This window comes from Flavobacterium sp. XN-5 (assembly GCF_008033395.2).
Lineage (GTDB): Bacteria > Bacteroidota > Bacteroidia > Flavobacteriales > Flavobacteriaceae > Flavobacterium > Flavobacterium hiemivividum.
The window spans coordinates 1-57,671 of sequence record NZ_VOGZ02000004.1 but is presented as its reverse complement, the minus strand read 5'-3'; the positions used below and the strand labels follow the sequence as shown (position 1 = coordinate 57,671).

Below are 57,671 nucleotides of genomic sequence, written 5' to 3'. Positions count from 1 at the left end.
CAACAGCATTAGATGCCAGACAATGGGTAAAAGCCTCTAAGGATGCGGGGATAAAACAAGTTATTATAACCGCAAAACACCATGATGGATTTTGCTTATGGCCAACAAAGACAACGGAGTACTCCTTGAAAAACAGCCCTTGGAAAGATGGAAAAGGTGATGTTGTAAAAGAAGTTGCTGATGCTTGTAAGGAACTTGGGGTTGGATTTGGTGTTTATGTTTCACCTTGGGATAGAAACCATCCAACTTATGGTACTGAAGCTTATAATGATGTTATGGTCGCTCAACTTACAGAATTGTTGACGCAATACGGTCAAGTAGATGAGGTTTGGTTTGATGGTGCCAATGGCGAAGGTCCTAACGGAAAAAAGCAAGTGTATGATTTTGAAAGATGGTATGCTTTAATTCGAAAATTACAACCTCAAGCCGTAATTGCTGTTTCTGGTCCTGATGTACGTTGGGTTGGTACAGAAACTGGTCATGGTCGTGAGGAAGAATGGAGTGTAGTTCCTGTTGGAAAAAAGAATAAAACAGATAATGGTTCTCAGACTAAGGTTGATACACCGCCTGCAGGAGATATGAGAGGAAGTGTTCTCGGAAGTCGCAGTCAATTGAAAGATGGTGATGCCTTAAAATGGTATCCTGCCGAAACGGATGTTTCCATTCGACCAGGATGGTTTTACCATGAAGCAGAAGACAAAAAAGTGAAAACTCCAGCGTATTTGAAAGAGATTTATTTCCACTCTGTGGGAAGAAACGGTGTGCTTTTATTGAATATTCCACCAGACAAAAGAGGTTTGTTTACGGATTATGATGTAAATGCTTTAAAAGAATGGCGAGGAAAACTGGATGAAATTTTCAAAGAGAATCTTTTGAAAGATGCCAAGGCTGTTGGAAAAGTAAAGAAAATTAAATCGCTATTAGACGGGAACGATGCGACTCATCATTTATTTTCGATGAAAGGGAATGATAATGAAGTTGAAATGGATTTAAAAGGAGAAAAAACATTCAATGTATTGTTGCTTCAAGAAAACATTAGCAAAGGACAAAGAGTAGAAAAATTTATTTTAGAGTATTGGGAAAACGGACAATGGAAGAAAGCAGCTGAGGGAACTACAATTGGTTTCAAACGCTTACTTGAGTTTCCTACGATAACTACCTCTAAAGTAAGATTACGCATTTTGTCAGCTAGATTACAACCAGCATTGGCAGAAATAGGACTGTATTTAGACACCACGGATAAAAAATAAAATAAGGCTAACGATAATCCGACACAAGCGCGGTTAAAAAAAAATATTAATTATATTTAATAATCAAGAAAAAAAAACATACAAATGAAACTTATACGATTTGGAGCAGAAGGACAAGAAAAACCAGGAGTTATAATCAACGATAAAAGATACGATGTGTCAGGAATTGTTTCCGATTATAATGAATCTTTCTTTGAGAATAATGGATTAGAAACATTAAAAGCAGCTTTGGATACCAATCCAGTTTTACCAGAGGTGGATGAAAATATTAGATTAGGTTCACCAGTAGCCAGACCTTCAAAAATAATCTGTATCGGATTAAATTATGTGGATCACTGTAGAGAAACAGGTGCACCAATACCAACGGAACCAATTATCTTTTTCAAATCGACTACTTCTTTATGCGGTCCAGATGATGATTTAATTATTCCAAAAAACAGTACGAAAACGGATTGGGAAATTGAATTGGCGTTTGTTGTGGGGAAAAAAGCGAGCTATGTTGAAGAAGCGGATGCTTTAGATTATGTGGCTGGTTACGCTTTATTGAATGACTATAGCGAAAGAGCCTTTCAAATTGAAATGGGAGGGCAATGGGCAAAAGGAAAAGGTTGCGATACGTTTGCGCCACTTGGACCCTTTTTGGCTACTCAAGACGAAATCGCTGACGTAAATAATATTCCAATGTGGTTGACTGTAAACGGAAAGAAATTCCAAAACAGTAATACCTCTAACTTGGTTTTCAAAATTCCATTTTTAGTTCATTATTTAAGTCAGTTTATGACTTTACTTCCGGGTGATATTATCAGTACAGGAACTCCTCCAGGTGTAGGATTAGGGATTAAACCAGATCCAATTTATATTAAACCAGGTGATGTTATTGAGTTAGGAATGGACGGACTAGGTTCTAGTAAACAAGTAGCGAAAGCATATTCTAAATAAATTATGGCAGCGCAAAAATATTGTTTGGCATTAGATTTAGTTGATGATGCTCAGCTGATGGCAGAATATAAATCCTATCATCAAAATATTTGGCCGGAGATTGCAAAAAGTATCAAAGATTCAGGAATTGAAGTCTTGGATATTTACAATGTTGGCAATAGGATGTTTATGATTATTGAAGCCAATGAAACATTTTCATTTGATGAAAAGTCAAAAAATGATGCCAATAATCCTAAAGTTCAAGAGTGGGAAGCACTGATGTGGAAATTTCAACAAGCCTTGCCATGGGCAAAGCCTGGAGAGAAATGGATGCTTATGGAAAAAATATTTGAATTGAAATGAGAATAGACAGCCATCAACATTTTTGGAACTATCATCCAGTAAAAGACGCTTGGATTAGTGACGCTATGAAAGTAATTCAGCAGGATTTTTTACCAGATGATCTACTTCCATTATTGGAGAAAAATAATATTGATGGCTGTGTTGTCATTCAAGCAGACCAGAGCGAAGAGGAAACTCATTTTCTGCTCGAACTTGCAGAGGAGAATGATTTCGTAAAAGGAGTAGTAGGTTGGGTCGATTTTAGGTCGGAAGACATAGCGGAACGATTGAAGTATTTTTCACAATTTGAAAAATTAAAAGGGTTTAGACATATAGTTCAAGCAGAATCTGAGGACGATTTTTTACTAAGAGATGATTTTTGTAATGGTATAGCACAGTTGGAAAAGTATAATTTCACTTATGATTTGTTGATTTTACCCAAGCATTTGTCTGTTGCTGCTGAGTTTGTGAAACGTTTTCCAAAACAAAATTTCGTGATTGATCATTTGGCTAAACCCAATTTCAAGGAGGGACATTTTACAGAATGGGAAAAAGGAATAAAAGAACTAGCAACACATAAAAATGTAGTTTGCAAGCTTTCTGGAATGGTTACTGAGGCGGATTGGATTAATTGGAAACAAGAAGATTTTAGCTATTGTCTGGATGTGCTGGTAGCCAATTTTGGAATCGATCGTTTGTTGTTTGGAAGTGATTGGCCTGTAAGTTTGTTGGCAGCATCTTATGATGAATCATGCAGTATCATTGGCAAATATTTTTCGAATTTTTCGCAGGAAGAACAGCGTAAAATTTGGGGTGGAAATGCAGTGAAATTTTATAATTTATAAAATAGAAGAGAAATGAATTTACATTTAGAGAATAAAATAGTCATTGTAACTGGTGGTGCCAAGGGAATTGGTTTGGGGATTTGTAAGGTTTTAGTTGCTGAAGGTGCAATTCCGGTTATTATAGGAAGAAAAGATAGTGACAATCAAATTGCAGTAAAGGAACTTGAAGCACTTGGAGGAAAAGTAGGATCAGTTGTAGGCGAATTGACAAAACCGGAGGACTGTGAAGATGCCGTAAAACAGGTTATTGCTAAGTATGGTCGTATCGATGGATTGATCAACAATGCAGGTGCAAACGACGGTGTTGGATTAGAAAATGGAAATTACGAGTCGTTCATGGAGTCATTGCATAAAAACTTAGTACATTATTATTTGATGGCACAATATGCCTTGCCCGAATTAAAAAAATCAAAAGGAAGTATTGTTAATATTGGTTCGAAAACTGCCGATACAGGACAAGGAGATACTTCGGGTTATGCTGCTGCTAATGGTGGGCGTAATGCTTTAACCAGAGAATGGGCGGTTGAACTATTGAAATACGGTATTCGTGTAAATGCAGTGATCGTTGCCGAATGTTACACGCCATTGTATGAAACGTGGATACGAACTTTTGATAATTCAGAGGAAAAACTAACACAGATTACCGATAAGATTCCGTTAGAAAACAGAATGACAACCGCCGAAGAAATAGCTAGTATGGTAGTCTTTCTGTTATCTGAAAAGTCGAGTCATACTACTGGTCAATTGATTTATGTTGATGGAGGTTATACTCATTTAGACAGAAGTATATAGTTTGTTTATCGTAGTTTTTATTCGAAAAGGAAACTAAAAAATATTCAAATCAATAGTGTAATTATTGGTTTGGATATTTTTTTTTTAAGTTTTTTTATTCTCAAATATACCCTTGTGCTGAGTAGTTTTTACAACTGAATTACACTAACAGAAAACATTAAAACCTAATACTTTGAAAAAGGAATAAGTATTGGACAAAAGGAGATAGAAGTGAGTAAAGCTTTGGCTTTGCCAAAAATGGAAATTGGTTGTCATTATCAGGGAATATTAGGGCAAACCTATAGTGGTATTCATATCGGAATTTTATTACTCTTATGGAAAAGTAAAAACACTGTAAAACTTCAAAAAGCGAAGTTGGTTTATACTGACAATGCGATATCAGATCATGCAAACGAACATTATTATGAGATGAAACAGTTGTACGGCCAGTATAAAAGTTTGAAAGGTATTTTAGAAGAGTATCAAAAAATAAATGGTTCTATGTTTTCGATACAACTTTTAGACAAAGCATTGGCGGCAGGGCAGATTTCTGTTTTGGAATATTTTGTGGAACTTAACTATTATAACAATTCGTATAATTCATTCTTGGAAATTGAGAAAGAATATTATGTTGTAGTAGCTTTATTATTGAATTACCAATTCTAATTTTCTCTAAGAACTATAGGGTTTAAAGCGTGTGTATTCAGATTAGAACAGCCAAATTTGTTGTCCCAGTGATTGCGGTGTGCTTAAAATACTAAACCAAATCTTTAGAAAGATAATAAAAATAAAAAATCGTCCGTAAAAATCGACTCCGTTTAAATGAAGTCGGTTTTTAGGACGATTTTTTTATTGAAATAGAAATTAACTATGTTCAGTCTTTTGTTAGAATTCCCATCTTACAAAGGCTTCCATAGCTGCATAACATGACATTCCTAATTGATCGTATAGTATTGCTGTTTCTTGATTTCGGTCTTCGGCTCTTTGCCAAAATTCCCTAGCATCAGATCCTTGGAATACCACACCGTCTTTTTGAGATTGGTGTTTAAAGATTCCATGTCTTTTAGCTAAAACTTGGTCTGGACTCATAGGAACAGCCATTTCGATTTCGTCGATTCCCCATTCTTGCCATGCACCTCTGTACAACCAAACCCAGCAATCATCCATATAATCTTTTGATTTTAGATTTTTTACGGCTTCAAAAATAGCATCAAGGCAAACTTTATGCGTTCCGTGTGGATCAGCTAAATCTCCAGCAGCATAGATTTGGTGCGGTTTGATTTTATCGATAAGATCCATAGTTAATTGGATATCTTCAGCTCCTAACGGCTTTTTCTCGATAGCTCCTGTTTCATAGAAAGGAAGTTCCATAAAGTGGATTTGATCGTCTGTCAAGCCTACAAAATTACTCGTAGCACGTGCTTCTCCTTTTCTTATTAATCCTTTCAAATGTCTAACTTCAGGAATATCTATTTCGCTATTCTTTTTGTTTTTAAGGAATTCGATTGATTTTTTATAAATATTTTCAGCTTCAACGCTTTTGATTGCAAATTTATCATTGTAGTCAATTACAAAACGTGCAAATCGAAGGGCTTCGTCATCAGCAACTGCAATGTTTCCAGAAGTTTGGTAAGCTACATGAACCTCATGACCTTGCTCTTGCAAACGCATAAAAGTTCCTCCCATACTAATGATGTCATCATCTGGATGCGGACTAAAAATCAATACTCTTTTTCTTGCTGGCTCCGCTCTTTCTGGGCGATTTGAGTCATCAGCATTTGGTTTTCCACCTGGCCATCCAGTAATCGTATTTTGTAATTTATTGAAAATTTTGATGTTGATGTCATAAGCAGGACCAGAGTCAGCTAATAAATCACTCATTCCATTTTCGATATAATCAGCGTCAGTAAGTTTTAAAATTGGTTTTTTAAGGTCTAAAGCTAATCCTAATACCGCTTTTCTAGTCAATTTATCAGTCCACTCAATTTTTTCTACTAACCAAGGTCTATTGATTCGCGTTAACTTAGAAGAAGATTCCTTGTCCAAAACATAAACAGCGTTATCATGTTCTTGCAAGAAGGAAGCAGGGATTTGATTCGTTACAGGCCCTTCGGCAGAAGCTTTAACAATATTTGCTTTTCCTTCTCCCCAAGCCATTAAAATTACTTGTTTGGCTTCCATTATTTTTTTAACTCCTAATGTAATCGCAGTTCTTGGCGTATTGTTCAGTCCAGAGAAGTCTTTACTAGCGGCAACTCTTGTAATGTGATCTAATGCAACTAATCTAGTTTTAGAGTTTTGCAGTGAACCAGATTCATTAAATCCAATGTGTCCATTTCCTCCAATTCCTAATATCTGCAGATCGATTCCACCTAAAGCTTCAATCTTGTCTTCATAGGTAGCACAGTAACCTGCAATTTGTTCTTTAGTTAAAGTTCCATCAGGGATGTTGTAATTTTCAGGCAAGATATCAACATGATCCAATAATAATTCTTTCATAAATCGCACATAGCTATTTATGGAATCAGGCTCCATTGGATAATATTCATCAAGATTGAATGTAATTACATTTTTAAAACTTAGTCCGTCCTCCTTATGTAAACGAACTAATTCGGCGTACAATCCTTTTGGCGTAGACCCAGTAGCTAATCCTAAAATACAAGACTCATTGTTGGCTTGTTTTAGCTTAATAAGTTCAGCTATTTGCTGTGCCACAGATTTAGATGCCGCTGTTGAGTTTTCAAAAACTACAGTATCTATACTTTCGAATCTTTTTTCAAAGCCGGTTGCCTTATCGATATTACTTTTTAACATTGTCAGTTTTATTTTTAAGTTGTGTTTATTCTGTTTAATTTTTATTTTTTTGACCAGCTTCTGTATTTATGACCTTTTACAGCAAAAAATAGAATCATCATATAGGCTGGTAAAAGCATTAAGTAAGCAATTTGGTTTCCACTTTTTGCCGTTGCTGTTATTCCGTCGGCTTCATTGGCTAAATTAATAGTTTGTGCTATATATCCATAAAGTAATGGAAAAATTGCACCGCCTATAATACCCATGATCAGAATTGCACCACCGATTTTTGTGTATCCTCCTAAATCTTGTAGCGCTAATGGCCAAATTGCTGGCCAACAAAGAGCGTTAGAAAGTCCCATAAGCGCCACTAATATAATCACTAATGGTAATTCTGGTATTAGGGGCAATTGAACCATAATGTCAGGAGAGATGGATACAATTAATAGCACCAATACGATTCCTAGAATTCCAGAAGCCGTTAAAGCAGCTACTTGAGAAACATATTTTGGTATCATTGTAATTCCAAAAATATATCCTATCACCATTGCAGTCATAGTAAACGACGTAAGTTTCAGGTAAAAATCACCATGATCACCATAAACACCAAGTTGTTTTCCAAATGTTCCAATCGTGTCTCCTGCGATTACTTCGGCAGCAACATATAATATCAAAGAAATTACACCCAATACTAATTGAGGGTATTTAAAAGCATTCTTCATTTGTTTGAAAATGCTTAATTCAGACACGCTTCCATCCTCATCCAAATCGATTTCAGGTAATGGAGATAGACGAATTAACACCGCCAAAACCAAAATTACAATTCCCATATAAATGTAAGGAGTTTGTAATTGTAATGCAAGTAAATCCAAAGCTTGTTCTCTTGCAACGCTATCCAGTGCTGCAATTTTCTCAGCTGTGTAGTCTTTCATATTTGATAACACCAAAGTAGTAAGTGCTAAGGGTGCTATAAAACCAGCTAATTTATTAGCTACTCCTAAAACACTGATTCTCGCTGCAGCACTTTCTCGAGGGCCAATAACCACTACATAAGGGTTTGCAGCTGTTTGCAAAATTGCTAATCCAGTTCCCATGACAAATAAAGCCACTAGAAAAAAGACAAACGTTCTTGTTTCGGCTGCAGGATAAAACATAAACGCACCTACTGCAATTACAATCAATCCAAGAGAAACCCCGTTTTTATACCCTACTTTTTCGATTACCCAGGATGACGGAATTGCCATAATAAAATAAGCAATATAGAAGGCGAAAGCTACAAAATAAGCTTGGGATTCAGTTAGTTCACAAGCCAATTCAAAAAATGGGATAAGCGGACCATTCAGCCAGGTTACAAATCCTAAGATGAAAAATAATAAGGTTAAAATAATCATCGGAATCAATACGCTACCTTGGTTTTTATTTGTAGCACTGTTAATTTGGGACATAATTTATATTTTTTAGCAATAATTAAAGGTGTTCTTTCGAACTAATAATAAATTCTTAACAAAAATAGAAGATTATTCTATTAGTTTTCCCAATTTAATGAAGGATAATGTTGTTTTAGGTATTCCTTTACCTCTGCGATATCTTCTTTAGCAGTTAAATCAGGTACATGTTCTGAAAATGGGATCCCTAAAGCCGTATTTGGATGATCTTTTAAAGAGTTTAAAAGCACTGTTGGCAATTCTTTTTCATCCCTTTCCGGATGTACAGGGCAATTTTTTAGGTAAGGATATAAAAGTTCGCCTTTGAATTTAAAAGCATTCATACTTACTCTTAATTTACCTTCGCTATCCTTATATTCGTCTAGAACATCAGCAGATGGTTTTTCTAGTATATCAAGCAAGAAGCCGTCCTCATTAAGTTTGGCAATCGCAAAACGAGAAATTCGTTCCAATGGAAAGTCCATCGCATCTCTATCATAGCTGATGAATGCACTAGGGCTTTCTGTTTCTCTAAGTGCCAGTAGGGCAGCAGTAGAATACAAATTATCACTATTACAAACAGAATAATATTGTGTATTTAATTCTGGATATTGTTCTACCGCCTGAAATAATGCATCAGCAGTTCCAAATGGTTTTACTCTTCCTTCAGGAATATATTGTGTAGCAAAAGAGATGTTTAAGCCATGAAAATTATTATTTTTAATTTCAGTACCATAAAATTCTTTAAACAAATCTCCTTGTTCTCCTATGATGATGTAGATGTTTTTATATCCAGCTCTTTTCGCATTTAATAAAAGGTAATCCAATAAAGGTCTACCATTTGGACCAACACCGATTAGTCCTTTACTTCTTTCGTTAGCTTGTGCAATTTCTTCAGCGCTTAAGCTGTCTACTGCAACAACTTGTTTTTTCATTCTGGAAGATGCGCCTCCAGCTAATATTACTAAATTGTCATGCATAATTATATTTTTTAAAGATTTATTATATTTATTGAATTCTGCATCCTGGGTCAACAGTTACAGGGTAAGCTGCAACTGCGCCTGCAGCAAGTAAAGCTTCAACTACGGGAGCTTCTTTTCCTGGCTCAGCCATAACGACAATGCTTCCTCCGCCTCCAGAACCAACAATTTTGGCACCATAAGCACCCGCATATAAGGCTGCTTTAATCATGGCATCAATTCGGGGTACAGTTATTTTTAATTGATCTCTTAATACGGCATGATGTTGATTCATCAATCCTCCAATTTTCTTTAGATCCAATGTTGGTTTTTGAAATTCGATCAAAGCCATTTTGGTATAATGATGATTTTTAATGGCAGCTTCGAAGAATGGAATCAAACGATCTGGTAAATAATTACAATATTGATCTAAATCTTCAATTTCAGCTGTGTTTAAGTCTAAATCAGGAAAATGTTCTTTTACTTTACTAATTGCTAATAAAGCATTGCCTTTCAAATCACCAATTAGTCCAATAGTTTCTTTTGGCACACCTGAAACACCAGTGATTAACCCACCTAATTCAGTCCCGATAATCGTAAAAGAAAAAGGGTCGCGAGTGTCTATATGAACAATATTCCCCACTCCGATGCTGTAATGATCCATCATTCCACCTGGTTCTCCATGTTCTACAACTTCAGATAAGTAGCCCATTTTAGAAAGGAACTCCGGAGTTACTTCTTCGTTTACGCCAAATGCATTTACTAAGAAATTTATCCAAGCCATTAATAGGGCCGAAGAACTTGAGGTACCAGAATTAATTGGAATATTTCCAGTTACCGTAATGTCATATCCAACAGTTGGAATGCAGCCGTGTCTTCTAAGTACCCGCAAAGAAGAGGCAAAATAGTCGCGCGGTGCTAGCTCTGTAAATGTTTGATTGATATCTATGTTTCTGACTTGCTCAATATCTATCATATTCAATTTGAACAGGCCAGTATCGTTTTGTACTGCTGTAAGTTTGATATTTCTGCTGATGGCACAGGCAATGACAGGTAGTCCAAGATAATCTTGATGATCTCCAAAAAGACAGGTTCTGCCCGGTGCTAATGATATAATTTCCTTCACTTTAAATATGTTAAAAATATTATTAAATTCTTATGTAATTTGTGTTTTTTCTATTAGTAAGATATGTTGTTTTTTAAGAAATATTGGTGATTTAGTAGTTTACTGATACGAAACTAGAATTATTATTTTAATAAACCAAGAGAATTCATTAAAAATGTGTTCGAACACATTTTCTAGATAAAGAATCGTTCTGTATTTAAATTTTTAATAAGAAAATAATTTAAAAAATCCTTTGCGTTTAGATTTTAATAGATGATTCTTTAGAAATCAATTGAAAATCAGTAGGCTTTTTTTTGTATTAAAAACTGAAATTACTCTTAATTTAATTAACTCATTAAGTTTAATAACAGACAGCAAAAATAATGTACTTTTTAAAGATCGATAAATATACCTACCAGTTTTTTATGAAATCTAGTTCAGTATTCGTATTTCACTTAAAAGTACGAGAAGTAGCTTGATGATTATAATATTTTTAGAATTGCGAGTGTTTTTTGGCGAGATAAATATTGTACTTTATTAAAATCAAAATATTTTATACTAAAGTTTTTATATATTTGCCCGCTATGGATAAAAAACTTACTATTAAAGATATCGCTCTGTTAGCCGGAGTTTCAAAAGGGACAGTTGATAGAGTATTGCATAAAAGAGGCAAGGTCTCTAAGAAGGCTTATGATAGTGTTAACGCGGTTCTTAATGAGATTGACTACGAACCTAATCTTATTGCAAGGAACTTGAAAAATAATAAAAACCACTCCATTAGTGTTATTCTTCCTGATCCTACTTATGACGCGTATTGGCTTCCTTGTGTAAAGGGAATCGAAGAGGCAATTAAGGAATTTAGAGCGTTTAATTTGTCTATAAAAACGCATTATTTTGATCCTACAAGTACAAAATCTTTTACAAAGGTCAACGAGAGCGTTTTAGGTTTATCACCAGATGCGGTCTTGCTTGCTCCCCTGTTTTATAAAGAAGCCTTGCAAGTAGTGGAGAAATACAATGAAAAGGGAATAATCGTAAATACCTTTAATAATCAAGTACAAGCGGAAGAAATTAAGAGCTTTGTTGGGCAGGATTTATATCGCAGCGGTAGGGTAGCGGCTAAATTGTTGGCTTTATTTTCCAATAAAGGACAGTTTGCGATCATTCATATTGACGAAAGTTATAAGAATGCGGTGCACATGCAGGAAAAAGAAAGAGGGTTTAGGACTTATTTTACTGAAAAAGGAGTCGAAGATTCACATATCAGTACTTTAAAATTAAAGAATTCTACTATTCAGACTAAATTTGTAAATTTTCTTGACGAGAATCCTAACTTGGAAGGTGTTTTTATTACAACTTCTAAAGGGTATCAGATAGCTAAAATAATTGCCGAAACAAAACCCAATAAAATTGCCATTATCGGTTATGATTTGATAGCTGAAAATGTGGATTATTTAAATCAAGGAACAATCGATTTCTTGATACACCAGAATCCCAAAAGACAGGTTTACCTGGGTATAACCTGCCTGGTTGATCATTTCATATTCGGTAAAAAAATACCGGATACTATACTTTTGCCTATTGATATTGTTAACTCTGAAAACGCCAGTTTTTATATGGAATAATATTAATGCTTTAAATCTAAAACCCCAAATGAAGATGCAATATGGAAGTTAGGGGTTTCTGTGTTAGGATTGACCCATGTTATCCAAGTGGGCTCAAAATTAATATTGTCCGTTGAATTATATTTTGCTCTAAAAATTCCAGTTTCGATCTTATTATCCTTAATCAAGTTAAACTTTTTTAGAGAGTCAATACTAATTGCACCTTCTACGGTAAAACTAGTTTCATTTTTAGAGGATCTCACATCTATATCTCCTTCGGGCCACTTCCACCCGTAATTGAATTCTTTATTAGGGTAGGCAATAAAGTCCATTATCCTTGCGTCAGTATCCATTTCAAGACAATAATAAGGGTTTAGACTGCTATCTGGTCTAAAGAAAAGCTCTACTCGGTCTGAATTACCAATACTGACAACAGTATCGTCTTTTTTGTCGATATGAATTTCTGTGTCAAAAACAGTAAAGCAAAAAAACAGCTGATTTTCATCCCAAAGCCCCTTAAATTCAATTTTTGAAGGCGTCATGCTATCCCAAGGCGATATAAAGTTTGAAAGAACTACGGCTTCTTTCCATAAGGCACTTTCACCTTTACCGGTAATTTGTAATTGGTCTGATGTGATTAAATGTACTTCGTAGGTACTTGCGTTTTGTTCCATATTTGTTATAGTGTTTTTTTGCGAACGAATGAGAATTAATAAACTAATCAAGAGTTTAGAAATCCATACTGTGTTTTACAAAAGAAGTTAAATTTAATCAAAAAGCATATACAGTAGTTCAATTTTTTTTTTTGATAATACAATTTTTGTATTGGTATAAACGTATAAAAACTGACTATCAAAGTCTTTTATCGTTCTTAATTTTATTTGAGATAATTGAAGATAATTAATTGGTAGGGTTTTTATAAGAATGTGGGACTTTGAGTTTGTATTTTAATTTAACATTTTATTAAGTAAATTTTGTGATTTTGTTAAATACATGATAGTACTGGTATTTACTTTTAACAGAGTAATAAAGAAAACTTATTACTTGTCTGTTTTGTCACCTTTGGTTTAATTTTTAATGAAAAGGCTAAATTTTAAATGATTGATTTTAAATTTATCGATACTATAGTTTAGTTATATATATTAAATGTTATTCACATGTATAATTGTTAAAACATTTAATTTACATCTATTTTTTACGAATAATAATACATTTCACTTATTTTTATGTGCTCGAAAACACAAATTTATTGTGTTCGTGCACATTTTTAACATTTTTTATTGAAGGATTAAAAAATAGTTTCTATATTCGTTAAAAGTTTAATAATTAAATACCAAAATAATGTTAAATCACTTTTTATTTTTTGCTGTTAAAAATGATTAAAAAAGTTATAAAAGCGTTTTTTGAATGTTGAGTAAATAAGTGTAAAATATAACTTTGTTCTTGTCTGTTTGTTTTGTAGAGATAAACAAAGGTGTTTAAAGAGTCTTTATTTTTCCATTTATTATATATATATAAAAGCCGTCAATTGACTAGATGTTCTAGTCACACTATAAAATCGATCTAAAAGAAACTCTAAATCAGAGCTATAATTATATATCAATTATTAACTATTAACCAAACCAATTTTATGAAACAAAAATTACACTCGCTAGAGTCTAAAATGTTTAAGGAAAAAAAGAGATTAGTTCCTTGGATATTAAAGAGGTCGACCATGCTGTGTGTTGTATTATTCAACATGTCGGCTTCCGCAAATAATGAAGATTTCTCTGCTAACAGCGAAAAAGAGGCTATCAGTACGAATCTTGAAAAAATAGCTGTTGAACAAAGTAGTATTACAGGAAAAGTAACTGGCGAATTAGGAGAAAGTCTACCTGGAGCTACAGTTAGAATCAAAGGTACAACCAAATCTGTTTCTACAGATGTTGATGGAAATTTTTCTATTGAAGCTAAGGATACTGATATCTTGGAAGTCTCTTTTATAGGTTTTGATACTAAAGAAGTTACTGTGGGGAGCAAAAAAGACCTCAAAATCAAACTTAAACCAGCGCAAAATGAATTAAGTGACATTGTGGTTATTGGATACCAAAAGGCGCATAAGAAAAATGTGAATGCTGCGGTTGCTACTATTAGCAGCAAACAATTAGAATCGATACCAGTTTTGAGTGTATCGTCTTTAATTGCAAGCTTATCTACTGGGGTTTCAACCCCAACTCAAAGTGGGGCTCCTGGAGGACGTAGTTCTGTTGTTATTCGTGGTAATTCGAATATGTCAGGGAGTGTAGATGGTACTGGATATAGTAATCCATTGTATGTAATCGATGGTGTACAAACTTCATTAGAGGATCTCGCGGGATACAATACATCTAATACTGATTTTTTAGCTTCTTTGAACCCAAATGACATTGAAAGTATCGATATGTTGAAAGATGCTTCAGCTGCTGCAATCTATGGTTCCCGAGGTGCAAATGGAGTAATAATTATTACAACTAAAAAAGGAACTGCTTTAGATAAACCAGAGTTTAACTTTTCTATGAATACTGGTTTTTCTCCAATTCCAGAACTTGTTCCGATGTTAGTGGGTTCTGCAGAAAGAAATGCCAAAATGGGCATGATAGACAAATGGTGGAAGTCACAATATGCTCAAGGTAGAGAGGTTCCAATGGTTTTGTCTGACAGTTTGAATCCAGCATTCAATAATAATGTGGATTATCAAGGGCTGTTTTATAGAACAGGTGTTACTCAAAAATACAATTTAAGTGTTAGAGGCGGATCTGAAACTTCTAATTACAGAGTCTCATTAGGTTATGATAATGCTGAAGGTGTAGTGCAAAATTCTGGTTTCAAACGTTATACTTTTGCTAGTAATCTTAATACTAAAGTTGGGAAAAGTTTTGAAAACCAACTTCGTGTAAACCTAACTTATACCGATAATAAGACCGGTCAAGGAAATCCTTATGGAGGTAATTTTAATTTTAATTCTACCTTACCCTCTGATCCTGCAAATTTAAATTCATCTTTATTTTATATTTCGGATTCTAAAAAGCAAGCAATTAAAGGGCAATTGAGTGAGAAACTGAATACGGATGAGAGCATTCAAACTACTATTTCAAACTTCTCTAGATTCAATATTATTGACGCTCTTACTTTTAATACTCAATTTAACTTTGTTTATAGTACTGAGAAGAAAAATTTCTATGAGCCTTCGATACTTCGCGAGGAAGGGGACGGTTTTGCTAGTTATGCATTATATACACGTAAGAATTTATCTTCGGATGTTTATTTAAGTTATTATAAGACTATAAGTGATCATACTTTTACTGGTATTTTAGGTACTAAAACAGATTATAATAAATATGAGGACATAGGAATTTCGGCTCAAGGTTTTGGAAGCGATGCAATCCAAGTAATTAACGACCGCTATACCCAGGAACAAATAAATGGGTACACAAGCATAGAGTCTAATGCGTTATTGTCTTATTTTGGACGTATTGGGTATAGATACAAGGAACGTTATATGATTGATGGAAGTTATAGTATAGATGGCTCTTCGCGTTTTGGTAAAGATGTTCGTTGGGCTAAATTCCCATCAGTATCTATCGGTTGGATATTTTCAGACGAACCTTTTATTAAAGAAAATATCTCAAATATTTTATCCTATGGTAAGTTTAGAGCCAGCTACGGTGTAAATGGAAAACAATTTGATGCTAACTTTTTGAGATATGGTTCCTATAACTTGGGTTACGGAGGAAATCCATTATGGTCAAATACAATGAATGTTTCTTCTTATGGAGGGGTAACAGGCGTTGTTCCTAATTACAATGCAATTGGAAATTCTAAGCTTTCTTGGGAGAATTCTACGCAATGGAATTTAGGTGTTGATTTAGATTTGTTTAATAATAGAGTGAATGTAACTTTCGATGCTTATAATAAGAAAACAGATAAATTATTTTTTGATATTCTTTTCCCTGCTTATTCGGGCTACAATAGTGCCAAAGCCAATGTTGCAGGAGTGATGAATTACGGTTGGGAAACTATGGTAAAATGGAATGTTTTTCCAAGAACAAATGATTGGAATCTTGAGTTAACTGCTGGTTTTAGCCAAAACAAAAATTATGTGACTAAACTTCCTAACGGTAATAAAGATTACTATGGAGTTGATGGTAACTATCGAGGCTTCGGATACGTTGTGGGTATGCCACTTAATCTTCCCGTCTTATTCAGGAATGAGTATATATTAGACAATTTGAATCAATTGCCAACTAATCCTTACACAGGTCAACCACTGAAAGGAAAAGATGCATGGGCTACTATAGCTCCGGGTTTCCCTATCTGGAAGGACTATAATGGGGATTACTTGCTATCTGATGATGGCGGACTTAGTGACAATATATTAGATACTAAATTTAAACCAACTCCAGATCTTATTGGTTCTTTTAATGTGAACTTGAAATACAAAGGATGGTACTTACAAGCTTATAGTCAATTCTCATTTGGATCTGATATTTTAAATTCGGTGTTACAAAAGTATATGGATAGTTATGATAGAGGAGGAACATCATGGGCAGAGCGTGGATTAGCTGATTTAAGTGACTTAAGCTTCTGGCAACAACCTGGTGATGGTGCGGCGGGAGTGCGATTCCCAGCATTATACCCATCTACTACAGGTTTACCTTCATTTTATAGATTTAGAGACGGTCAGTCTTTATGGATAGAAAGTGGTGATTTCTGGAAAATTTCTAATGCTTCGATCGGATATACCTTTGATAGAAATCCTATTTTAGAAAAGTTACACTTATCTCGCGTTCGTATTTACGGTTCTGTCTTAAATCCATACCAATGGCAGCGTTCTAAGACGGTAACTGATGCTTCTCTTGTAGACGAACATGGATATACTTACGGTAATGGATATCCACAAGCAAAAACCTTTTCTTTTGGATTGGATGTTAAATTTTAAATGAATTAAAAAATGAAAAATAATATAAAAATTAAAATTGGCGCTATGGTTTTTGGTTTGTTCAGCATGATGAGCTGTACTGACATTTTGGACCAAGAACCTGTAAGTATTACAACTCCGGATAATTTTTGGGTATCTCAACCAAATGCGGAATCAGCTGTTGCTGGTTGTTATGGATTATTAAAAAATACATTGACAGATAATAGTGCTTTCTTATATTGGGGTGAGTTTACTGGTATGACTTTTATGAATAGCCGCAGCTGGATTTCAGATTATATTGAAGGAAGTGGAAATTATGTGTTAGCATATAGAGATAATACTCGTGACTGGAAAGGTTTTTATAGAGCCGCTAACTGGGCTCTTGCTATTGAAAAACATGTTGGTGACATGCCTGATACAAAATTTAAATCATTAGCGGAAAAAAACAGGATTATTGGTGAGGCTGCATTTATTAGATCTTTATCCTATTTCTATATGGCTCGTATTTGGGGTGACGTGCCTATTGTTACTGATGTAATTGAGTCCTCAGATCAACTAGTTAAAGAGGGGTATATTGTAACGCTACCGAGAGAAGATGAGAAAAAAGTGTTAGAATATGCTTTAGAAGCAGTTAATAAATCGATAGGCTTACTACAATATTCATCTCCGGCTGACCCTAGATGGGCAATTCAAGCGAATAAAGGAAGTGCCGAAGCATTAAAAGCGCATATTGCCTTATGGTACGCTAGTAGAGATAATGATAATCCAAAAATGATTGCAGAAGCGATTGCTGCGGCAACTGCTGTAATTAATAATAGTAATGCATCTCTTATTGATTATACTACTAATATTGTTTACGATCCTATTACTGGAGCAGCTTCAAATGTTGATTTTGATAAAATGTGCATTGGACAATCAAAAACTGGTCTTTTCGAAATTAATATTAGTTCAGATGTAAATGAATCTTTTCGAGTATCACCTAATGACAATACCCATACTGGGTTAACACTAAACTATCCTGTTTTTAAAACAGTTAGTGGATCGGCTCCTTATATCGACCCTGATTTTTATGGATCTGAAATGATGGATTCGAATAGTGACAGAGATAATGATGTACGTAAAGATTTATTCTTTTCAGAATATAATAGAACAGACGAGTCCTATATGAAGAAATACTCTCAACGTACAAAGGATGCAACTGCAACTGATGCTTATGCAAATTTTTCGGAATCTAATATTTTGATTTTTAGATTGGCAGACATCTACCTTCTTAGAGCAGAGGCAAGTATGAAATTAGATAAGTCTTTAGATGCAGTGGCCGACATCAATATCATTAGAAGTAAAGCAAATGTGCCTAATTATAGTGGCGCTACGGATAGAGTTTCATTAACCAAAGCAATTTTTGATGAGCGTGCAATTGAGTTAGTAGGGGAAGCTCAATCAGGTTTTGATAGAATAAGAATGAATTATTTTTCTGGAGTGAACTGGTCTAATCCAGCTAGAAATGCTAAAGAAGGTTATTTTTGGCCTGTTGCCCCTAATATTATATCTATCAACCCAGCAATTACCCAAACTGATTACTGGAAAGGCAAATTATAGTTTAGTTTAAAATAAATAATAAGGATAAAAATATGAAAAATACAATATTATTACTACTTACATTATTCGGTTTATATTCATGCTCAAACGATGATTATCTTGTTGATGGAGGTATAGCCGATCCCAATGTAAAAATGAGTACCTATGATTTTTTAAAATCAAATAAGCAACTAGATACTTTGGCGCTATTGATTGATAAAGCAAAAATGATTGACGTAGTTAATAGTAAATCAACTACGTTTTTTGCCCCGAATAATCTATCAATAAAAAATTATGTGAATGCAATTCTAAGCCAAAAGCGAAAAATAGACCCGACAGCGTCATTTACAATAAATGATATTACAGAGGCAGAATTAAAAGTAATGTTGGGAGGCTATATTTTCAATCAGGTTTTGGATCGTAGTAAATTAGTTAAGCAAGGAAAGATTTATGTTGCAATTAACGGAGAAGAAAGATTGTTGTCACTGGAGCCTGTAGAAGAGTATACGGGACAACTGGATAATTTTCCAGAATATGTTTACTACACTTTCAAAGTTGGTGCGGACTGGGATGCTACTGATGATATAGTTGATGACAAGAAAACGGTAGTCAGGACTTCTAATTTAGTATCTACTAACGGTATTATTCACGTTCTGCAAGGAAATCATATATTCTCAAATTATATACCTATTCCTTAAAAAGAAAATTAATCTAATAATCAGAAGGAATATGAAATAGACCAGATTGAAACTATTTATTATTGGTTTGTTTCGTATAATCTTAAAATAATTAATACCTATGAAAAAGATAATCTATTTTTTAATGATTACTGTATTTGTATCATCATGTGAACAACCCGAAGTGGGTTACATTAGTGATAATATACATTCACTACAAGACAATATCGAAGTTCCACGTGGGGTTTTTTTAACATCTCCTCCTCCGGCCGTCGAAGGCTCGACTTACCCCATGGAATGGAAGATTAGCAGTATTACAGATAAAGACGGAAAAGTGACTACTGAGTTGCAGGATGAACATGAGATTTTAACATGGTTGAAACCATTTGATCCAAATACGGACACTACCTTGGAACTAGCGATGAAAAAATTGGAATTGACAAAGCAGCCTTCAATTCTAATGAACCCAGTTAGTGGGCAATTTGCATTTACACAAGCTACAAGAATGGTTGTTAATGATGACTTTGATGTTAATGTCAATGTGAAAAACGTTCGTGGAGAACGTCAACTGGACAAATTTTCCCACATAAAATTGAAACCTTTCAAACAAGTTGAATTTCCAACTGAGATGAGGTCAAGATTACAATTAGGTAAAGGAAATGGGGTTTGGGATATTGGTTCGACGTATACGGTTTTGAATGATTTTGACCCCGAAGTGCCAAAAGTATTGGATGGTACAAGTCGCTACATAACTATAAAAAAAATAAGTACTGAACCCAAACAGGCAATCAAAGTAAAAATGATCATAGCTGATAGTTATGGGGTTGCATTAGATCCTTCTAAAGTTCTTTTTTATCCTGATGGAGCTAGTTATTTACAAAATTATCATGATAACAGTATCGGAGTTGTTAATGATGCCGAAGGTAGTACGTTTGGACTTCCAGCTCCTCCTTTCCCGCAATACGGAAGAACATATAGTTCTGGAACCAATTCTTATTTAATGTACTATTTGACCACTGATGATGCGTTTACTGTGGATAAAGTAGCTTATGAGGCTGATAACGGCTCTAAGAACTGGTCTGCTTATATAGATCCTAGTACAGGAGAGATTCGCAATAGAGCTTATATCCGATGGGGTGTAAAAATTAATGATACAGGAACATGGGAAATTAAAATGAAAATACCATACACTAAAAAGAAATAGTTTTATTTTTTTTTAAAAGAGAAGATTGTTTTTAATCTTCTCTTTTTTTTATAAAAATTCCAATAATAAAAATATTTTTTATAAGTAAAATGCTTTTAAAATAAAAGATTAACCAGAAAGAATAAATAACTTTTTAATCACAATTAAATATTTAATCTAATAAAAATGAAAAAAATACTGTTGCTAATTCAGTTTCTGCTTTTTGCATCGTTAAGTGCTCAAAATACGGATCATAAAATATATCCTTCAAATGTTGAAGTGGTAAATCCAATACGTAAAAAAACGTTTAATAACGAAGGTCAGTGTAAGGAAAGAATACAAGGTGGTAACCCACAAATGATAAATGGATACCAAATTTTTAATGGATCAATGGACGGTGACAGACAAGTAGATCCTCAAATTGCCATTGGTGGTGGTTATGTTTTGCATGGTACAAATAATGGACTTATTATATATGACAAGAAAGGAAAATACATTCAGGGCGTTTCTCAAAATTGTTTTAATAACGGAATAGATCCCAAATTGTTTTTTGACATTCATAACAAAGTTTTCGTTTTTGACTTGTGGTGGTATTACGACAAAGCGAAAACCAAACCAGTAAATGTTTCGGTTTCAGAAAGCGATGATCCTACTGCAGCATGGAATACTTATCCGATATCAAGAACCGAAGAAGTTGATGGTGGCGGAATTGGATATAGCAAAAAATGGATTGGATATTCGTACCCTGGAGGAGAAGAAAATACCTTTGTTTTGCGTATGAATGAAGCTAAAGCGGGAAAACCCGCGACTATTTATCATTTTAAAGGAAGCTTAGGACACCCAGTTTTTATGCAGGATGCAATTGATGATCTTTATTTTTTCAGCATCGAAAAAGGTGATTTTGTGATTCAAAAAGTAACAGAAGATATTGAAGGGAAACCCTATGCAGTGGTTGTTTCACGAAAACCACATCAGTTAAACCACATGGGGTATCCACCTCAGTCACCTCAAAAAGGAACTGATCAAAAAGTTTCAAGTGGTGACCGAAATCCTAAAAATGTAGTTTTCCAGAGTGGCCATATTTGGTTCTCCCAAGCGGTTAATGTTGATAATCGTTCTGCTGTGCAATGGCATCAAATAAATGCAAAAACAGGTGATATTGTTCAAACAGGAATAATAGGTAATGTTGATACTAATTATATTCAAACAACGATAGCCGTTAATAAAAAGCAAGACGTGTTAATAGGTTTTCAAGAAGCGAATGAGAACTCTTTTATCAGTCCTAGATTCGCTTTTAGGAAAAAAAAGGATAAGCCAGGAGCAATTCGCGAAATTGTAAGTGTAGGAGAAGGAAAAGGAGCAGCTGATGGCGTGGCTTGGGGCGACTATAGTGGTAGTATTATAGACGGAGATAATTTAACTGATCTGTGGACAATTCAAAGTATCGCCAATGAGGTAGGTAAAGGGGAAACCGTAATTGTAAAGGTTCCTTTTAAGAAGTAAATACTGAAGTTCTCTATTATACAAGAATAGCTTTAACTCAATATAAGGACAAAGTTATTTTAGTCAGGTTTAAAATTACTCTATTCTCTCTAGAGGGTTAAAATAATTAATAATAAAAATAATTATGACATACAAACAGCATGCTTTAGCAATTTTGTTTTCGTTTATAGCCATTCATGGATCAGCTCAAACAAAAATGAGTAAACTAGATTCGATTTTCTTAAGGGAAAAAATGATTATGGAGACAACTATCGCTAATGGGGTTTCAAAGTATAAAATGCCCATTGCTCCAGAAGGTTTCAGCTTACAGTTAATAGGTTCAGATAATCTTTCTGTGATTACAAAAAACGGAGCTGTATTTACGCCGTTAAATAAGCTTCAGGTTAATCTTTTGCTTAAAGCAACTAAAATAAAAGACAAGTCTAGTATAGAAATTCCTATCGCTCTCACTGTGGAAGGGACTTATAAAAATAAGGGAGTTAATGCAAAACCTTTTGTAATTCCTTCTTTGAGGGAATGGGTTGGTGCCGAAGGAGATTTCGTATTGACAGCCATATCGAGAATAGTGGTAGACCCTAAAAATGAGACTACATTAATGAAGGCTGCTACTGTTTTTCAAAATGATTTGGTCGAACTTGGTACAGCAAAACCTGCGGTTGTTGTGGGTGTTCCAAGAAGTGGGGATATTTTTATCTCTTTAAATGGGAATAAAGAAGAATTTGGAGAAGAAGGCTATTCACTTTCTATAACGGATTATGTTTCTATAAATGCCGCTCAATATAAGGGTGTTTTTTGGGGAACTCGTACCATTTTACAGCTGCTGGAGCAAGATTCTAAGCTTTCTTCTTTGCCAAAGGGAATTTCAAGAGATTATCCAAAGTATGAAGTACGTGGGTTTATGCTCGATGTAGGTCGCAAATATTTCACAATCGATTTTCTCCGTGACTATGTAAAGTTGATGGCCTATTATAAAATGGGAGATTTCCAGTTGCATCTTAATGACAATGCTTTTGTAAAGCACTACAATAATGATTGGGACAGCACTTATAGTGGATTCAGATTAGAAAACGAACGTTATCCAGAGCTTCCTACTAAAGGGGAGTTTTATACCAAGAAAGAATTTATTGATTTGCAGATATTAGCCGAAAGCTATGGTGTAAATATTATTCCTGAAATTGATGTTCCTGCTCATTCTTTGGCTTTTAGCAAAGCTTTTCCGCAGATTGCTAGTAAGGAATATGGCAAAGATCATTTGGATATTAATAATCCAGAAACGTATACAATTGTTGAAAACGTATTTAAAGAATATTTAGAAGGTGATTCACCTGTTTTTCGTTTCAAAGAAGTACATATTGGAACGGATGAATATGACAAAAAGGAATCAGAATCTTTTAGAAAGTTTACCGATCATTTTATAAAATATGTTCAAAGTTTTGGTAAGGAAGTTCGAGTTTGGGGTGCTTTGACTCATGCGCAGGGAATTACACCTGTGACTTCCAAAGGGGTGACTATGAATGCTTGGTACAATGGCTATGCAGATCCTTTAAAAATGAAGGAATTGGGTTACCCATTAATTAGCACACCAGACGGTTTGTTGTATATTGTTCCTGCAGCGGGGTATTATTATGATTATTTGAATGTAAAGCATTTGTATAATAATTGGGAGCCTGTTACTATTGGGAACACCGTTTTTCACATGGGGGACCCTTTTATACGTGGAGGCATGTTTGCCGTATGGAATGATGTAGCTAAAAACGGAATCACGGCTCAGGATGTTACAGACAGGGTATTTCCAGCAATTCAGGTTTTGAGCGAAAAAATGTGGAGCGGAACCAATAAAGTAGTAGAGTTTAATGAATTTTCGAAAAAAGCAAAAAATATAAACGAAGGTCCAGGCCTGAATTTGAGAGGGCTAATTAAGTCTAAGGACTCTTTGGTGTTAAACTTTCCTTTAAACGGTAAAGACAAGATAAAGAAAGGCAGGAACACCAAGTACGTTTCTGACGGGAAAATAAAAGTATTGAATCTAAAGAAACACAGCAGCCATATGAAACTTCCGTATAATGAAATAGGGTATAATTATACAGTAGCGTTTAAAATTAATCCTTCGAAGAACAACAAGGAAAACGCTGTCATTTTTCAATCTAATCATGCCAAGGTAAAGTTAAAGCAAGGTAAAACAGGAAATCTTGGGTTTTCACATGAAGGGAATGACTATGATTTTGGCATTTCTATTGCAGAAGATAAGTGGAGCAGCATTGCCGTTACGGGAGATAATAACTCAACAACATTGTATCTTGACGGGAAATTAGCAAAAAAACTAACCAGAGAAAAAGTTTCTACGGGAAGCGAAAAAGACTCAATTTGGGTTATGAAAACCTTGTTTTTTCCTTTAAATACAATAGGAAATGAAACGAATTCTTTTGTAGGGAAAATTAAAGATTTAAAAGTATTCAATACCATTTTATCGAAAACGCAAATTCAGGCAATCAAAGAAGAAGAGTAATTTTTATTGCTGTAGATTCGCAGGGTATAATATTTTAAAAGGAAGCATAGTCAAGATACATAGGGCTGTGCTTCTTATTATAAAAGCATTAATAATTAATTATAACATGAAAATAGCGATCTTTTTTATGGCACTCGTATGTTCTTTGGCAGGTTTCTCGCAAACTAAAAAAGACACCACAAGCTCAATAAAGTTAGATGCAGTTGTTGTAAGTTCACAACGTTTTGCAAAATCTAAGAGAAAAATCACCCAACAAGTTGAAAGTATTTCAAAGAAAGAAATAGAATCAGGTAATTTTCAAACTAGTGCCGATGTTCTGGCTAACTCTGGAACTTTAGCTGTTCAAAAATCGCAACAAGGCGGCGGTAGTCCTAATATTCGTGGGTTTGAAGCGAGTAGGGTATTATTAGTGATTGATGGCATTAGAATGAATAATTTAATCTACCGAGCAGGACATTTACAAAATAGTGTTTCTGTAGATAAAAATATGCTTCAGAGTATCGATGTGCTTTTTGGTCCGTCTTCAACCATTTACGGAAGTGATGCGCTGGGTGGAGCTATTTTTTTTCAAACCAGAGACCCAAAACTACTTTATGAAACTGAAGACAAGAAATTTACTGGAAACTTTATAACGAATTATAGTACTTCTAATCAGGGAGTTTTAGGACATGTAGATTTGAACTTTGCGTCTGATAAATGGGCTTCTTTGACTTCGTTTTCTTATAATGATTATGGAGATTTAAAAATGGGAAAACGTAAAAATGGTTCCAATGATTTTTTTGGAGAAAGACCATTTTATGTACAAACTACAAATGGAGTTGACGAAGTTGTTGCAAGTGAAGATCGCTATTTGCAAAAATATTCAGGGTACAAACAATATGATGTTTTACAAAAAATCATCTACGAACAGAATTACAATACCACACACAGTTTAAATTTACAGTATTCGACCAGTACAGATGTTCCAAGGTATGACAGACTAACAGATTTAAACTCCAACGGAAAACTAAAGTATGCAACGTGGTATTACGGACCACAAAAAAGGTTGCTTTCGGCCTATAAATTATCTCGAAAGCAATTGTTCTTAAATAGCGATTTGAACTTGACTGCAAGTTATCAAAACATTGAAGAAAGTAGAATTAATCGAAATTTTGGCAACCCAAATCAAAGCGCTAGAACCGAAAATGTATCGGTGTTTGCAATCAATTCTGATTTTAAAACAAAAATAGGAAAAGCTGATTTTATTTATGGCGCCGATGTCTATTATGATGATTTGAACTCGGTAGGAGTGAAGAAAAATATAATCACAAATGAGGAATCCATCACTGATTCTCGTTATCCAGATGGAAAGAACAATACCTTTAGAGCAGAAGGTTTTGTTTCTTTTAGTAATGATTTTAGTAGAACAGCTTCATTTAATGCAAGTGCCAGAGCGGGTTACACTTCTTTGAATAGTGAGATTGTGACAAACTTTATGAATTTGCCTTATACCACTGTGTCGCAGGAGAATTTCATCTATAGCGGAGCTGTTGGTATTGTTCATAACGCAAGTAAAAACAGTAAAATAGCATTCAATCTAGCTTCGGGTTTTCGTGTGCCAAATATTGATGATTTGTCTAAAATTTTTGATTCTTCGGCAGGAACTTTAATTGTACCTAACAAAGATTTAAAACCGGAGAAGTCGGTTACAGCCGATTTGAGTATTACGCTTTGGCAAGGAAAGCATTTCCAGTTGGAGAACGTATTTTATTACACCCGACTTTACGATGCGATTGTCACGGGACCTTTTTCATTAAATGGTCAGAATTCGATGAATTATGAAGGACAGAATAGCGTGCTTTATGCCAATCAAAATCAAGGAAAAGGAGAGATTACGGGTATTTCTTCGACCTTTAAAAGTTATTTAACAAAATCATTACTCTTGTACGGTACTTTTAATTTTACGCATGGTCGAATTCAGCATGACGGCCTTACGGAACCTTTAGATCACATTGCCCCATATTATGGAAAAACGGGTTTTAAATATGAAAGTGGGCTTATGAATTTGGATTTATATATGTTATACAGTGGAAAGAAAAAATTGAGTGAGTATTCTCCAAGTGGAGAGGATAATTTAAAATATGCACCCGAAAACGGGACGCCTTCATGGGAAACATACCATCTGAAAGGAACTTTATTTTTATCTGAGCAATTCACTTTTTTCAGTGGTATCGAAAATATTTTAGATACCCAATACCGTACTTTTTCTTCGGGAATTAATGCCTCTGGTAGGAATTTATTCTTCGGAGTTAAGTATGAGTTTTAATCTTTATTGGTTTCAAATAGAGTTTAAAACTATGCACTTTTAGTGGGTCTCGCTTTATCTTCTAAAAATTTTATTAGCGCAAATTCGCGGATTTTAAAATATTTATAATTGGAATAATTTGCGAATCTACGGCGTAAATTTGGAATTCAAATTTGCAGACTTTCAATCCATGGTTTAGTTTTTATAACCCCTTCAATTATACCAAGCAGTAATTGCGATGACAAAGTACATTCTATCGTAAATACAGATACTTTTTATGAGGGACTTCAAGTCCCTCATTTTTTGTAGTACAAGAGATTAGTTTATGGTTAGTCACTTTTGATTTTTTGTCAAATTATTGAACTATTATTCGTTTTTTTTGATTTTAATTAGTCGCGATTATTCAATAAATAAGTGACTCTACGAATATAAAAAAGTGAAAAGTTTTTTTATTTTAATCTAATATTTATGGACTTTCGATTCATGGAAATTTTTGTCACTTACTTAATTTCTAAATTGAATAAGACCATTATTTTTCTGTATTAATTATCAATAACACTAAATTTTACGATTAAAAATATTTTAACAGGAAATTTTGTGTTCGAAAACATAAATATTATGTGTTCGAACACAATTTAATTGAATTTTCTTTGTTTATTAAAATTTAATATTTAGTTTCGTCATTCTTAAGAATATGCTAACAAGAAAAAGACTCGGAATTTTTCTTAATTATTGCTGGTTTTAAGAGCTAATTTAATTCTAGATACTTTGTAATTATCGGAATGTAAATGTGTTGTAGTTTATTGTTTAGAGTAGATTTACTGAGCCTGGTTTATTCGAAAGAATGTGTTTTTTAAATTTTACCAATATAAAGAATAATTAAATGAAGAATAGTAATCCAATATTAACCAAAACTAATTCACAAGTATGAATTTATTAAAAAAACGCAAACAGGCCAATTTATGGGTAGCTGCGATTACGCAAAAAACCATAAAACTAACGAGTCTATCTTTGCTAACATTAGCGCTTCCTATTTCGGTTTCAGCTGCCGAAAACAAGATTTCTAAAATAGCTTTAAAGGAGAATAAGAGTATTTTCATTGTTAAAGTGGCAGAAGAACTAGATGCTAATGCTAGTTTTCAACAAGTACAAAAAAGAGTAACCGGTACTGTATACGATAGTAATGGGGATACTTTACCTGGTGCTAATATTGTAGCAAAAGGTAGTACGGCCTCTACACAAACTGATATTGATGGAGCTTTTACCTTAAATATTCCAGATAATGTTACAAAGTTAGTAGTTTCTTTTGTTGGTATGGAAGACCAAGAAGTTACGGTTACTAATGGTCCGCTTCGTATTGTTTTACTTGAAGGCGGTCAAAAACTACAAGAAGTGGTTGTTATGGGGTATAGCAGTGTAAAGAAAGAAAGTCTTACTGGTTCTTTACAAACTCTTGATAATAAAAAATTAGTAGATGCCACAACATCATCTGTCGAAAACTTATTGGCAGGTAAAGCAACTGGGGTTTCTGTAAATACAGGTTCTGGTCAGCCGGGTGGAACTGCTAAAATAATTATTCGTGGAAAAAGTACTGTGAACGGAAGTACAGATCCGCTATGGGTTGTTGATGGTGTGATTGTAGGATCAGGCTCAAGTAATGTCAATCCTTCGGACATTGAAACGATGACTGTTCTTAAAGACGCTGCTTCGACAGCTGTCTATGGTTCACAAGGTGCTAATGGAGTTATAGTCGTAACTACTAAATCGGGTAAATCGGGTAAATCAGTTATAAGTATCTCTTCTAAGATGGCTGCGACTACGCTAAATACTGGAAATTTCAAAATCATGAATAGTGCCGAATTATATGATTTATATGATGCATTTTCGAATAAAAGCCAATTTTCAGGTAATAGTTGGTGGACTCCTGCTTTAAGAGATCAAAATTTTGATTGGTGGGATAATGCTACAAGAACTGGCTTAGTAAGAGATCATAACGTATCGATAAGTGGTGGTAGCGAAAACATTAAAACATATGTGTCCGTAGGAGCTTATGATGAAACTGGAGCGGTAAAAGGATACGATTTTAATCGTTACAACTTACTTTTGAAGTTAGGTTATAAAGTAAATGATTGGTTAACAGTACGACCTCAGGTTAATGCAACTAGAAAGGATGTCTTTGATAAACAACACTCTGTTGGAGCTATGTATGGTAATATGCCGTGGGATAGTCCTTACTTAGCAGATGGTTCTTTGGTAGGAAACCAACCAAACCCAACTTGGGTAAACACAACTGGATCTAACTATTTGTATGACTTACAGTGGAATTACGGAGAATCGCAAACGTATGACGTAAGAAGTAATTTTGATTTTGATGTGAAACTGACAGATTGGTTAACATTTACCTCTACTAATAATTATATTTTTTCGAATGGAGAATCAATGTATTATTCAGATCCTCGTTCTTCAAGTGGTTTAGCTGTACAAGGTAGAATTCAACAAGATGCATCCTCTTATAATAGAGCTTATACGAATCAACTTTTTAAATTTAACAAATCTTTTGGAAAACATGCTGTTAACTCCATTGCAGGTTATGAGTGGAACGAGTATAATTCTAAATGGACAAGCGGAATTGCTACTGGATTAGCTCCTGGATTTGTTGTGGGAGATGTAACTTCTATTCCTGAAAAAGTAAGTGGTAATAGAGCTCAGTGGGCAGTTCAGTCTTTATTGACAAATACGAATTATTCTTATGACAACCGTTATTTAGGTCAATTCTCTATTAGACGTGATGGCGCTTCAAATTTTGGACCTAACGCACAGTATGGAAATTTCTATTCTATAAGTGGGGGATGGAACATTCATAATGAGTCTTTCTTTAAGGCTGACTATATTTCAAACCTGAAGCTACGAGCTAGTTACGGTTCAGTAGGAAACCGTCCTAATAGTTTATATCCGCACCAAGCTCTATATTCACTAACTACAGGATACAATGAAAATCCAGGTGCTATTATTTCTCAAATTTCAAACCCTGATTTAAGTTGGGAGAAAACGTTTACTACAGGAGTAGGGCTAGATGTTTCGTTTTTAAGACGTTTTAATTTGACTTTAGATTACTACGATAAAAACACTTCCGATTTATTATACCAAGTTCCTTTACCAGGTGTAATTGGGGTAACAAGTATTTGGAAAAATATTGGAGCAGTAAGAAATAAAGGTTTTGAAGCAGCTCTTAATATTGATATTATTGACAACGATGATTGGTATTGGACAGTAGATGCTAATATTGGATTCAATAAAAACAAAGTGACAAGCTTGTATGGTACAAGAACTGAAATAATTGTTGGAGACGGTAGTGGCATTGCAGGATCGGCTAATAAATTATTGAAACCAGGATTGGATGTAGATAGTTGGTATTTGCCAGAATGGGCAGGAGTTGACCCTGAGACAGGAAAGCCACAATGGTTTGAAACGAATACGGCCGGAGAACGCGTAAAAACTTTTAGCTACAGTGAAGCGGCCAAAGATCAAATTGTAAAAGGAGCTTATACCCCTGATTTCTTTGGAGGTTTTTCAACTAGTGTAACTTATAGAAATTTTGACTTAGGAGCTGTTTTTAGTTACTCTGTTGGTGGTGAAATTTATAATTATGCAAGAGCAGAATTCGATTCTGATGGAGCTTATACAGATCGTAACCAAATGAATTTACATAAAGGATGGAGCCGTTGGGAAAAACCAGGAGATATTGCTACGCATCCTCAGGCTACTTACAACAATTCAAGTAATTCTAATAAAGCATCTTCCCGTTTCTTAGAAGATGGTTCTTACTTAAAGATGAGAAACCTTACTGTAGGATATAATGTGCCAACTATTAAAGCATTAAGCTCTACTAATATCAGAGTGTTTGTGTCTGGTGAAAACTTATTTACAATTACAGATTTCTCTGGAGTTGACCCTGAAATTCCACCAGCAAATGGTCAAGTTACAGGAGTTGCTACTTCAGTATACCCACAAACCCGTAGAATTGTGTTCGGTCTTAATGTTACACTTTAAACTAAAATCATGAAAAAAATATTTATATTAATTTTATCCGTTTCATTTCTATCTTCTTGTGAATTAGATAGAGAACCCTTTAGTTCTTATACTGAAGATAAGATCCTAGCCGATAAAGAAGCTTCAATTGATGTACTTTTAAATGGTTGTTATGCACAACTTAAAGGTTGGTCTGATGTTATGCACCGCATTGGAGAGTATCCTGGAGATAATATGATGATTAGAGGTACATCTACTGACTCATTTTATTCTTTTATCTCTTACCAACACATTCCTAATAATGGGAGGTTATCTGTTTTTTGGAATAATAGTTATAAAATTATTTCACAATCAAGTGATTTAATTAAAATTATCCCCGAAGGAGAAAGCAGTCAAATTGATCAAAAGTTAGGAGAAGCCTATTATTTAAGAGGGATGATTTACTTTTATTTAAGTCGTGCTTATGGTAGACCTTATTCTCAATCTCCTGAAACTAATTTAGGAGTGCCAATTGTAAATGGTATGCCAGGTAGTATTGATAACTTGCAACTTCCGGATCGTGCAACTGTGAAAGAGACTTATGAGCAGGCAATCAGTGATTTGAAAAAAGGAGAGGCCTTAATGAATGAAAATAGAAATGCTGCTTATGCTACTAAAGAAGCTGCACAAGCTATGCTTTCTAGAGTATATTTATACATGAGTGGTACTTATGAAAATCCAAATACAGAGTATGCTGATCTAGCTATTACTTATTCGAATAAAGTAATCAACAGTGGAAGATACAATTTGTTGAACCGATCAGAGTTTATGAAGTACAATACGTATGCTCCTGATGATGCCGCACAAACCGAAACTATCTTTGCCGTAAAACGTGTCGCTTCAGAATTTTCTGGATATGATCATTTCTATGGAATTGGTGGTATGTATGCCAACATACAAGGACAAGGTTGGGGTGAAATGTACGCAAGTGCTGAATATTTAGACTTATTGCGTAAAGCAGGTAAAAAGAATGACGCACGTTGGGCATTTATTGATCCACAGTATGTAGTAGATGCAGCAAATAAAAAGACGGAAGCATTCCGTTTTATCTATGATTTAAAAGACAATAGTGGTGTACAAACGGGCTATAATTACTTACAGCAACCACTAGAGACTAATACTGATGGTTCCTTTTTTATAACGATTGCTAATGTTAAATATAATTTAACTGTAGTTGACGCAAGTGAAAATCAATATTCAATCAACTATGAAGGCAAAACATATGTAGGGGAAAAAGACTTTATGATGTTATTGAATCGTGTATATCCGATGTTTTATGTAACTAAGGCTTCTTTGCAAAACAATGACTCTCATTTACACTCTCCTATCATTTCAAGATTAGGTGAAATGTATTTGAACATGGCAGAAGCTTATGCTAAAAAAGGAGATTACAACAATGCACGTATTAATGTTAACGTAATTAGAGAAAGAGCAATTGTAGGAGGAGGGTACACTTCACTTACAGCGACAAATGCTTCTCAATTAATAGATGAAGAACGTCAATTAGAGTTGGCTTTTGAAGCACATAGAGGTTACGATGTTTATAGAAATGGACAAACGATGACTCGTCCTTATCCTGGACCTCATATGCCATTAGTTGAATTTCCAGCAACAAGTTTGAGAGTGGTGCAATACATCCCCCAATCTGAAATTAATGCTTATCCTGGAACTTTGACACAAAACCCATAATTAGTTAGTTTTTAGTTAGTTTTTTTAACCCTTCTAGTTTTAGAATTAGAAGGGTTATTCTAAAATCAAAACGCTTTTTAAAATGCCATTAATTATTTAATCTTATAGAATGAAAAAAGTATTTTATTTATTTTTTGCTCTTTTATTACTATCCGTTTCTTGCGCTAGTAAAAGTGATGGCCTTCCGAAAACAGAGTCTATTAAAGCATCTGATTTTCATATTTCTATACCTTTAGCGGGGAATGCGTATAGTTCAAAACATATTGAAGGAAATCGAACTATCACTAACAATGGAATTGTTAACTGGACGAATCCTGATGAGTATTTCACTACTTATTTTAGAGTTTCGAAGCCTGGTACTTTTCAAATTGCAATCGAAGAGTTGCCTATGATTTCTGGTAAATCTGAATTAGAATTTTCAATCGATAATGTTTCTAAAAAAGTAATGCTTGATCCTTCTTCTACGAGTAAATTGATTGTAGTTGGTACTTGGAAAATAGCTAAAGAAGGTTATGTTGCTCTTGTAATTAAAGGGATTAAGAAATCAGGTGCTAGTTTTCCATCTATTAGCCGTTTGACCGTAAGCAGTACTGATTTTGACGGTAAAATTGCATATGTTCCTAATAACGAAGGTAGTTTCTATCATTGGGGAAGACGAGGACCATCAGTACATTTAAATTATCAGGCTCCTGAAAATGTAAATGCAGAGTGGTACTATAACGAACTAACAGTTCCAGTGGGTGAGGATATAATTGGTTCTTATTTTATGGCAAATGGTTTTGGCGAAGGTTATTTTGGTATTCAAGTAAATTCTGCCAATGAAAGAAGAGTTTTATTTTCGGTATGGAGTCCATTTACTACTGATGATCCAAACAGTATTCCTGAATCACATAAGATAAAGTTATTGAGAAAAGGAAAAAACGTAACAACGGGAGAATTTGGTAACGAGGGTTCCGGAGGACAAAGTTATTTAAAATACAATTGGGTTGCTGGAAATACCTATAAGTTTTTACTTAGAGGTGCGCCTGAAGGAAATAACTCGACCAATTACACCGCCTATTTTTTCGCTCCAGAAACAGGACAATGGCAATTAATTGCGAGTTTCAATCGTCCACAAACAAGTACTTATTTGAAGAATTTCCATTCGTTTTTAGAAAATTTCATTCCAGAACAAGGAGATTTCTCTCGAATGGTTTCATTCAATAACCAATGGTATTGTGATGACAAAGGCAATTGGAACGAACTTAGTACTGCACGATTTTCGGCAGATAATACAGCCAAACAAGGATATAGAATGGATTATTCAGGAGGTTTAAATGCCGATGGATTTTATCTTAAAAATGGCGGTTTTTATAATGATTTTACAGTTCCCGGAGCTATATTTACGAGGCCTTTTACAAATAAGAAACCAAATATAGATTTTAACAGCTTACCTTAAAAACTATTTATATTTTTGAAAAGAATAGAGATAGTTCGATATAGAAAAAGATGCTTATTGAAAGCATCACCATAATTTTAACTAAATTAATTTAACATGAGAAGTAGTATTTTTAAATTTTTCCTGATAGCTTGTCTATTTGTAGGATGGGCTGATATGTCTGCCCAAATGATTAAAACCCCAACACCGAAGCGTGCAAAGGGGCAAACAGATGTGTTGCGTTTAGCACTTGACCCTATTCCTACCGTTCGTGTAGCATTTATAGGTTTGGGAATGCGTGGACCAGGTGCAGTAGAACGTATGACACATATTCCAGGTGTCGAAATTGTTGCACTTTGTGATTTATTAGAAGACAGAGCAAAGTCAGCTAATAAAATATTAGAAAAAGCAGGTCTTCCAAAAGCACAAGAATTTTTTGGAGAAGAGGGTTGGCGTCAAGTAACTAAGCTTCCTAATGTTGATCTTGTTTACATTGCAACAGACTGGAAACACCATGCAGAAATGGGAGTTCAAGCGATGAAAGACGGTAAAAACGTAGCGATAGAAGTTCCTGGAGCTATGACAATGAAGGAAATTTGGGATCTTATTAATACTTCCGAAAAAACGCGTAAGCACTGTATGATGTTAGAAAACTGTGTGTACGATTTCTTCGAATTGACTACTTTAAATATGGCACAAAAAGGTTTGTTTGGAGAAATCCTACATGCTGAAGGTGCTTATATTCACGGTTTGCAGCCTTTCTGGGGAGCGTATCAAGGCAACTGGAGAATGGATTACAACAGGAAACATCGTGGAGACGTTTATGCTACGCACGGGATGGGACCAGCTGCTCAAGCATTAAATATTCACCGTGGAGATAAAATGAATTATTTAGTTTCTATGGATACTAAAGCAGTGGGGAATCCAGCTTATATTAAAGAAAAAACTGGAGAGGACGTAAAAGACTTCAGAAATGGAGATCACACCATGACTATGATTCGTACCGAAAAAGGAAAAACGATCCAAATTCAACACGATGTAACTTCTCCTCGTCCATACAGCCGTATGTATCAAATAAGTGGAACTAAAGGTTTTGCTAATAAATATCCAGTTGAAGGATATGCATTAGATTCTAAATCGATAGGAACAGATGTAGCTCCAAACCACGAAAATTTAAACGCGCATAGTTTTCTTCCTGCTGAAGTGAAAAAAGCTTTGATGGAAAAATACAAGCACCCTATTGTTAAAGATATAGAAGAACAAGCTAAAAAAGTAGGTGGTCACGGAGGAATGGATTTCATCATGGATTACCGTTTGATCTATTGTCTTCAAAAAGGACTTCCATTAGATATGGATGTTTATGATTTAGCTGAATGGTCTTGTCTTGCTCCATTAACTGAGATTTCTCTTGACAATAATTCTGCACCAGTTGAAATTCCTGATTTTACCCGTGGAGGATGGAACAAGTTAAAAGGTTTAGAATTTGCTCTATAGTAAATCTAGAGAAAAGGAGACATTTGTTTTAAATCGTTTTCTGTAAAAATTAAAAACACCCTTAAGAATTTAGTACAAATTCTTAAGGGTGTTTTTTTATTGGGTTAAACTAACTTGTATTAATTGGAATATTTACATAGATAGGAAATGTTTATTACTTGTTTTCTAAGAAAAAACATTTTTAATCTACGAAAAAAGATTCAGAAATATTTCTAAAATACTGATGGACTTATTGAAAAGCAGAAATAGTTGTTATTCCTTTTAGGATTAATTCCCTTTTAGCCGTGTGAAAATTTTCTGTAACAATAGTTTTCCATCTCTTTTTTCTTTGACTACTTCAATAGCTTTTAATCCGGAAGTAGTATTGATAAATTGATAACTGAAAGCAAATTGTGGCTGATCTGGGTTGCTATTTAAAAGTCCAAAACGCAAATCATTAAAGTATAAAGATTCATTTTGTTTGGAAATGATATACCAACCCTCACTAATTTTCTTTAACTTTTCGAAATCAGTATTCCCTATTAGTTCCAACTCTAAATCAACATTTTTAGGATAAGCGATAAATGAAACAGCTTGGCTATCAAAAAGGGAATAATCGCCTAACAAATAGTTATCAGTAGTTGAAACATTTGCATTCCATAAAATAAGATTGAAAGCCGTGGGTTTTACTATAATTTCAGAATAGGAAATTCCCTGTTCTAGTAATGCTTTTTCGAATTTATTTAGAGCATATAGTTTTATAAAACAGGATATGAGCAAATAAGCGCTGCTGATGACCAAACCTCTCATGATATATTTTCTTCTAATGAATGCGTCCTTTGCCCTCCATACCATCACTAATGAAATCAATAAAGGAACGGTGTATAATGGATCAATCACAAATATGGTTTTTAAAGCAAAACGATTACTAAGCGGCCATAAAATCTGTGTACCCCATGAAGTAAAGATATCGAGTAGGACATGGGTAAATAAGCACCAAAAGACCATAGAAGCCGCTCGGGAAAAGTTTATTTTATGCTTTTCAGTTTTTGAAATTAACCAACCTAAGAGTGGTGACAAAAACAGGAATAGTAATAAGGAATGGCTTATGCCGCGATGAATTAGTACCCCATCAACTGGGTCTAAGAATAAACCAACGATAACATCTAAATCAGGGAGCGTTCCTAAAACGGCACCATACAAAAAGGTTTTGTTTTTTAGTTGCTTGCCAGCACACAGTTCAGCGACGGCAATTCCTAAAGCGATTTGTGTTAATGAATCCATTGATGATTTTATTTCCAGCGTGATTTAATTCTCGAATATGATAATATAGAATATTTGTATTGATGGAAATTTAAATTGCAATATACAAAAAAGGGATAAGTAAATTTTGGCTTTGTGGTTTAGTGTAGAGAAAAGAATCACCGTCAAAAACATTTCTTCTTTGTTGTGTAATTATGAAAAGGGCAAGTATGAAGTAATAATACATTAAAAACTAATGAATTGCACTAAAAACAAAAGTCCTTAGAAAAACTAAAGACTTTTGTATAAAATAAGGGAATTATTTTTTAGACTCTTCGATAGAAAGTTTTCTAAACTCCTTTAGCATTTTTTCCATCTCTAAAGTTGATTTACGCGCTCTTGCTCCAGCAGCTTTAACTCCTTTTTCAATTAAAGATTCTGTTTCTGCAGTAAATGTTTCAAACTCAGCGTTAATCTTTGCTACTAATTCTTTCATGTGTTTTTTATTAAATTAAAGGGACAAAAATAGAATTTTACGACAGATAGCCAAGGATTATTGTGTTAAAAATAACTTGAAAATATCGATTTTTTCCCAACAATGATCTAAAGTTACTGTTTTCTCTCAGTACGAATCTTTAGGCGATTGAATGTGGATATGCAAACAAAAAGTGGGGGAAAGGTTAAGCATCATAGTACCTCTCTTTATTATAACAAAAACTTAGGTCTAGAAATTGAAGATCCTTGACGGAGTTCGAACCGAAATTACCCACAAACACTTACTTTGTTAAAAGTAAAAAAATATCGAAAGGATTTTCGAACCATCAAGGAACCTGAGATGACTCTGTCGGGACAATTTTCGCACCTTTTTCTCCAAGATTTGAAGTTTTTGAGTATGTTATCATTCATTTAATAGAGCCAATGAAAACATTAAATTTATTCTTAACTCGACATCCACTTTAACTTAGTATGTCCACATACTATCTGCAAATAAAGCTAAATAAACAGAAAGAAGAATCCCAGTTAAAATGGCGTTTTATGACATTTTAACTGGGATTCTTTGCTTTATTTTTTGATGTTTTGTGAAATTTATTTCCCGATACAAAAATTAGCAAAGATATTTCCCAACAATTCATCATTTGTAACCTGACCTGTGATCGTCCCAAAATGGTACAAAGCCTCCTTTATATCGATCGCCATTAAGTCACTGGGTAAATTAGTTTCTAGGCCGTATTTTACTTTAGTGATTTCTTCTAAGGCCTTGAGTAGTGAGTCGTAATGTCTTGTGTTGGTTACGATTGTTTCGTTGTTTCTCAAGGCTCCAGTGTTCACAAATGATAGCAACTGGTTTTTTAATTCTTCGATACCTAGGTTTTGCTTGGCAGATATCATTTCGAGAATCACATTCAGTGGCTGTAGTTGTTTTTTGATTTCGGCAACTTCCTCATCTGTTAGCAATTCGGTTTTGTTGATAACCACCACTAATGGTTTTAGCGGAAATTGATTTTTTATCTTCTCGATTTCTACGATATAATCAGAACTTTGAACTTTAAACTTTAAACTTTCAAACAAATATAAAACGACTTGTGCTTGTTCGATTTTTTCGAAAGTTTTACGAATTCCAATGCTTTCTACTACGTCTTGAGTTTCACGAATTCCAGCCGTATCGATAAAACGAAATCCAATTCCGCCAATGACTAGTTCGTCCTCAACAGTGTCACGGGTTGTTCCCGCAATCTCCGAAACTATCGCGCGTTCTTCGTTCAATAAAGCATTCAACAATGTAGATTTTCCTACATTGGGTTCACCTACAATCGCTACAGGAATTCCGTTTTTAATGACGTTCCCTACGGCAAAGGAATCGATTAACCGTTTTAAAACGAATTCGATTCGGTTTAATAACTCATGAAATTGGGTTCTATCAGCAAATTCTACATCTTCTTCGGCAAAGTCAAGTTCGAGTTCGATTAGCGAGGCAAAATTCAATAGTTCCTCACGTAATTTGGCTATTTCATTCGAGAAACCGCCACGCATTTGTTGCATGGCAATTTGGTGAGACGCCTCATTGTCGGACGAAATTAAATCTGCGACTGCTTCCGCTTGTGACAAATCAAGTTTTCCGTTTAAGAAAGCTCTCAGCGTAAATTCTCCAGGATCGGCCATGCGACAGCCTTTTCTAAGCAACAGCTGTATAATTTGTTGCTGTATATAAGTAGAGCCGTGGCAAGAAATTTCAATCGTATTTTCGCCTGTATAGGAGTTTGGACCTTTAAATAGAGATACTAGGACTTCGTCCAAAGTTTTGGAAGCATCCATAATATGCCCTAAATGCAGGGTGTGTGTTTTTTGCTTGGTTAAATCTTTGTTTTTTATGGATTTAAAAACACTGTTTCCAATGGTAATTGCTTCGGGACCGGAAATTCGGATTATTGCGATGGCTCCAGCTCCAGAAGGTGTTGCTAAGGCTACTATCGAATCGTTGTATAACATATTTTTATATTCTAAGTGGCAAAGGTACTAAATCTAAATAAGTATCTATTTGTTTATTGAATTGGCTTTTTAAGCGTCACCCATGTGGAATTTGACTTAGTTTTTTAATTTTATTTCCGTAACTTTAGGATTGCATTCGTTCAGATAACCAATTTAAATTGATAGTATATGAAACGTATTCTTTTCCCAACAGATTTTTCTGAGGTAGCTACAAATGCTTTTGTACACGCTCTGGCATTTGCTAAAATACTTCATGGGGAACTTGTAATATTACATTCTTACCCAACATTGTCTATTGACGACCAGTTTTTTCCCGAAAATTTTAAAACCGTTTATGACACAGTAGAGTTAACACAGTTTGATATATTTAAAGAAGAAGTGCCTAAATTACATGCCATTGCCACTGCTTGCAATTTAGATAATATAAAAATGACACATCGGTTAATGGAAGGCGACTTGGTCAATAACATCAAAAAGAGTGTTGAAGAGGATAAAATTGACTATGTAGTGATGGGAACATCGGGTGTTACAGAGTGGGATGCCATTTTTATAGGATCTAATTCTGGTGAAGTGATCATTGGGATAACGGTGCCAGTTTTATGCGTGCCATTGGACTCAAAATACAAAACGATCAAAACAATTGGCTTTACTACGCGATACAGAGCTAAGGATAAACAAGCAATTCATACGGTTTTAAATTTAGCCAAACATCTAAATGCAAAGCTGAAGTGTCTCTATGTAAAAACGAGTAATTCTGATGTCTCAAAAGAAACAATTGCCGAGTGGAATGCGGAATTTGAAACACAACCAATCGAATTTTCGATTGTCGAAAGTGATGAAATTAATGAAGCCGTTATGGATTTTATAATTACTAAAAACGTGAATGTCTTGACAATGCTAACGTATAAAAGAGGTTTTTTTAAAGGATTATTTCAACCTAGCTATACAAAAATGGAACATCCTGAATTTCACATTCCAATTTTGGCTATTCATATTGACTAAAGAGATAGATGTTGTTTTGTTAGAATAATAAACAACATATGATTTTGTAATTTGATAATCAAGTATTTAGAAATATTAAAAAAAGAATCAATATTACATTTAAGAAAGCTTTTTATTGTTAAAATAAATTTAAATAACTGATTATTATCATGTTATAATTGTAACTTTAGGTTTAATTTTAACTACTTAAACTATCTCAAAATGAAACGTATTTTATTTCCAACCGATTTTTCTGAAGCTGCTACCAATGCCTTTGTTCATGCTTTAGAATTTGCAAATATAGTTCAAGGCGAGCTGGTCTTATTGCATGCATTTGAATTGCCTGTATTCGACAATCAGTTTTTCCCGGAAAACTATATGGTGATTTATGAATCAGTAGAGTTATCGCAATTCGAAATGTTTAAAGATGAAATTCCGAAACTACGTTCCATAGCACAAGAGCGAGGCCTAGGAAAAATTAAAATGACGCATCGTCTCATGGATGGAAGTTTACTCTATAATATTAATAAATCAATTAAAGAGGATAAAATAGATTACGTGGTTATGGGTACTGAAGGAGCTTCTGGCTGGTCAGAGTTTTTTTCTGGTACCAATACTGGTAACGTTTTAGCGGAAATCAATGTGCCAATTCTTAGTATTCCTGTCAATGCAAAATACAAAAAAATAGAAACGATTGGTTTCACGACACGCTTTAGACCAAAAGATAAAAAAGCACTTAAAAAAGTGGTAAAATTAGCTAAAATAGCTGGTGCAGCGGTAAAATGTCTTTATGTGAAAACTAGCAAAACAGATGTTGAAAAAGCAACAATTAAGAATTGGGAAGAGGATTTTGCAGAAGAACCTATAGAGTTTTTTGTAATCGAAAGTGATGAAGTAAAAGAGACTATTTTAGATTTTATCTTGCTAAAAGAAATAGACATGTTGACTATGCTGACGTACAAAAGAACATTTTTTGAAGGTTTATTCCATCCCAGCTTAACTAAGAAATTTGCTAATAATTTTGACGTTCCGATTTTCGCAATCCCTATTGAAGAATAGGCTTGTTTAATTTTTGAAAATAGTGCGGCAGTTTTTATTTTATTCGAAGGTGTTGCCATATTGCCTACTATTCTAATAGCTTATTTATTCGCGTACACCTATATTTGTATTTCAATTTAATCGAAATATGGATCAATACAGTACAAAGAGTAATAGCTATTCGGAGGAGTTAAGCAAAATCAATAAAAAATACAATACCATCAGCGTACTTAGACTTTTGTGTATCTTTCTTTTTTTAGGTTCTCTTTATTATTACATAAAAAACAGCGAAATTATCTTTATAGTTTCAGCTGTTTTATTTTTTGCGGGTTTTATAATTTTTATGAAAATTCACTCCAAATTACTTTTCGAAAAGAAGCTTAATACTGCGTTAAAGGAAATCAACGACAATGAAATCTCTTATTTAGAGAAGAAATCGATTCCATTTGATAACGGACAAGAATTCAATGATTTTCATCATCCTTATGCCTACGACCTAGATATATTTGGAGAACATTCCCTTTTTCAAAATTTAAATAGAACTGCGACTTTTATTGGAAAGAAAAGATTAGCTGAGCAATTGCTGACTTTATCTCCAAATGAGGAAATCATTAAAAATCAATCGGCTGTTAATGAGCTTTCGCAAAAATTAGATTGGCGCCAGAATTTTTTGGCTTTGGCCAAAATAAGTCAAGATTCTAAAGCCAGTTTTGAAGGATTAATGAAGTGGAGCAAATTTCAAAGTACTCCATTGTCTACAGCACCAGTTATACTTTCTTATGCTGCACCACTATTGTTTTTAAGCGTATTAATTTCCTACATTGTTATGGCTGAGACTTTTTTATTGTCTTATCTCTCTTATGTGTTTTTATTGAATTTATTTATTATGGGGGCTTTTTATAAACGCATCCAAATCGAAATTGCCAATGCAGAAGACCTCGATAAGGTAATCAGTCAATATAGTTTATTACTTAAAAAAATTGAAGACGAAACTTTCCAGTCTCAAAAGCTGATTGATTTACAACAAAAGTTGAAATTTAAAACAGAAAATGCTAGCATTCACCTTAAAACCTTATCGGGATTATTTTCTAATATGGATACGATTGGGAATCTATTAACGGCTTCTTTGTTTAATGGAACCTTTCTATTCAATATTCATGTTTTAAATAAACTATTGCATTGGAAAAAAGAACATGCTGAAGTATTGGAAGATTGGCTAGACGTTGTTGGTGAATTCGAAATGCTAAATAGCTTGGCTAATTTTGCCTACAACAATACTGAGTTTGTCTATCCTACTTTAAACACCGAATTCAAAATCAACTTCTCAGATTTGAGTCACCCCTTATTGAATCGCAATACTAGAGTAGGGAATACTGTTGAGTTTCACCCGCAATCTTTTATGATTTTAACGGGATCGAATATGTCAGGTAAGAGTACTTTTCTAAGAAGTCTAGGAATTAATATGGTGTTATCAGGTGCGGGTTCGGTGGTATGTGCGAAGGAAGCTCATGTACATCCTTTACCGGTGTTAGTTTCCATGCGTTTGTCGGATTCCTTATCAGATAGTGAGTCTTATTTTTTTGCCGAAATAAAGCGCTTAAAACAGATTATGAATGAATTAGAAGGAAATGCTGCTTTTGTATTATTGGATGAAATCCTTAGAGGAACGAACTCTGACGACAAAAGAAACGGAACCATAGAAGTCGTTAAGAAAGTAATTGCAAATAAAGCAATTGGAGCGATTGCAACTCACGATATAGAAGTTTGTCTAACTACAAATGAATATCCAGATACTCTTACTAACAAATGTTTTGAAGTCGAAATTGTAAATGATGATTTACATTTTGATTACAAACTCCGCGATGGAATATGCAAAAATAAAAGCGCCACGTTCCTGATGAAAAAAATGGGAGTGATTTAATCGGGAGAAGATAGAAGTTAGAAAATAGAAGAAAACGAAGAAAGAAGAAAAAGAAGAAAGAAGCTAGAAAATCGAGAAAAGAAGATAGAGTAAAGAAGATAGAGTAAAGAAGTTGGAATAAAATTAGAAGACTTTAGAAAATAAAAACCAGGATAAAAATACAGGAATTAAAAAACCGATAAAACTCCATTTCGTCTCCCCCTCCTTCGGAGGGGGACGGGGGAGGATAAACAAAAAAAAACCGCATATCCTTTAAGGAAATAGCGGTTTTTTTCAATATAAAAAAATGGTTTGGTTAATAGCGTATTTTGAAATACAATGATAAGTATAATATGTTAACTATCAAAAAAAATGGGCATAAAACATTAACAATTTATTAACTATTCAGCATAACCGGCATCACCAGCATGGTTACGGTCTCGCCATCTTCTAATCCGTCAACAGGAGTTAGTATTCCCGCTCTATTAGGCAAAGACATTTCTAACATGATCATATCTGATTGTAAATTAGTTAACATTTCAGTAAGAAAACGCGAGTTGTAGCCTATTTGCATATCGTCGCCTTGATAATCACAAGTCAATCTTTCCTCTGCTTTGTTAGAGTAATCAATATCTTCAGCCGAAACATTCAATTCAGCACCCGCGATTTTCAAACGAATTTGGTGTGTAGTTTTATTAGAGAAAATAGCAACACGACGTACTGAACTCAAAAACTGAGAACGGTCAATCATTAATTTATTTGGATTCTCTTTTGGGATAACCGCTTCATAGTTTGGATATTTTCCATCTATTAAACGACACATTAAAATATAATTATCGAATGAAAAAGTAGCATTCGAATCGTTATATTCAATTTTTACTTCAGCATCTGAAGTCGAAAGAATATTTTTTAGAATGGTCAAAGGTTTCTTTGGCATAATAAAATCAGCTACTTGAGACGCTTTTACATCTGTTCGTGCATATTTTACCAGTTTGTGCGCATCAGTTGCCACAAAGGTTAATCCTTCTGGAGAGAACTGAAAAAACACACCAGACATAACTGGACGTAAATCATCGTTACCAGCAGCAAAGATTGTTTTACTTATAGCTGTTGCCAATACATCTGCAGGAACTAAAGTTACCGAAGGCTCTTCTAGGTTAACAGATTTTGGGAATTCAGCACCAGGAGCATACGCCAACGCATATTTACCAGAGTTTGAACTGATTTCTATCGTGCTGTTTTCTTCAACAGTAAAAGTTAAAGGTTGCTCTGGAAAAGTTTTAAGGATTTCCAACAGTAATTTTGCCGGTACAGCGACACTACCTTTACTCGTGGAATCAATAGCTAAGTTAGCCGACATGGTAGTCTCTAAATCACTTGCCGAAACCGTTAATTCGTTATTGTCTAATTCAAATAGGAAGTTGTCCAAAATGGGCAAAGTATTGCTACTGTTAATAACACTACCTAAAACTTGTAATTGTTTTAATAAGTACGAACTCGATACTATAAATTTCATCTGTTTTATTTTATTTTTTTTGGTATCTATTTTTGATTTCAAAATAGAATACATTTTACAAATATATCGTAAACTATTCTAGTATTGAAACTTTTTTATTAACATCTATTGACCGTATTTTCTTTTTCTAAGATAGGTAAATAATCCGCCAAATAACACTAAGATTAGCAGTGGAAGCCCGATAGTTATGACTTGAGTCTGGGTGTAGTTTTCAAATACTTTTTCCTTGTCTAATAAGGGTAAATCTAAATCCTTGCTTCGAATGTTAATAAGTCCAGTATCGTCTAACAGATAATTGACACAATTCAGCATGAAATCCTTGTTGTCGTATAGATTTCCAGAACGTTGATCGTAACCCAGTTCTACCGGTTGAAAGTTTTTATCTAGTTGGTTTTTTATCACATCTCCATCAGAAATTACAATCATTTTATTCTTCTTTCCAGTTCCTTGAAATGTGGCTTGTTCAAAAGGCAACACTCTGTTTTCAAACATGGAATGGAAGGATCCTTCCAGCAATACTGCAAGCGGAATATTTCCTGTTTTTATATAATGATTTGGGCTGGTTTCCTCGGCAACAATGTCTAAATTTATTTCTACTGGAGCCCCTATTTTTTTAGAATAAGGTGATGATTTTAGAAGTACAGTTTTCTTAATTCCGTTTTTCAAAGTGTCGATAGGATTCGCAAAATCAAACTTAATTCCGCCTAAGTTTTTCACAATTGGATGCGTGCTTTCTGGATAAACCAAGGGAGCAAATTTCCAGTTGAATTCTTGAAACTGGGTTGCACTTCCTTGTTCGCCTGTCGCTAATTTTATAGGACTTCCTTGTTCGTCTTTGACAATATCTGGATTGATACGTAAGCCGTATTTAAAGAACATATCGTTTAAATTCAAATCTCTAGGAAAGGCTAGCGTCGATCCCGAAGGATTGTAAAGACTGTCCATTTCTGCATTTACTTGATCGATGAGCCACAATGTTTTTCCTCCGTTGATGATGAATTGGTCTAGAACTTGTTTTTCGGAATCAGAAAATGTTTCAGTAGGCTTGGCGATAATAGCCAAATCATATTTCTGTAAAGCATTTAAACTGCCAGTAGGATCTTTGGCAACCGAATCTAAGGTAAAAGGACCAATGTGGTAACTTTCTCTTATTTGCAACAAGAATTTAGCCATTAAAATATCTTGAAGTTCGCCGTTTCCTTTGATAACAGCAACCGTTTTTTGCTTTGCTGTTGATACTTTGTGGAAGGCATCAGATATCGAATATTCAAGATGTTGCACTGAACCAATGACCATCTCAGTAGTCGAAGCTCCCATTCTGTTTTTCAACAATGGAATATTGACTTCTTTGTTTTGGTAAATTGCGATCGCCCAAGGGAAAACCATTGCTTGCGATTGTTTTCCTTTGTCATCAACTGTTATGTTTATAGGCGTTAATCCTTTTCGATACAGCTCCTTAATATTATCCATACTGGTATCTTCGTTTTCCAATGGATTTATGAATTCGAAAACTATATTCTTGTTATAGGCCTGAAATTCTTCTAATAGCTGCTGTGTTTCTAACTGCAGTCTTTTAAATTCACCAGGCAAATCACCTTGTAGGTAAATTTTGATGTACAACGGTTCTTTTACTTGTTTGATTATATTCAAAGAAGTAGTAGAAAGGGTATATCTTTTGTCTTTTGTTAAATCAAAACGATGAAAGAAATAGTTTCCAATACCATTTATAACCAGTAATAGTGCGATTGTTATCAAAACCGATTTCAGGTTGCTTTTTTTAATTGGTACCATTACAATTTAAAAGATTTAAGTTTATAAACAGTAAACGAAAGAAACAGCACCGTTATACTTGCAAAATAGAGTAGATCTCTAGTGTCTATGACGCCACGCCCCATACTTTTAAAGTGATCTTGCATTCCAAAAGCAGAGATAAATATAGAAAAAGACGGTGTTAATGAAGCGAGACCTTCGAAACCAAAATAGAAAAAGAAACATAAAAAGACAGCTACAATAAAAGCCACAATTTGATTATCGGAGAGGGTAGAAGTAAAAATCCCGATTGAAGAATAGGCACTAATTAGGAATAGTAGACCAATGTAAGAACCAATGGTGCTTCCCATATCGAGGTTTCCTTCTGGCATTCCTAAACTAGAGATTACTTCGACATAAATAAATGTTGGAATAATGGCCATTACAATCAGTAAAACTGCGCCAAGAAATTTTCCGTTTACGATTTGCCACAGACTCAAGGGTTTTGTTAAAAGCAATTCAAGTGTTCCTTGCTTTTTCTCATCCGAGAAACTGCGCATCGTTACAGCCGGAATTAAGAAAATTAAAATCCAAGGAGCTAAGGTGAAAAACGGACTCATATCGGCAAAACCGGTATTGAGAATATTATAGTCCCCTTCGAAAACCCAAAGAAATAACCCGTTGAGAATTAGAAATAAAGCAATAACCAAGTAACCGATGGGCGAACCAAAAAAGGATTTAATCTCTCGTAATAATATGGCTTTCATTAATTTTTTGTTTAAAAGTTTAAGATTTAATAGTGTCTAAATTGAGACTAAAAAACTTAAATTAAAGTAGCTAACTTATCGACGCTCCAGGCTTCTGGCTTGTCATTGAATAATTTTTTGGTAAACGTCCAAACTTCATTGAAAAACTCTGAATTTCTGTAGTTTTCTAAGTCGTCTTCGGTATCCCAATAGCTATACGTGAAAAAGATGCTTTTGTTGTCTTTGTCCTGATATAACTCTAATAAACGGTTTCCTGGAGCATTCCTGATTCGTTCTTTAATTGATTCGAAATTTTCTAGGAATGCAGGAATGTTTTCTTCGTGAAAACTTAATTTTACTATTCGTACCAACATGTGATCTAGGATTTATGATTAACGATTGATGATTTGAGATTTTATGGATGTGGTGTTCTTCTAATCCTTGAATTGAATAGACACCGTATCTCTATAGTTTAAACCCAATAAGCTATTTGCAGAGCCTACTTTGGAAGGGTTACTTCTAAAAATGGCAATTTCGAGAAAGCCAGCTTCATTAAAAATCGCTAGTTTCTCTCCTTCATAATTCTTTATTGGATATTTATCAGAACTCGCAATTGCAGAGTAATTTGGCAAAATGGTTTTGATGTTTTTTGTTTTCATGACAATCTCATAAGGCCTTCCTCGAGCAACCTCCATAAATTGTCTTTTACTAATATTGGTAACCACATTTCCAAAATGATCGATATAAATAACATTACCTTTTAGTGTATTACCGTCCTCAGAAATCGCTGCTTTTAATTCGGTTATTTGTTTAATGCTACTGATTTCTTTACCAATAACGTTTAGCAAACCACCCTTTGCAATATGACAAGCGACCGTAACAAAAACATCCATTCCGGTTGCTTCGCTAGACAAACGATCGTGAATATTTATAGCGACCATTTTTTGAGGAACAATTTTTTGCGAAAGCATGCTTAGAATTCCGTTATCGGCAGCAATAAAGTAAGAATCGTTCCATTGCATCACTATATGCCGATTCTCTTTATTGAGTTCCATATCGACTCCTATTAGGTGAACAGTCCCTTTTGGAAAGCTCGAATAAGCAGCACTAATAATGTAACTTGCTTCAACTGTGTTGAATGGGTCAATGTGATGCGAAATGTCTACAATGGAAGCTTCAGGATACTCAGATAATATTTTCCCTTTTAACGCACCAACAAAGTGATCTTTCAAGCCGTAATCGGTAGTTAGGGTAATTATTGACATATATTTTTTATAAAAATTGGTGTATTCTAAAACTAATTTTCATTAAATTTGAGAAATGCAAATCTAATAATAGTAAATTCAAAAAAGCAAAAAACGAAAAACAAATTCTAAATAATAAGACAAATAATATTCAGGTTTAAGACCAAAATGGATTGGATTTTTTAGTTGATTTAATTTAATATAAAACTACAACTTTTGAACGAAAGAATAATAGAGCTCATAGACATCGCTCCAAAAGAATTTTGGGGTGCTCAAGACACTCATCTTGAAACTATTAAAAAATATTATCCAAAATTAAAGATTGTTGCCCGCGGAACTACTCTAAAGGCATTTGGAGAAAAAGAAATCTTAGACGAGTTCGAAAAACGTTTTCAACGTTTAATGCTGCATTTTTCTAGATATAATAATATCGATAACAATGTTATTGAACGTGTTATTCTAGGCGAGGGTCAGGATGATAGAAGAAACACGGTGAATGATAAAATTCTGGTACACGGAGTGGCGGGTAAAATCATCAAGGCGATGACACCTAATCAGCAATTGCTGGTAGATACCATAAATAAAAACGACATGGTTTTTGCGGTAGGACCTGCAGGAACTGGGAAAACCTATACAGGTGTTGCGATGGCCGTAAAAGCTTTGAAAGAAAAACAGGTAAAACGTATTATCCTTACTCGACCAGCCGTAGAAGCTGGGGAAAACCTAGGATTTCTTCCTGGAGACATGAAAGAAAAATTAGATCCGTACATGCAGCCGCTGTATGACGCCTTACGGGATATGATACCTAATGAAAAACTGGAAGATTACATTCTAAAAGGGATTATACAAATTGCTCCGCTTGCCTTTATGCGTGGGCGAACATTGGATCATGCGTTTGTAATATTGGACGAGGCTCAAAATACCACACATTCCCAGATGAAAATGTTCTTGACTCGAATGGGGAAAAGTGCCAAGTTCATGGTAACTGGAGATCCCGGCCAAGTCGATCTGCCGAGAAGAACAATTTCAGGATTGAAAGAAGCGCTATTGGTTTTAAAGGATATTGAAGGAATCGGAATTATTTATTTGGACGATAAAGATATTGTAAGACACAGATTAGTGAAAAAAGTCTTAGATGCTTATAAATATACTGAGAATCCAGCCTAAAAATAGAAATTGTATTTTTGACAGATAGTCAAAAGAATATTATGTACGATCCCGCTTGGGGTCGTACTTTTTTAATGGAAAATTGATTAAATAATAATAAGCGAAGATTGTATAATAATAGATTTTGTAATTTGTAAAAAGTGCGACAATTAACGCTAAAACTTGATTTTTATTTAAAAAGGAAAGTGAACTGAAGTTCAAATTGACGAAGCTTTGCTCTTGTTTTCTATTAAAGATTTTGTAAACTTTTGAGTTGTTATTGGAAATATCTTCAAAATTCAATAAGTTTGAAATTATTACAAATGAATATGAAAATTACAATGTTAAAGGAGAAAATAAAAGTAGTAATAAGCGACTTAGACGGAACACTACTAAATCAGCATCACCAAATTTCAGAATATACTAAAACAGTTTTTCAAGAACTACACAGTCAAGGATATCTTATAATTGTTGCCACAGGACGTCATCATCTCGATGCGATGTCTATTGTGGAGAGCTTAGGCTGTCCGGCGTACTTAGTAACTTCAAATGGAGCTAGAATTCACTCGCCACAAAACGAACTTCTTTTTTCTCACAACATTAGTAGTGAGGCCATAAAATCTGTACTATCATTAGGAATAGATGAAGAGTTCACGACTGTAGTATTTAAAGAAAATAGTTGGTTGACTAATAAACACAATGAAGCATTAAACAGTTTTCAGCCTGAATTAAAATATGTTCCAGAGCTTGTAAATTTTGATTCGGTCGAAGATTTAACTGCTATAAAAATGTTTTTTACACACGAACGTCATTCTAAACTGATAGAACTTAGAGATAAAATAGTTAAAAAATATTCAGATGATTTTAGTCATGCTTTCAGTTTGCCACATTGTTTAGAGTTTATGGACAAGACTGTCGATAAAAGTGTTGCTATTGCCAAGATTTTAGAAATAGAAAATTTGAGTTTTCAAGAGACTATTTCTTTTGGAGATGGCTATAATGATGAAAAAATGTTGAATGCTACAGCAAAAGGATTGCTAATGGGCAATGCACCAGACAGTTTGAAAAGCAAGTTAGCACATCTTGAAGTAATTGCAACTAATTATGATAATGGAGTAGCTACCTATTTATTTGAAAAACTCTTAAAGCAACCTATTTTAAGTGTATAGCTAACCTAAAAGTAGCGATATGTTTTTTTAATACGTTTCAAAGTGTATTTTTGTGTGAATTAAACCATACAAAAATGACCAGAGCTATTTTTATTATTACCGCATTTATAACTTTCTCTTTTACAGTTCAAAGCCAAAGTTTACAGTTAGAAGACATCATGAAGGGAGATACCTTCATTGGAGAACAACCTTTTTCTGGTCGATGGTCCTTAGATAGTAAAAAAGTATATTTTGAATGGAATCCCAATAATGAGTTAGGAGCCAATACTTATTTTTGGGAAAAAGGAATGGAAAAAGCTAAATTGGTTTCTTATCCAGAAGCTGCATTTTCTAAATTAGATTTTAAAAGCAAACCGAACTCGGATACCGTGTATTATATTGATAAAGGGGCTTTGTATTCGTATTCTATTCAAACAAAAAAAACTAAAAAACTACTGCAACAATCCAGCTCAATTTCTAACCTGCAACTAGGAAAGGATGCCGGAGTGTTGTTTTTTACCCAAAATGAAAATGTCCTAAAATTTGACACCAAAGAAGGAACGCTTGTCCAAATAACAAATTTTAAATCAGGCAAAGAAAAGGATAAAGAAGGCGAGAAAGACAGTTTCTTAATAAGCCAGCAAAAAGAATTATTCCAATTTATTCGTGACCAAGAAGCAAAGAAAAACTGGGATAAGGCTAAGGCCGATAAAAATAAATCTGATTTTCCTAGGCCTTATTATTACGGTAAAGAATCGTTTGAAGGCTTAAAGATTGATCCAAAAGGGAATTACGCCACTTTTAGAGTAGTAACTGCTGCTGAAACTAAAAGTGAAATAATGGAAAATGTGATTACAAAAGATGGATACAATCAATCAGTAAACACAAAGAAGAAAGTTTCAGTTTCAAATTTAACTAAATCAAAATTCGGAATTTATTCTGTGGCTCAAGATTCAGTTTACTATGTTAATTTCTCTACGTTAAGTCATATTCAGGACAAACCGGTTTATTATAACGAATATGAAAATTTAAAAAATAAAGAAAAGGAAGACAAGTTGGTTTTCGTGCAAGCACCTACGTTTAGTGAAGATGGTGTTTATGCGATTAGCGAGATAAGAAGTCTGGACAATAAAGACAGATGGATTGTACAATTGAATTTGGAAAAAGGTACTTTCAAAGAAATTGATTATCAGCATGACGAAGCTTGGATTGGTGGACCTGGAATTCCATCGTATTCTTATGGCTCAGGAACTTTAGATTTTTTGGGAGATAACGAAACGATTTATTTCCAGTCAGAAGCGACAGGATATTCACATCTTTACAGTTATAACTTAAGAACAAATAAGAAAAACCAACTTACAAAGGGCAATTGGGAAGTGAGAGATCTAACGCTTTCTAAAGATAAAAGGACTTTTTATTTAACTACAAATACAACCCATCCTGGAAATCGTGGTTTCTATAAATTGCCTGTTTCTGGTGGAGAATTGCAACCTATTCTAATCAAAGATGGAGCTCATGAAGTAACTCTTTCTCCTGATGAAAGCACTTTGCTTGTTCGTTATTCGTTTAAGAACAAACCTTGGGAATTTTATACTGCTGCAAATAAAAAAGAGGTGAACTTGACACAAATAACACATTCGACCTCAAAAGAATTTAATTCTTATTCTTGGCGTACTCCTGAAGTAATCACTTTTAAAGCAGAAGATGGAACAAATGTAAACGCAAGACTATATAAACCGGAAGCAGCCAAATCAAATAAAGCAGCGATTCTCTTTGTACATGGAGCGGGCTATTTGCAGAACGCCCATAATTATTGGAGTACGTATCATAGAGAATTTATGTTTCATAATTTATTGACAGATCTAGGCTACACCGTTTTAGATATTGATTACAGAGGAAGTGATGGTTACGGACGTGATTTTAGAACTGGTATTTACCGTTTTATGGGAGGAAAAGATTTAACTGATCAAATTGACGGAAAAAAGTACTTAGTCGAAAACTTAGGCATTAACCCTGAAAAAGTGGGTATGTATGGTGGATCTTATGGTGGTTTTATTACTCTAATGGCGATGTTGACTACGCCAAACGAATTTAAATCGGGTGCGGCATTGCGTTCAGTAACAGATTGGGCACATTATAATCATGGCTACACAGGGAATATTCTTAATTTCCCAGAAACAGATCCTAATGCTTTTAGAAAAAGCTCACCAATTTATTTCGCTGATAATTTGCAAGGGAACTTGTTGATGCTTCACGGAATGGTAGATAATAATGTGGAGTACAAAGATGTGGTGCGTTTGTCACAACGTTTTATTGAACTTGGAAAGAAAAACTGGAGCTTATCCTCATTTCCTGTTGAAGCTCATGGTTTTAAAGAAACCTATTCTTGGGTTGATGAGTACAGCAGAATATTGAATTTATTTAATGATACACTTCTTGAAAAATAGTGTGTTTTATTAACTTAATAATGTTTCAACAATTTTGTGTATCTCTTTGAAACAACCTATTTTTGCAAAACAACAACGCAACACCATTTTATAATGAGCAATACAATTACAACTACTAATTTTAATTTTCCAAATCAAAAATCGGTTTACCGAGGTAAAGTAAGGGAAGTGTACAATATCAATTACGATCTTTTAGTAATGGTAGCCACAGACAGGTTATCTGCTTTTGATGTCGTATTACCAAAAGGAATACCTTACAAAGGACAGATTTTGAACCAAATTGCTACTAAATTTATGGAATTAACGCAAGATATTGTTCCTAACTGGTTGATTGCAACTCCAGATCCTAGTGTAGCAGTAGGTCATTTATGCACACCTTTCAAAGTAGAAATGGTAATTCGTGGATATCTATCTGGACATGCGGCTCGTGAATATGCTCTTGGCAAAAGAGAAATTTGTGGTGTAGCAATGCCAGAAGGATTAAAGGAAAATGATAAATTTCCAGAAGCAATTATTACGCCAACAACAAAAGCAGATAATGGCGAACATGATGCCGATATTTCAAGAGAAAACATTTTATCTAAAGAAATTGTTTCTGAAGAAGATTATTTGATTTTAGAAAAATATACTAGAGCTTTGTTTCAAAGAGGAACTGAAATTGCTGTAAGCCGTGGATTGATTTTGGTGGATACCAAATATGAATTTGGGAAAACCAAAGATGGAGTAATTGTTTTAATTGATGAAATCCATACACCGGATTCTTCTCGCTATTTTTATTCAGAGGGATATCAAGAAAGACAAGACAAAGGAGAGGAGCAAAAACAATTGTCAAAAGAATTTGTTCGTCGATGGTTAATCCAAAATGGTTTTCAAGGTTTAGAAGGACAGCAAATTCCTGATATGACTGAGGAATATATAGAAACGGTTTCCGAAAGATATATTGAATTATATGAAAAAATCCTTGGTGAAAAATTCGTTAAGGCTGACATTTCAAATATCAATGAAAGAATAGAAAAAAATGTGTTGGCTTATTTAGAAAAAAGATAAAACTGCATTATTTTTATATAAAGCAAAACCGCAATCTTGGAAGGAATTGCGGTTTTGCTTTTTGTTTTAAATTTAGTTATTTTTCTAGAATGACTTTAAGATTATCAAGTCCTTGCTGTAGGTCTTTGCCAATCATTTTGTCCATTCCAATAAAAGGCATCATTAAATTCATTGGATACGGCATGTGTCCGTCATAGCCCCAGCGAACTTTAGTTTCATTTGTAGAAATTGATTCAGTTGAAAAATAAGCTTTATCGGTTGTCTCAATTGGAATTTTGAAACGCAATTCAAAATCTACTCTTTCTCCTTCAGTTAGTTTTTTTATTTCTTGTTCTCCCACACCTACATTTTCATTTGTACTTTTCCATGCTGATATCGCTCCCGCTGTTCCGTCAGTACCTATAAATGTTTTTTTCATATTGGGATCTGTTTTCGCCCAAACACTAAAGTTATCTTGATTTTTTAAATATTTTAGATAATTATATACACTATCACTAGGTTGGTTAATGACAATCTCTCTTTGTATTGTATAATCTTTTGGGAGAAATAGTGCTACAATCAATGCTAGTGCCATAATTCCAAGAATGGCAAATAAAATACGTTTGATAATCTTCATAATTTTGAATTTTAAGGATATGTTGATTTCTTTATCTGATATTCATAAATTGCAATCCATTCAGCAACTGACATTTTCTGGACAAGCTCCGCGATTAAGTCAAAAGGGATCTGGTCCACTTTTTTGAATCGAATGTAACTTTTTCCCATGTCTAATTTTAGATTGGTCTGTTTGGGATATTCGTCAGTAAACCATTTCAATAAATCAGGACTAGCATAAATACCCATATGATATAAAGCAATAAAGTTTTTCTGTGAAGCTATACTGATAAAAGGCAATGGCAATTCTTTATTACAATGATATCCTTCTGGATATATCGTGTGTGGAACCACGTACCCTATCATTCCATAACTCATTTCCTCGTTAAAGCCTTTAGGGATATTTGAAAGCATGATTTCTCGAAGTTTGTTTATTGGTGTTTTTCGATCTTCGGGGAGTTCTTTTAAATATTCTTCGACATTATTGGCTTTCGATTGCATTGATAGTTTTTTTTGTTAAGTAAATTTAATGAAAAAGCCGTAATTCTAAGTTAGAATTACGGCTTTTAGTACCAAACAAATTTATATTTTAGTCCAAATGAATATTATATAGGTATTATTTTAGCCCCGGTAGCAGCGGTATCCTTTTGTCCCGGGTTTCGGGACAAAAGATATAGCGGAGAACGGGAAAAGCTCCTGAAACTATTATTTAAAATAAGAAAACGTTTCGTTGTTCTCTAATTTCAATATCGTTTCATATATTAATTTGATGACATTTTCGACATCATCGCGGTGCACCATTTCAACAGTGGTATGCATGTAGCGTAATGGAAGCGAAATCAAAGCCGAAGCCACACCGCCATTGCTGTACGCAAATGCATCAGTGTCTGTTCCAGTAACTCTTGAAGAAGCCAGGCGCTGGAAAGGAATTTTATTTTCCTCGGCAGTATCCAGAATTAATTCCCTAAGGTTATTCTGAACGGCTGGAGCATAAGTAACAACTGGTCCTTTTCCTATTTTGGTTTCTCCTTCAATTTTCTTCTCGATCATTGGAGTGGTAGAGTCATGACATACATCAGTTACAATAGCTACGTTTGGTTTGATTGTTTTTGTAATCATCTCTGCTCCGCGAAGACCTACTTCTTCTTGAACTGAATTAGTGATGTACAATCCAAATGGTAATTTCACTTTGTTTTCATGTAGTAAACGAGCTACTTCGGCAATCATAAAACCACCCATGCGATTGTCAATGGCACGACAAACAAATTTATTTTCGTTTAGAATCATGAATTCATCTGGGTAAGTAATTACACATCCCACATGAACGCCCATTTTATCCACCTCTTCTTTTGTTTCACAACCTATGTCAATGAACAAATTACTGATTTTAGGAGTTTCTTCTTTTTCACCTTTTCTAGTATGTATCGCAGGCCATCCAAAAACACCTTTCACAATTCCTTTTTTAGTGTGAATGTTAACGCGTTTAGAAGGAGCAATCTGGTGATCTGAACCTCCATTGCGAATAACATATATTAAACCATCGTCAGTAATATAATTTACATACCATGAAATTTCGTCAGCATGCCCTTCAATCACTACTTTATAAGGAGCATCAGGATTAATAATTCCTACCGCAGTTCCGTATGTGTCCGTTATAAAGGTATCAACATAAGGTTTTAGGTAATCCATCCAAATTTTTTGTCCTTCGGCTTCGAATCCTGTAGGGGAGGCGTTGTTTAAGTATTTCTCTAAAAATGTAATAGAGGATTTCTTTAATATCGATTTAGTGCTCATAAAATATATTTTTTGCTAAATTATAGAATTGGCATTACACTTGCATATATAATGTATAATTTTACCCTAAATTTTTTCTTTATGCAGTTTATTAGATTTACGATTTTCTTTCTTTTTTTAACGATAGTAGGCCATGCTCAGATTATTTCTAAAGACACTACTAAAATGGGGTATGTTTTGCGAGATACAGATGAATCGTTAAATGACACTATTCAATTGGAAGAAATTATTGTTTCTAAAGAAAAGTTGGATCCCGAAGCTAAGAAGCAGTTTCTGATTTTGCAGAGCAGAGTCTATAGAGTCTATCCCTATGCCAAATTGGCTTCCGAAAGATTGACGCTTTTAAATAAAGGAATGGAGAGGCTATCTACAAATAGAGAAAAGAAGAAATATTTTAAGATCGTGGAAAGTTACCTTAATGACGAATTTGAAGCAAAGCTTAAAAAGTTGTCCCGCAGTCAGGGCCGAATATTAGTAAAGTTAATCCATCGTCAAACGGGAACTTCTACGTATGATCTGGTGAAAACATTGAAAAGTGGTTGGAAAGCGTTTTGGTCTAACACCGCGGCCAGCATGTTTGACATTAATTTAAAAACAGAATATGCTCCCTACGTTTCTAATGAAGATTTTTTGATTGAAACTATACTTATAAGAGCCTTCGAATCGGGAAGATTACAAAACCAACCACCAGCACATCCTGTAGATATCGATAATCTGAATGATTTCTGGGAAGCGAAGGCACAGCAACCAAAACCATAAATAGTATTTGGGCGTTCCTCATTATAAAAAAAAAGAAGGTATACCTATGTATAAGGAGTGTATAATTTTTTTTAGGAGCTATTTCCCGCTATTCGTTACAATCTACCTCGCCGTTCCGAGGCTTCGGGACTGGCTTGATAGGATTTCCACTGCTATGGGGGCTAGGTGAGTCGCTTTTAGAAGTGAGATTTAAATATTAGTAATAAAATCTCCAAAAAACAACACCTATATATAATAGTATATAAAGCAAGAGTACTAAATTATTCGGGAATCAAGGCTAGTTATGCTATTTGACACTACTACGGAGTCAATAAAAAATGCTGTATTCTCAACGAAACAGGGCGAACCACGTCCACAAATTCTCCCTCTCCTTTGGAGATGGCTGGGGTGAGGAAAAAACTTTCCACTTCAAGATTCCTATTTCCAGCGAGTTAAACTCTGCGTTAAGGAAACATAAAAAAATAGTCAATAAAAAGTATTGTTTAACGCTATAAAGGTGCTACTTTTG

General features: G+C 34.3%; 42 protein-coding genes (1 of these 42 running past the window's edge). 26 read left to right on the top strand and 16 right to left on the bottom strand.

What is annotated here, in order from left to right; translation table 11 throughout:
• The 6 genes from FQU23_RS08805 to FQU23_RS08780 form a co-directional block, all read left to right on the top strand.
• A protein-coding gene (locus FQU23_RS08805; RefSeq protein WP_147673555.1) for an alpha-L-fucosidase crosses the window boundary here: on the top strand, window positions 1–1,250 show its 3' portion. The gene continues 283 nt to the left of window position 1, outside the view; only the last 1,250 of its 1,533 coding nucleotides appear in the window; the start codon falls outside the window, past its left edge; the stop codon is at window positions 1,248–1,250.
• Between the two features lie 84 nt (window positions 1,251–1,334).
• The gene (locus FQU23_RS08800) at window positions 1,335–2,189 is read left to right on the top strand and encodes a fumarylacetoacetate hydrolase family protein (RefSeq protein WP_147673554.1); all 855 of its coding nucleotides are present in this window, start codon (window positions 1,335–1,337) and stop codon (window positions 2,187–2,189) included.
• Between the two features lie 3 nt (window positions 2,190–2,192).
• Window positions 2,193–2,531 carry an L-rhamnose mutarotase gene (locus tag FQU23_RS08795; RefSeq protein WP_147673553.1) on the top strand — a complete coding sequence of 113 codons (339 nt, stop codon included), beginning with the start codon at window positions 2,193–2,195 and terminating at the stop codon, window positions 2,529–2,531.
• A complete protein-coding gene (locus FQU23_RS08790; protein ID WP_147673552.1) occupies window positions 2,528–3,355 on the top strand; it encodes an amidohydrolase family protein in 828 nt (275 codons plus the stop codon). The genes FQU23_RS08795 and FQU23_RS08790 overlap by 4 nt, the downstream gene beginning before the upstream one ends.
• 12 nt (window positions 3,356–3,367) lie before the next feature.
• Complete coding sequence (locus tag FQU23_RS08785) at window positions 3,368–4,147, top strand: SDR family oxidoreductase (RefSeq protein ID WP_147673551.1); 780 nt, start codon at window positions 3,368–3,370, stop codon at window positions 4,145–4,147.
• A 210-nt stretch (window positions 4,148–4,357) separates the two neighbouring features.
• On the top strand, window positions 4,358–4,792 hold the full coding sequence (locus FQU23_RS08780; protein WP_147673550.1) for a hypothetical protein: 435 nt from the start codon (window positions 4,358–4,360) through the stop codon (window positions 4,790–4,792).
• Window positions 4,793–5,011: 219 nt separating this feature from the next.
• Here FQU23_RS08780 and nagB read toward each other — a convergent pair whose 3' ends face one another.
• The 4 genes from nagB to FQU23_RS16355 form a co-directional block, all read right to left on the bottom strand.
• Window positions 5,012–6,940 (bottom strand): glucosamine-6-phosphate deaminase, encoded by a 1,929-nt coding sequence (gene nagB, locus FQU23_RS08775; protein ID WP_147673549.1) that lies wholly within the window; start codon window positions 6,938–6,940, stop codon window positions 5,012–5,014.
• Window positions 6,941–6,981: 41 nt separating this feature from the next.
• Window positions 6,982–8,364, bottom strand: coding sequence for a sugar MFS transporter (locus FQU23_RS08770; protein ID WP_147673548.1), 1,383 nt, complete (start codon window positions 8,362–8,364; stop codon window positions 6,982–6,984).
• Window positions 8,365–8,444: 80 nt separating this feature from the next.
• Window positions 8,445–9,323, bottom strand: a complete 879-nt coding sequence (locus tag FQU23_RS08765; protein ID WP_147673547.1) for a sugar phosphate nucleotidyltransferase — start codon at window positions 9,321–9,323, stop codon at window positions 8,445–8,447.
• 28 nt (window positions 9,324–9,351) lie between these two features.
• Window positions 9,352–10,428: a galactokinase family protein gene (locus FQU23_RS16355; protein WP_147673546.1), complete on the bottom strand. Its 1,077-nt coding sequence runs from the start codon at window positions 10,426–10,428 to the stop codon at window positions 9,352–9,354.
• 563 nt (window positions 10,429–10,991) lie between these two features.
• On the opposite strand from FQU23_RS16355, the gene FQU23_RS08755 reads away from it, so the two are divergent.
• Complete coding sequence (locus FQU23_RS08755; RefSeq protein ID WP_147673545.1) at window positions 10,992–12,032, top strand: substrate-binding domain-containing protein; 1,041 nt, start codon at window positions 10,992–10,994, stop codon at window positions 12,030–12,032.
• Between the two features lie 2 nt (window positions 12,033–12,034).
• Here the strand turns inward: FQU23_RS08755 and FQU23_RS08750 are convergent, their stop codons facing one another.
• Window positions 12,035–12,685 carry a sugar-binding protein gene (locus tag FQU23_RS08750; RefSeq protein WP_147673544.1) on the bottom strand — a complete coding sequence of 217 codons (651 nt, stop codon included), beginning with the start codon at window positions 12,683–12,685 and terminating at the stop codon, window positions 12,035–12,037.
• Between the two features lie 956 nt (window positions 12,686–13,641).
• On the opposite strand from FQU23_RS08750, the gene FQU23_RS08745 reads away from it, so the two are divergent.
• The 11 genes from FQU23_RS08745 to FQU23_RS08695 all read left to right on the top strand — a co-directional run bounded on the left by FQU23_RS08745 (window position 13,642) and on the right by FQU23_RS08695 (window position 35,346).
• A complete protein-coding gene (locus FQU23_RS08745; protein ID WP_147673543.1) occupies window positions 13,642–16,968 on the top strand; it encodes a SusC/RagA family TonB-linked outer membrane protein in 3,327 nt (1,108 codons plus the stop codon).
• Between the two features lie 12 nt (window positions 16,969–16,980).
• On the top strand, window positions 16,981–18,546 hold the full coding sequence (locus FQU23_RS08740; RefSeq protein WP_147673542.1) for a RagB/SusD family nutrient uptake outer membrane protein: 1,566 nt from the start codon (window positions 16,981–16,983) through the stop codon (window positions 18,544–18,546).
• A gap of 32 nt (window positions 18,547–18,578) precedes the next feature.
• The gene (locus FQU23_RS08735) at window positions 18,579–19,223 is read left to right on the top strand and encodes a fasciclin domain-containing protein (RefSeq protein ID WP_147673541.1); all 645 of its coding nucleotides are present in this window, start codon (window positions 18,579–18,581) and stop codon (window positions 19,221–19,223) included.
• A gap of 100 nt (window positions 19,224–19,323) precedes the next feature.
• Window positions 19,324–20,406: a DUF5007 domain-containing protein gene (locus FQU23_RS08730; protein WP_147673540.1), complete on the top strand. Its 1,083-nt coding sequence runs from the start codon at window positions 19,324–19,326 to the stop codon at window positions 20,404–20,406.
• Between the two features lie 165 nt (window positions 20,407–20,571).
• On the top strand, window positions 20,572–21,888 hold the full coding sequence (locus FQU23_RS08725; RefSeq protein WP_147673539.1) for a hypothetical protein: 1,317 nt from the start codon (window positions 20,572–20,574) through the stop codon (window positions 21,886–21,888).
• A gap of 124 nt (window positions 21,889–22,012) precedes the next feature.
• Entirely contained in the window at window positions 22,013–24,394 is a 2,382-nt protein-coding gene (locus FQU23_RS08720) for a family 20 glycosylhydrolase (protein ID WP_147673538.1), read from the top strand.
• 106 nt (window positions 24,395–24,500) lie between these two features.
• Window positions 24,501–26,699, top strand: coding sequence for a TonB-dependent receptor plug domain-containing protein (locus FQU23_RS08715; RefSeq protein ID WP_147673537.1), 2,199 nt, complete (start codon window positions 24,501–24,503; stop codon window positions 26,697–26,699).
• Between the two features lie 906 nt (window positions 26,700–27,605).
• Window positions 27,606–30,728, top strand: coding sequence for a SusC/RagA family TonB-linked outer membrane protein (locus FQU23_RS08710; RefSeq protein WP_147673536.1), 3,123 nt, complete (start codon window positions 27,606–27,608; stop codon window positions 30,726–30,728).
• A 9-nt stretch (window positions 30,729–30,737) separates the two neighbouring features.
• A complete protein-coding gene (locus FQU23_RS08705) occupies window positions 30,738–32,435 on the top strand; it encodes a RagB/SusD family nutrient uptake outer membrane protein (protein ID WP_147673535.1) in 1,698 nt (565 codons plus the stop codon).
• A gap of 109 nt (window positions 32,436–32,544) precedes the next feature.
• A complete protein-coding gene (locus FQU23_RS08700; protein ID WP_147673534.1) occupies window positions 32,545–33,873 on the top strand; it encodes a DUF3472 domain-containing protein in 1,329 nt (442 codons plus the stop codon).
• Between the two features lie 156 nt (window positions 33,874–34,029).
• Window positions 34,030–35,346 carry a Gfo/Idh/MocA family protein gene (locus FQU23_RS08695; protein ID WP_245181099.1) on the top strand — a complete coding sequence of 439 codons (1,317 nt, stop codon included), beginning with the start codon at window positions 34,030–34,032 and terminating at the stop codon, window positions 35,344–35,346.
• Between the two features lie 267 nt (window positions 35,347–35,613).
• Here the strand turns inward: FQU23_RS08695 and FQU23_RS08690 are convergent, their stop codons facing one another.
• The 3 genes from FQU23_RS08690 to mnmE all read right to left on the bottom strand — a co-directional run bounded on the left by FQU23_RS08690 (window position 35,614) and on the right by mnmE (window position 39,054).
• Complete coding sequence (locus tag FQU23_RS08690; protein ID WP_147673532.1) at window positions 35,614–36,609, bottom strand: metal-dependent hydrolase; 996 nt, start codon at window positions 36,607–36,609, stop codon at window positions 35,614–35,616.
• Between the two features lie 277 nt (window positions 36,610–36,886).
• Window positions 36,887–37,063 carry a histone H1 gene (locus tag FQU23_RS08685; protein ID WP_026709239.1) on the bottom strand — a complete coding sequence of 59 codons (177 nt, stop codon included), beginning with the start codon at window positions 37,061–37,063 and terminating at the stop codon, window positions 36,887–36,889.
• A 590-nt stretch (window positions 37,064–37,653) separates the two neighbouring features.
• On the bottom strand, window positions 37,654–39,054 hold the full coding sequence (mnmE, locus tag FQU23_RS08680) for a tRNA uridine-5-carboxymethylaminomethyl(34) synthesis GTPase MnmE (protein WP_147673531.1): 1,401 nt from the start codon (window positions 39,052–39,054) through the stop codon (window positions 37,654–37,656).
• A 168-nt stretch (window positions 39,055–39,222) separates the two neighbouring features.
• On the opposite strand from mnmE, the gene FQU23_RS08675 reads away from it, so the two are divergent.
• From FQU23_RS08675 to FQU23_RS08665, 3 genes are all read left to right on the top strand, one after another.
• A complete protein-coding gene (locus tag FQU23_RS08675; protein ID WP_147673530.1) occupies window positions 39,223–40,056 on the top strand; it encodes a universal stress protein in 834 nt (277 codons plus the stop codon).
• A gap of 201 nt (window positions 40,057–40,257) precedes the next feature.
• The gene (locus tag FQU23_RS08670; RefSeq protein WP_147673529.1) at window positions 40,258–41,094 is read left to right on the top strand and encodes a universal stress protein; all 837 of its coding nucleotides are present in this window, start codon (window positions 40,258–40,260) and stop codon (window positions 41,092–41,094) included.
• Window positions 41,095–41,221: 127 nt separating this feature from the next.
• On the top strand, window positions 41,222–42,994 hold the full coding sequence (locus tag FQU23_RS08665; protein WP_147673528.1) for a MutS-related protein: 1,773 nt from the start codon (window positions 41,222–41,224) through the stop codon (window positions 42,992–42,994).
• Between the two features lie 376 nt (window positions 42,995–43,370).
• Here FQU23_RS08665 and dnaN read toward each other — a convergent pair whose 3' ends face one another.
• The 5 genes from dnaN to FQU23_RS08640 form a co-directional block, all read right to left on the bottom strand.
• The gene (gene dnaN, locus FQU23_RS08660; protein WP_147673527.1) at window positions 43,371–44,489 is read right to left on the bottom strand and encodes a DNA polymerase III subunit beta; all 1,119 of its coding nucleotides are present in this window, start codon (window positions 44,487–44,489) and stop codon (window positions 43,371–43,373) included.
• A gap of 105 nt (window positions 44,490–44,594) precedes the next feature.
• On the bottom strand, window positions 44,595–46,280 hold the full coding sequence (gene gldG, locus FQU23_RS08655; RefSeq protein ID WP_147673526.1) for a gliding motility-associated ABC transporter substrate-binding protein GldG: 1,686 nt from the start codon (window positions 46,278–46,280) through the stop codon (window positions 44,595–44,597).
• The gene (gldF, locus tag FQU23_RS08650) at window positions 46,280–47,005 is read right to left on the bottom strand and encodes a gliding motility-associated ABC transporter permease subunit GldF (RefSeq protein WP_147673525.1); all 726 of its coding nucleotides are present in this window, start codon (window positions 47,003–47,005) and stop codon (window positions 46,280–46,282) included. The genes gldG and gldF overlap by 1 nt, the downstream gene beginning before the upstream one ends.
• 56 nt (window positions 47,006–47,061) lie before the next feature.
• On the bottom strand, window positions 47,062–47,358 hold the full coding sequence (locus FQU23_RS08645) for a putative quinol monooxygenase (protein WP_132113097.1): 297 nt from the start codon (window positions 47,356–47,358) through the stop codon (window positions 47,062–47,064).
• A 60-nt stretch (window positions 47,359–47,418) separates the two neighbouring features.
• Entirely contained in the window at window positions 47,419–48,249 is an 831-nt protein-coding gene (locus FQU23_RS08640; protein WP_147673524.1) for an S-adenosyl-l-methionine hydroxide adenosyltransferase family protein, read from the bottom strand.
• Between the two features lie 195 nt (window positions 48,250–48,444).
• Between FQU23_RS08640 and FQU23_RS08635 the strand changes: the two genes are divergently transcribed.
• The 4 genes from FQU23_RS08635 (at window position 48,445) to FQU23_RS08620 (ending at window position 54,016) form a co-directional block, all read left to right on the top strand.
• Window positions 48,445–49,395, top strand: coding sequence for a PhoH family protein (locus FQU23_RS08635; protein ID WP_147673523.1), 951 nt, complete (start codon window positions 48,445–48,447; stop codon window positions 49,393–49,395).
• Window positions 49,396–49,682: 287 nt separating this feature from the next.
• On the top strand, window positions 49,683–50,543 hold the full coding sequence (locus FQU23_RS08630; protein ID WP_317165193.1) for a Cof-type HAD-IIB family hydrolase: 861 nt from the start codon (window positions 49,683–49,685) through the stop codon (window positions 50,541–50,543).
• A gap of 74 nt (window positions 50,544–50,617) precedes the next feature.
• Window positions 50,618–52,969 carry a S9 family peptidase gene (locus FQU23_RS08625; protein ID WP_147673522.1) on the top strand — a complete coding sequence of 784 codons (2,352 nt, stop codon included), beginning with the start codon at window positions 50,618–50,620 and terminating at the stop codon, window positions 52,967–52,969.
• 93 nt (window positions 52,970–53,062) lie between these two features.
• Window positions 53,063–54,016, top strand: coding sequence for a phosphoribosylaminoimidazolesuccinocarboxamide synthase (locus FQU23_RS08620; protein ID WP_147673521.1), 954 nt, complete (start codon window positions 53,063–53,065; stop codon window positions 54,014–54,016).
• Window positions 54,017–54,092: 76 nt separating this feature from the next.
• Here the strand turns inward: FQU23_RS08620 and FQU23_RS08615 are convergent, their stop codons facing one another.
• The 3 genes from FQU23_RS08615 to FQU23_RS08605 all read right to left on the bottom strand — a co-directional run bounded on the left by FQU23_RS08615 (window position 54,093) and on the right by FQU23_RS08605 (window position 56,404).
• A complete protein-coding gene (locus FQU23_RS08615) occupies window positions 54,093–54,632 on the bottom strand; it encodes an SRPBCC family protein (protein WP_147673520.1) in 540 nt (179 codons plus the stop codon).
• 11 nt (window positions 54,633–54,643) lie between these two features.
• Complete coding sequence (locus FQU23_RS08610) at window positions 54,644–55,111, bottom strand: DUF1801 domain-containing protein (protein ID WP_147673519.1); 468 nt, start codon at window positions 55,109–55,111, stop codon at window positions 54,644–54,646.
• A gap of 204 nt (window positions 55,112–55,315) precedes the next feature.
• A complete protein-coding gene (locus tag FQU23_RS08605) occupies window positions 55,316–56,404 on the bottom strand; it encodes a M42 family metallopeptidase (RefSeq protein WP_147673518.1) in 1,089 nt (362 codons plus the stop codon).
• An 81-nt stretch (window positions 56,405–56,485) separates the two neighbouring features.
• On the opposite strand from FQU23_RS08605, the gene FQU23_RS08600 reads away from it, so the two are divergent.
• Window positions 56,486–57,163: a DUF4294 domain-containing protein gene (locus FQU23_RS08600; RefSeq protein WP_165425748.1), complete on the top strand. Its 678-nt coding sequence runs from the start codon at window positions 56,486–56,488 to the stop codon at window positions 57,161–57,163.
• Window positions 57,164–57,671: the final 508 nt, after the last annotated feature.

Coding starts and splice junctions, on each gene's coding strand:
- FQU23_RS08740 (WP_147673542.1), top strand. CDS start 16,981: ATGAAAAATAATATAAAAATTAAAATTGGCGCTATGGTTTTTGGTTTG.
- gldF (WP_147673525.1), bottom strand. CDS start 47,005: ATGAAAGCCATATTATTACGAGAGATTAAATCCTTTTTTGGTTCGCCC.
- FQU23_RS08795 (WP_147673553.1), top strand. CDS start 2,193: ATGGCAGCGCAAAAATATTGTTTGGCATTAGATTTAGTTGATGATGCT.
- FQU23_RS08620 (WP_147673521.1), top strand. CDS start 53,063: ATGAGCAATACAATTACAACTACTAATTTTAATTTTCCAAATCAAAAA.
- FQU23_RS08685 (WP_026709239.1), bottom strand. CDS start 37,063: ATGAAAGAATTAGTAGCAAAGATTAACGCTGAGTTTGAAACATTTACT.
- nagB (WP_147673549.1), bottom strand. CDS start 6,940: ATGTTAAAAAGTAATATCGATAAGGCAACCGGCTTTGAAAAAAGATTC.
- dnaN (WP_147673527.1), bottom strand. CDS start 44,489: ATGAAATTTATAGTATCGAGTTCGTACTTATTAAAACAATTACAAGTT.
- FQU23_RS08800 (WP_147673554.1), top strand. CDS start 1,335: ATGAAACTTATACGATTTGGAGCAGAAGGACAAGAAAAACCAGGAGTT.
- FQU23_RS08745 (WP_147673543.1), top strand. CDS start 13,642: ATGAAACAAAAATTACACTCGCTAGAGTCTAAAATGTTTAAGGAAAAA.
- FQU23_RS08735 (WP_147673541.1), top strand. CDS start 18,579: ATGAAAAATACAATATTATTACTACTTACATTATTCGGTTTATATTCA.
- FQU23_RS08690 (WP_147673532.1), bottom strand. CDS start 36,609: ATGGATTCATTAACACAAATCGCTTTAGGAATTGCCGTCGCTGAACTG.
- FQU23_RS08610 (WP_147673519.1), bottom strand. CDS start 55,111: ATGCAATCGAAAGCCAATAATGTCGAAGAATATTTAAAAGAACTCCCC.
- FQU23_RS08695 (WP_245181099.1), top strand. CDS start 34,030: ATGTCTGCCCAAATGATTAAAACCCCAACACCGAAGCGTGCAAAGGGG.
- FQU23_RS08765 (WP_147673547.1), bottom strand. CDS start 9,323: ATGCATGACAATTTAGTAATATTAGCTGGAGGCGCATCTTCCAGAATG.
- FQU23_RS08750 (WP_147673544.1), bottom strand. CDS start 12,685: ATGGAACAAAACGCAAGTACCTACGAAGTACATTTAATCACATCAGAC.
- FQU23_RS08625 (WP_147673522.1), top strand. CDS start 50,618: ATGACCAGAGCTATTTTTATTATTACCGCATTTATAACTTTCTCTTTT.
- mnmE (WP_147673531.1), bottom strand. CDS start 39,054: ATGTTATACAACGATTCGATAGTAGCCTTAGCAACACCTTCTGGAGCT.
- FQU23_RS08605 (WP_147673518.1), bottom strand. CDS start 56,404: ATGAGCACTAAATCGATATTAAAGAAATCCTCTATTACATTTTTAGAG.
- FQU23_RS08790 (WP_147673552.1), top strand. CDS start 2,528: ATGAGAATAGACAGCCATCAACATTTTTGGAACTATCATCCAGTAAAA.
- FQU23_RS08705 (WP_147673535.1), top strand. CDS start 30,738: ATGAAAAAAATATTTATATTAATTTTATCCGTTTCATTTCTATCTTCT.
- FQU23_RS08640 (WP_147673524.1), bottom strand. CDS start 48,249: ATGTCAATAATTACCCTAACTACCGATTACGGCTTGAAAGATCACTTT.
- FQU23_RS08700 (WP_147673534.1), top strand. CDS start 32,545: ATGAAAAAAGTATTTTATTTATTTTTTGCTCTTTTATTACTATCCGTT.
- FQU23_RS08725 (WP_147673539.1), top strand. CDS start 20,572: ATGAAAAAAATACTGTTGCTAATTCAGTTTCTGCTTTTTGCATCGTTA.
- FQU23_RS08785 (WP_147673551.1), top strand. CDS start 3,368: ATGAATTTACATTTAGAGAATAAAATAGTCATTGTAACTGGTGGTGCC.
- FQU23_RS08715 (WP_147673537.1), top strand. CDS start 24,501: ATGAAAATAGCGATCTTTTTTATGGCACTCGTATGTTCTTTGGCAGGT.
- FQU23_RS08675 (WP_147673530.1), top strand. CDS start 39,223: ATGAAACGTATTCTTTTCCCAACAGATTTTTCTGAGGTAGCTACAAAT.
- FQU23_RS08670 (WP_147673529.1), top strand. CDS start 40,258: ATGAAACGTATTTTATTTCCAACCGATTTTTCTGAAGCTGCTACCAAT.
- FQU23_RS08645 (WP_132113097.1), bottom strand. CDS start 47,358: ATGTTGGTACGAATAGTAAAATTAAGTTTTCACGAAGAAAACATTCCT.
- FQU23_RS08770 (WP_147673548.1), bottom strand. CDS start 8,364: ATGTCCCAAATTAACAGTGCTACAAATAAAAACCAAGGTAGCGTATTG.
- FQU23_RS08615 (WP_147673520.1), bottom strand. CDS start 54,632: ATGAAGATTATCAAACGTATTTTATTTGCCATTCTTGGAATTATGGCA.
- FQU23_RS08720 (WP_147673538.1), top strand. CDS start 22,013: ATGACATACAAACAGCATGCTTTAGCAATTTTGTTTTCGTTTATAGCC.
- gldG (WP_147673526.1), bottom strand. CDS start 46,280: ATGGTACCAATTAAAAAAAGCAACCTGAAATCGGTTTTGATAACAATC.
- FQU23_RS08755 (WP_147673545.1), top strand. CDS start 10,992: ATGGATAAAAAACTTACTATTAAAGATATCGCTCTGTTAGCCGGAGTT.
- FQU23_RS08600 (WP_165425748.1), top strand. CDS start 56,486: ATGCAGTTTATTAGATTTACGATTTTCTTTCTTTTTTTAACGATAGTA.
- FQU23_RS08710 (WP_147673536.1), top strand. CDS start 27,606: ATGAATTTATTAAAAAAACGCAAACAGGCCAATTTATGGGTAGCTGCG.
- FQU23_RS08665 (WP_147673528.1), top strand. CDS start 41,222: ATGGATCAATACAGTACAAAGAGTAATAGCTATTCGGAGGAGTTAAGC.
- FQU23_RS08730 (WP_147673540.1), top strand. CDS start 19,324: ATGAAAAAGATAATCTATTTTTTAATGATTACTGTATTTGTATCATCA.